The organism is Brevundimonas sp. (assembly GCF_016742135.1).
Classification (GTDB): domain Bacteria; phylum Pseudomonadota; class Alphaproteobacteria; order Caulobacterales; family Caulobacteraceae; genus Brevundimonas.
This window is the reverse complement of the sequence record NZ_JACVCG010000003.1, coordinates 277,058-332,925: the sequence shown is the minus strand read 5'-3', so window position 1 is coordinate 332,925 and position 55,868 is coordinate 277,058. Positions and strand designations below refer to the sequence as shown.

Here is a 55,868-nt window from a genome sequence, read left to right as displayed (position 1 = left end):
CGTATTCGCGAAAGCCGGTCGGAGCGATCAGGCCGGGCATCAGACACCTCTGGGCAGCAGGGAACAGCGGAGGGCTATAGGAGAAAAGGGGCGGGCCGATCAAACGCCCCATGCCCCCAGCCCGGCTTGACCCCTGCCCGGGGGACGCCTAGGCGAAAACCCTGTCATCCGGAGATCTGCATGCCCCGCCTCGTCCTTCTGCGTCACGGCCAGAGCCAGTGGAACCTCGAGAACCGCTTCACCGGCTGGGTCGATGTCGATCTGACCGATCAGGGCGAGGCCGAGGCGAGGAAGGGCGGCGCGCTGATCGCGGAGGCCGGCTTTGCCCCCGCCGTCATGTTCACCTCGGTGCTGAAGCGGGCCCGGCGGACCGGGGATCTGGCGCTGGCTGCGGCGGGCCTCAAGGACGTGCCGATCGTGCGCGACTGGCACCTGAACGAGCGGCACTATGGCGGGCTGACGGGCCTCAACAAGGCCGAAACCACCGAAAAGCACGGTGAGGACCAGGTCCGCATCTGGCGACGCAGCTATGATGTGCCGCCGCCGCCGATGGAGGCCGATCATGCGCACAGCTTTGCCGGGGACCCCCTGTATGAGGGCCAGACCATCCCCGACACCGAAAGTCTGAAGACCACGCTGGACCGGGTGCTGCCCTATTGGGATGCCGAGATCGCGCCGCGCCTTTCGGCCGGAGAGGATGTGCTGATCGTCGCTCACGGCAATTCGCTGCGGGCCATCGTCAAGCACCTGTTCGCCGTGCCGGACGACAAGATCGTCGGCGTCGAGATTCCGACCGGCAATCCGCTGGAGATCGATCTGGACAGCGATCTGGTGCCGACATCCGCCAGATACCTGGACACAGGCCGTGCCGCAGACCTTCCGCCGCTGCCGGAGACGCAGGCGTGAGCGCGCCCGCCGACGATGCCCGCCACATGGCCCGCGCCATAGAGCTGGCGCTCGCGCGGATGGGCGAGACCTGGCCCAATCCGGCGGTCGGCTGTGTGCTGGTGAACGGGGGAGAGGTGGTCGCCGAGGCCGCCACGGCCAGGGGCGGTCGCCCCCACGCCGAGGAACAGGCCGTTCCCGCCGCCGGCGACAGGGCGAAGGGCGCCACCGCCTATGTGACGCTGGAGCCGTGCGGCGCGCGGTCGTCCGGCCGCAAGTCGTGCGCCCACTTCCTGGCCGAGGCCGGGGTGACGCGGGTGGTGATCGCAGCCCTCGATCCCTCGCCGTTCGCTTCGGGCCGGGGGACGGAGCGGCTGCGCCAGGCGGGGCTGGAGGTCGAGACCGGCCTGATGGCCGAGGAGGCCATGGCGCTGTGCGAAGGCTTTCTGCACCGGCTGGAGACCGGCCGGCCGCTGGTCCGGATCAGCGAAACGGGCGAGGGCTTTGATGCCCGTTTCACCGCCTCGCCGCGTGCTGATCTGATGGCCGAGCTGAACCGCCTGGGCGAGGCCGGCTATACGCGGCTGTGGGTCTCGGCCGGGGAGCTGGCCGACAGTCTGAGGGAGCAGGGCCTGCTAAAGGTCTGAGGCCGGACGGCAAACCTTCCTTAAGCGTAATCGTGTCAGCCTGCGGCCATGGCCCAGGCTGCTGAACCTGTCGCACGGCGACGGCTGACCCAGAGCGAGGTGGACGCGATCTGCGCCCGCCACGATCGCCTGTGGCAGGCCCGGCTCGGCGGGGCGCGGGCGGTGTTCGCCTGGATGGACCTGAGCGGGCTGGACCTGAAGGGCCGCAATCTGGCCGATGCCGATTTTTCCGCGGCCGATCTGACGGGCTGTGACCTGTCGGGGGCCCGTCTGGACAATGCCACCTTTTTCGGCGCCGACATGCAGGATGTGGTCCTGGCCGAAGCGTCCATGCGGCGCGCGGACCTGCGCGGGGCCTGTCTGCGGGGGGCCGATCTGACCGGGGCCGACCTGTTCGAGGCCGACCTGCGGGAAGGGACCATCGCCGCCGCCGATGCCCGGATGGGCTTTCGCGTGATCGAGGCACGCGCCCGTCATGAGACCCAGGCCAATGGCGCCTGCCTGGCCGGCGCCAATCTGGAGCGGTCGCGCCTGACCGGAGTGGTCGCGGTCGCCGCCGACTTTACTGATGCGGTGATGAAGGACTGCCGGCTGGTGCGGGCCAATCTGAAGCAGGCGAGCTTCAAGGGCGCGGACCTGGCCGGAGCGGACCTGTCCGGCGCGGACCTGTCCGGGGCCGATCTGCGCGATGCGGTGCTGGTCGGGGTCAAATCGCAATCCTGGCGCACGGACGGCGCACGGATGGACGGCGCCCTGACCGATGATCGCTCTTCGGGCGATCCGGTCTCGCGCCTGCCGGCCGCCGACATGCTGCGCGCGCATGCCCTGTGGTGCGAGACCGGCGGGGTGGAGGGCAAGCCCTCGGTCTTCGACAGCGTCGACCTGAGGTCCCTGAAGTCGATCCGGGGCCTGAACCTGACGGCGCTGTCTGCGCGCGGGGCGATCTTCTACGGCCTCGACATGGAGGGGGTGCAGATGCAGGGGGCCCATCTGGAGGGGGCCGATCTGCGGGCCTGCAATCTCAGAGGCGCCGATCTGCGCGGGGCGCGGCTGGCCGGAGCGCGCCTGAACGGGGCGGACCTGCGTCAGGCCCAGCTGGGGCCGCTGCTCCTGTCCGCAGAGCGTATTCTTCCCGCAGATCTGACCGGCGCCATCCTGCGCGGGGCGGACCTGTCGGGCGCGGACCTCAGAAACGGTCGGCTGGCCGGGGCCGATCTCAGCCGGGCGCGCCTGCACGGGTGCCAGATGCGGCTGACCGATCTGTCCGGGGCGGTCCTGGCCGGGGCCCTGGGCCTGAATGCCGAAGGAATGCCTGCATGAGCTTTACGCGCCGCGCCCTCGGACAGGGGGATGTCGATCTGCTGATCATGGCCCATGAGCGCTTCGTCGAAGGCCGCGCGGGCGGGCGGCGGCTGGCGCTGAAATTCATGGCGCTGGACGGGCTGGATCTGACGGGACGCAACCTCGAGGAGGCGGATTTCACCGGCTGTTCGCTGCGCGGGACCCGTCTGTCAGGCGCGCGGCTGAACCGGGCCGTCCTGTTTTGCTGCGATATGCGCGAGGCCGACCTGAGCAGCGCCCAGCTTGTGCGGGCCGATCTGCGGGGCGCCTGTCTGCGCGGCGCGGATCTGGCGCGGGCGGACCTGACCCAGGCGGATTTCCGCGAAGGGGTGATCGCCGTCCCGCACGCGACCAAGGGCCTGTCCTCGGTCAAGCACGAGACCCATCAGGGCAATGCCGACGGGGCAAGCTTCAGCGGTGCCACGCTGAACGGCGCGACGCTGGAAGGCTTCAGTGCCTTCAAGGTCGACTTTACCGATTGCGCCATGAAGGACACCCGCCTGACGCGCGCCAACCTCAAGGATGCCGACCTGTCGGGGGCCATGATGGAAGGGGCCGACATCGGGGGGGCCAATCTGTCGGGAGCCCGCATGATCGGGGCGGTCCTGACCCATGTCGCCCTGGATACGGCCCGCATGGAACGGACCGACATGACCGGCTGTCTTCGCGAGCCGACGCTGGAGGCCATCGCCGGGGCCGATGCCCTGCTGGAACAGGCACTGGATGCCAATGCCTGGGCCGAAAGCGGCGGGGTTCTGGGCGCGCCGGCCAATTTCGACGGCAAGGATCTTCGCCCCCTTGGGGACCGCCTGAAAGGGCTGAAGCTGCCCGCTCTAAACGCCAGGGGGGCCTGTCTGGTCGGGATGGATCTGTCGGGCATGGCCCTGCAGGGCGCCAATCTGGAAGGTGCGGATCTGCGCGGCTGCAACCTGAGGGGCGCGGATCTGCGCGGTGCCAGGATGATGCGGGTCCTTCTCAGCCACGCCGATCTGGACGGGGCCCTTCTGTCCAGCCTGCCCCTTGGGGGAGGCCGGTCGATGCCGACCAACCTGAGCGAAGCGGGCCTCAGATACGCCCGTCTGGTGGCGACCGATTTCACCGGGGCCGTGATGGACCGGGCCGATCTGACCGGGGCCCGCATGGAGGATGCCGTGCTGAGCGACATCCAGCGCGCCAGCCTGGCGACCCGCCGCGCCGCCGCCTGAAGCGCCGCAGGTCATGCCCGGGGTCTTGCTCCGGAGAGGGGGGCGGCCTATCCCGGGGCCATGAGCGCGCCGCTGATCTGTCCATCCATACTGGCCTCAGACTTTGCCCGGCTGGGCGAAGAGGTCGCCGCCCTTGAGGCCGCCGGGGCCGATTGGGTGCATGTCGATGTCATGGACGGCCATTTCGTGCCCAATCTGACGATTGGCCCGGATGTGGTGAAGGCGCTCCGCCCCCACACCCGCCTGCCGTTCGACGTGCATCTGATGGTGGCCCCGGTCGATCCCTGGCTGGAAGCCTATCGCCACGCCGGGGCCGATGTGTTGAGTGTTCACCCGGAATCCGGACCGCATCTGCACCGGACTCTCGGACGCATCCGGGATCTGGGAGCCCGGGCGGGGGTGGTGCTGAACCCGGGCACGCCCGTCGCCATCCTCGACGAGGTCATGGATCTGGTCGATCTGGTGCTGATCATGTCGGTCAATCCCGGCTTTGGCGGCCAGAAATTCATCCCGGCCGCGCTAGACAAGATCGCGCGGGTCCGCCAGCGGCTGGATGCCGCCGGATCGAAGGCGACCCTGCAGGTCGATGGCGGGGTGACGGCTGACAACGCCGCCGATTGTGTGGCGGCCGGGGCCGATGCCCTGGTGGCGGGCACGGCCGTGTTTCGAGGTGGGCCGTCCGCCTATGCCGACAATATCGCCGCGCTGAAGGGTCGCTGATGGCGGGGATCGGCCCGTTCGCCAAACCCGAGGCCTCGGTCCCCGAAGGCCAGATTCCCGGCCTGCGGGGTGCCCCGCCCCGCACACCGGTCAGGCCATCCGGCGCGCGGCCCGGGGTGCGGGTGTGGCCGCTGGTGATGGGTCGCCTGATGACCCGCCAGATCTGGATCGAGCTGTACGGCCTGCCCGGCTACGGCCAGACCCTGAAAGGCAGGCCGTGGGGGCTGAAACCGTCCGCCTTTGCCGCCACGCCCCGGGACTTTCGGCCACTCGAGGCCCCCGGGGCCGGCAAGCCCATCCTGCAGGGGCGCTTCACCCTGGCGGGGATCAGTCTGGATGTGCCCGCCCCTCTGGATCCCTGGGATCGGCCCAGTCCGTCGCGCGGCTTTGCCGAGGCCCTGCACGGTTTCGACTGGCTGCCCGCCCTGATGCAGGAGGGTGAGGCCGGCGCGCGCGAGGCGCTGCGGCTGACGCTGGGCTGGGGTCGGGTGTTTCACCGGTGGGCCCCCTTTGCCTGGGACCCGGACCGGATGGCCCGGCGGCTGCTGCATCTGGCGCCGGCCCTCAGGCGCATGGGGGCCGTGGCCGACGACCCGCAGCGGGGCCAGCTGGCCGTTCTGGTCGCCCGGCAGGCTCGCCAGCTGTTGCGCCCGCCGGGACCGGCGGCGGGGGCGGCCACACGGGCCGTGGCTGTCGCGGTCACCGGATGCGCCCTGGCCGGTCCGTCGGGCGCGCGCCTGCGCAAACGGGGTCTGAAGCGGCTGTCCCGGGCCCTGCCGCGCACGCTGCGTCCCGACGGGGCGCACATGTCCCGAAGCCCCGAGGCGGGGCTGGAGCTGTTGTTCGATCTCCTGATGCTCAAGGACGGGCTGGCGCAATTGTCCGAGCCGGTGCCGGAGGGTGTGGACGCCGCGCTTCAGAAACTGGCGGTCGCGACCCGGTCGCTGACGATGCCCGACGGGCGTCTGCCGGGGGTCCACGGGGGCGGGGTTTCGACCCCCGCGCGGGTGTCCGCCGCCCTCGCGGCCGCGGGACTGGAGCCGATCCCCGACGGCGCCGCCGCCCAGACGCAGCCGCCGGTTGGGGGGCTGGCCCGGATGCGCAGTCCGCTTCTCAGCCTCATGATCGACGTCGAGGCGCCGCCGCGCGGGGCCTGGACCGAGGCGGCATGCGCCCAGCCGCTGGCGCTGGAGATCGTCTGTGGGCGGGACCGTCTGATCACCGGCTGTGGCTGGACGCCGCGCGCCCATGAACGCCAGGGACTGAGGCTGACGCCCGGTCATTCGACCCTGACGCTCAGCGAGACCTCGCTGGGTGAGCCTCTGGGAGGCTGGCAGGCGGAGCTACTGGGGCCGCGTCTGCTGACCCGGCCCTATGGGGTGCGCCACGAGGCGCGGCAGGGGGACGGGGCCCTGTGGCTGGAAGCCCAGCACGACGGCTGGGCGCCGCTGACGGGCCTCGCTCACCAGCGCCGCCTGTATCTGGATCAACGGCTGGACGAGTTGCGCGCCGAGGAGCGGCTGTTTCCGGCCGACCATGCGCCCAGTCCGCCGCCGGTGCTGGCCGCCCCCTATGCCGTCCGGTTTCAGCTGGAGCCCGGCGTGCAGGCGTCCTTGGCGCGGGACCGCCGCTCGATACTGTTGCGCGGCCATTCCGGCCGGGGCTGGTGGTTCCGCACGGACGGGCCGGACGTGGCGATCGAGCCCTCGGTGCACAGCGTCGACGGCCAGACGCGACGTGCGCTGCAGATCGTGGTGCGGGGCTCGGCCCGCACGGACGCCGAAACGCGCATCCGCTGGAAGTTGAACCCTGCGGGCGCGTCTGGCGATCCTGTGGTCGATTAGGGCGCGACCTCAGCGGTGACGCGAAGTGCGGCTCTTTTCCGTGAAGGCCGCCGCCACCATGGTGGCCAGCGCCGGATTGCGCAGGAAGATGAATCCGCCCGCCAGGGTCGCGACCGAGGCCAGGATGGGGCGGTTGCGGAACAGCTGGAAGGCACGGCCCGCCAGCCCGTCGCTGAGCGAGCCGTCATCCTCATCGACGACATCGGCCTTCTTCAGGAAGACCATGACCACGGCCAGGGCCGCCAGGGCGAACAGCAGGAATGTCACGGCGGCCGCGGCCAGCGGCACGATGACGAGGGACAGGGCAAAGAACACCACTGCCCCGAAACACAGCACGGCAACGAAGGCGGCGGCGGCCGCCACCGCGACGGCGACGGCCTTTTTGACGAGTCCGCGTCCCAGCATCAGTGGCGGCGACCGGCGATGAGCATGCCGATCACGACGCCGATCCCAAGGGCGATGCCGGTCGACTGCATCGGGCGTTCCTGCACCCGCTCGACCAGATAGCGCTGGGCCTCGTCGAAGCGCTCGGCGGCATCGTCATAATATTCGCGGCCGCGCACGCGGGCCTGCTCATAATAGGCCTCGGCCTGGGTGCGGACCTCGTCGGCCTTTTCGCGCAGACGGGCCTCGGCGGCCTCGGCGCGCGCGCGCAGGCGCTCGCCTTCCTCGCGGGCCCCCACCTTGAGGTCTTCCTTGAGGGTTTTCAGGTCGTTCTTGATGTCTTCGCGAGCCTTGGTGGTGGCCATGGTGACGCTCCCGGTCTGTAAGCTTGACGATAGTATGAGATATAAGGAGGCAACGCCACCGACGCCAGCGGGTTCCCGCATTGCAGCATGAAACGGGGTCATGTGGGGGCTCAAACGCGTTGCGGAGGTCAGACCGCGGGCCTAAGCGTGACGTCATGACCCAGTGGCTGATCCCTCCGCCCGAGATCCCGTCCTTGCCGGTTGTCGGCGAGCGCCGCCGCTATGGCGTGCGCCGCATACTGTGCGTGGGCCAGAACTATGCCGATCATGCGCGCGAGATGGGGGCCGATCCGGCCCGTCCAGCCCCCTTCTTCTTCTCCAAGCCGGCCATGGCGCTGGTGACCGACGGGGACGACCCGGCCTTTCCCTCCCTGACCGGAAACCTCCACCATGAGGTCGAGCTGGTGCTGGCGCTCGGCGAGGGGGCCGAAATCCTGGGCTGGGCGGTCGGATGCGACCTGACCCGTCGCGATCTGCAGGCCGAGGCCAAGGCGAAGGGCCGCCCCTGGGATGCCGCCAAGGGATTTGATCAGTCAGCGCCGTGCGGGGCCCTGACCCTCGGGTCCGGGCCGGAGCCGTCCTCGGCCATCCGGCTGGCCGTCAATGGTGAGCAGAGGCAATCGGCGCGCCTGTCCGACATGATCTGGGCGCCCCATGAGATCGTGGAACAGGCCGCGCGCCTGTGGGATCTCGGCCCGGGCGACCTGATCTTTACCGGCACGCCGGCCGGGGTCGGGCCGGTTCAGACCGGCGACGGCGTCGAGGCTGTGATAGAAGGCCTTTCGCCCCTGTCCTTCATCCTGGGGCCGCCCCGGAGCTGAGGTTTTCATGATCCTGCATGGCTATTTCCGGTCGGGCACCAGCTACCGGACCCGCATTGCCCTGAACCTCAAGGGGCTCAGCTATGAGACGCGCGGCATCGACCTGCGAACGGGGGCGCAGACGTCAGACGCCTATCTGGCGCTGAACCCGCAGGGGCTGGTCCCGGCGCTGGAAACGACCGGGGGCGTGCTGACCCAGAGCCCGGCCATTCTGGAATGGCTGGAAGAGCGCCACCCCCGGCCACCGCTGCTGCCGGACACGGCCCAGGACCGGGCAACGGTGCGCGCCATGGCGGCCATCATCGGCTGCGACATTCACCCGCTCAATAATCTGAGGGTGCTGAAGGCCCTGCGCAGCCAGTTCGAGGCGGACCAGACGGCGGTGGATGCCTGGGCCGGGCGCTGGATCGCGGCGGGCTTTGAGGCCCTGGAGACACTGGTGGAGCGGCACGGGCGGGGCTGGAGCTTTGGCGACACGCCCGGTCTGGCCGACTGCTATCTGATCCCGCAGATCTATTCGGCGCGCCGGTTCAATGTGCCGCTGGAGGCCTTTCCGCGCCTGCTGGCGATCGAGACGGTAGCCGCCGGACACCCCGCCTTCATCGCCGCCCATCCGGACCGCCAGCCGGACGCTGACTGACCGGAAAACACCGTGAGGTAAGGTTCTGGCAAACTCTCGGTGAGGCGACCTTAAGCATTGGGCGTCAGGATCGTCCGGTGAGTTCAGAAATGTCCGCCCTTCCCGCCGCCCAGCTGGCGCTCGCCGTGGTTCCCGCCCCCCCGCGCGAGGCCGTGGGCAGCGCTGTGGGTGGGGCGTTGTCGCGCGAGGCCGGTCTGGCCCAGTTGCTGCAGACCGCCGCCGACGGGGGCATTCGCCGGATTCTGACGCGGCCGGAGGGCGATGACGAGCGCAGCCTGTGCCAGGCCTGGCCCTTCCCCTCCCCGTTTCAGGTATCGGTGACCACGCTGGACGCCGGAGAAGGCCCCGACCGGATCGAGGCCCGGGCCCGTCGGTCGCTGGAGCGTCTGGGCCTGCCGCGCGGCGATGTGCTGCTGGTGCGGGACGTTCGCGATCTGGCCGGAGCCGAGGGCCGGACCCTGTGGGAGCGTCTGATCGCCCTGAAGGATCGTGGCCTGTTCCGGCGCATCGGCATTCGCACCCGGCTGGAGGACAGCCCGGTGCTGGTGGCCCGGCGGTTCCAGCCCGATCTGATCCAGCTGCCGCTCAATATTCTGGACCAGCGCGCGCGTCGCGACGGGGTGCTGGCGGCGCTCGCCGAACAGGGTGTGGCGGTGCAGCTGGCCTCGGTGCTGGCCAATGGCCTGCTGTTTTCCGGATCCGACGAAATGATCGGGGCCTCGGCCGCCGACATCGTGTTGTTGTCACGCCTTCGCAGACGTCTGGCCGAGGCGCGTCTGGACCCCATGCAGGCGGCGCTGGCCTATGCCGCCGACAGCCTGACCGGCATGGCCGAGGGCTCGAGCCTTCTGGCCTGTGTCACTTCGGCGGCCGAAACCCGCGCCTTGCTGGCGGCCGTCAATGCGCCCCGCCCCACCCTGGACTGGACGACGTTCGACCAGGGCGGACGGCTGGCGGCGACCGGCGATACGGCCGCCGCCTTTTCCGGCGTCAGTAGCGCAGCCTGACGCCCAGGGCGACGGTGCGCCCCGGCTCGCCATAGCCCAGCAATGACTGCCAGCGTTCGTCTGACAGATTGTCGACCCGGGCGGTCAGCTCGACCTGATCCGTCAGGGTGTAGCCGAGGTGCAGATCGGCGGTGACAAAGCCCTCACGCGTGCCGCCTGAGTCCGGCATGTCGCCCTCGGCCCGGACAGTCAGGCGTCCGCTCAGCCGCTTGCCGCTGTAGCCGAGACCGACCGTGCCGGAGTGCTTGGGCACCCGCAGCAGGGGGGATCCGTCGCTCTCGTCGCGGGCATCCGTCCAGGCATAGCCGAGGCTGAGATCAAACCCGGCCCCCAGCACGAGCTGGCTCTCCAGTTCGACACCATCGGTCCTGGTGCGGTCCAGATTGATATAGACGCTGTCGAAGGTCAGCGGGTCGAAGCGGTAGATGATCTGGTCCTCGATCGTCAGGCGATAGACTGTCACCCGCCCGGTGAGGCCGCCCCCGGGGCTCTGCCAGCCCAGCGCCAGCTCGGCCCCCTCGGCGTGTTCGGGCCGCAGGGTCGGGAAGGGATCGGCGGAGAAGCAGAAGTCACAGACCGACTGGCTGACGGTCGGAGCCTTGAACCCCGTGCCGACGGCGCCGGACAGGCCGAACCCTGCGCCGAGATCGACATGGGCGGTCAGCCGGCCCGTGGTCGCGGTGCCGAAGTCATCGGTGTCGTCATGGCGAAGCGCCGCGCCGACCGTCACCCGCGAGGTCAGGGGGACCAGGACGGTGCCGTAGACGGAACTGGTGCCCAGATCATCGGACAGGCCGCTGTCGAGATTGGCGGATTCGGTGCGACGCTCCAGCCCTGCGGCCCAGCTGAGGCGGCCCTCGCCGCCCGTGCCGTCCATGTCCCAGCGCCAGACCTGGCGGTCAGCGTCGAACCGGTTTGAATAGGCCGACCGGGTCTCGCGCTCGATATCCGAGGCGGCCAGCGTCAGGCGGTGGTGCACCCCGCCGGTCTGGACGCTCAGCCGCCCATGACCCGACCAGCTCTCGCTTTTCGACACATCGTCGGTGTCGCCCAGCACAAAGGCGGGGGCGGGATAGCCGTCGATCGCGACGCGGCTCCTGGTCCAGCGCAGGCCGCCGTCCAGCTCGACTCCGGCGCGCGGGATGATCCGGCCCTTGAGGCCCGCCGTCAGGGTCTCAAACCCGTCATCCTCGGTGCCGGCGGCGGCGGCCGAGACCCCGTCGGTGCGGAAGCCGGCGACGCTGAGCCCCAGCGCCCCCCGCTCTCCGGCCCGGCCCACGGACAGCGCGCCGCGCCGGGTGTTCAGGGAGCCTGCCTCGAGATCCGCGCGGAAGCCGCTGGTCTCGCGCGTGGTCAGGGCCACGACCCCACCGATGGCATCCGAGCCCCACAGCGAGGACTGGGGGCCCGACAGGACCTCCATCTGCGCAATGTCCGCAAGGCTGAGGCTGGAGAAGTCATAGGCCCCGTTGATCTCGGCCGGATCATTGACCGGCACGCCGTCGATCAGCACCAGGGTCTTGCCGGGGCTGGCCCCGCGCAGACGCAGCTGGGTCAGGCCGCCGAACGGTCCGGTGCGGGCCAGCGCCGCGCCCGGCACCTCGGCCAGCAGGTCGGCGGCAAAGATCGCGCCGCGCGCCTCGATATCCGCCTCGGTGAACACGCGGGCACCGGGGGTCTCGGTGACCGGCCGGGGCAGGCGGGTGGCGGTGACGATCACCTCCTCCAGCCGGATCGGATCGCCGGGATCGCCGGGGTCGCCGGGGTCGGGCACATGGGCAAGGGCGGGTGTGCTCACGCACAGGCACAGCACCGCAAGCGATGCCGTCGTCATCAGAGGTCTCATCGGACAGTCTCCGTCAGCCCGGCGGCAGCGCGCGACGGGCACAGGGATGCGACCGATCCCGGCCCCCGTGAGGGGAGCCGGCGCTGGGATCGGGTCGCTTCGACGGAAGTCCCGCGCCCCTGTCTGGTCCCGGACAGAAGACGAGCGACGTCGGCGGCCAGGTCTCCTGGCTTGCGGATCAACAGCCACCGCCCTCGCCTTCCCGAACCGTTCGAAAACCGCTCAGTGACGCCGGGATTGCTCCCGGACCGGACGACGGCCTGGCCGCCTACAGTTGCGGGCACAGCCGCGGTTTTGGACCGCGTTCCCTTAACCGCCTGCCCCGCTTGTCGCAGCGACGGCCCGGGCGTGCAAGACGCTTGAGGCGGAGCGCGCGATCCGTCACCCTGTGGCGAAGCATGAACCGTCCGCTTGACCCACCCCCCGTCGCCGAACATCCGGTGCGCTCGACAGAAGGCGCGACGCCGGTCATGGCCCAATTCCTCGAGGCCAAGGCCGCCCAGCCGGATGCCCTGCTGTTCTTTCGCATGGGCGATTTCTACGAGCTGTTCTTTGAGGATGCCGAGGTGGCGGCGGCGGCGCTGGGGCTGGCCCTGACCAGGCGGGGCAAGCATCTGGGCGAGGACATCGCCATGGCGGGGGTGCCCGCGCACGCCATGGAAGGCTATCTGGCCCGGCTGATCCGGCAGGGGCACCGGGTGGCCATCTGTGACCAGACCGAGGACCCGGCCGAGGCGAAGAAACGCGGGTCGAAGGCTGTGGTCCGGCGCGAGATCGTGCGGGTCGTCACGCCCGGGACCCTGACGGAGGACAGTCTGCTGGATGCGCGCGGGGCCAACCGGCTGGTGGCCGTGACCCTGCGCAGCGGCCGGGCCGCGGTGGCCGCCGTCGAACTGTCGTCCGGCGCGGTGGAGACCGCCGTCTGTGATGCCCGCGATCTGGCCTCGACCCTCGTCGCCTTTGCCCCGTCCGAAATTCTGGTGCCCGACCGGCTGTTCGGCGATGCCGATCTGGATCAGGCGCTGGCCACCGCCGATGCTCCCGTTCAGCCGCTGGCGCAGGCGCTGGCCGAGCCCAGGGCCGCCGCCGAACGGGTCGCGCGCCTGTATGGGGTGGCGACGCTGGATGCCTTTGGCACCTTTGAGCCGGTCGAGATTTCGGCGCTGGGCCTGATCGCCGCCTATCTGGAGACCACGCAGGTGGGGGCCGTGCCGGTGCTGTCGCCGCCGCGCCGCTCGGCCGAGGGTCAGCATCTGGCCATCGATCCGGCCACCCGGCTGAGTCTCGAGATCGACCGGACCCAGAGGGGCGAGCGGGCAGGTTCGCTGCTGGATACGCTGGACCGCACCGTAACGGCTGGTGGTGCCCGGGCGCTGGCCGAACGGCTGGCCCGGCCGGGGCGTGACCCGGACCGCATCAACCGGGCGCTGGATGCCGTCGGCTGGCTGGTCGAGCACCGCAGTCTGAGAGGCGAGGTGCGCGACCTGCTGAAGGGGTCGTCGGATACGGCCCGCGCCCTGACCCGGCTGGTTCTGGGACGCGGCGGGCCGCGCGATCTGGCGGCGATCCGGGCCGGGACGCGGACAGCCCAGGCACTGACCGCCCTGTTCGCTCGCCGGTCAGACCGGCTGGACCCGACCCTGCCCCATGATCTGGAGCGGGCGCTGGCGGCTCTGACGCCGGATGCGGCGCTTCAGGCCCTGCTGGCCGAGCTGGAAGAGGGACTGGTCGAGGACCCGCCGCATCTGGCGCGCGACGGCGGTCTGGTGCGAGCCGGTCACCGCCCCGAGCTGGATCAGGCGCGGACACTGCGCGACGACAGCCGCCGGGTGATCGCCGAACTGGAGGCCCGCGCCGTGGCCGACAGCGGCATCCCCTTCAAGGTCCGCCACAACGCCGTGCTGGGCTATTTCCTCGAGGTCACCGCCAAACAGGCCGAGCCGCTGATGCAGCGGGGCGCCGAAAGCCCCTTCATCCATCGCCAGACCCTGGCCAATCAGGTGCGGTTCACCACTGTCGAACTGTCCGATCTGGATGCCCGCATTACCCAGGCCGGGCACCGGGTGACGGCCATGGAGGTCGAGGCCTTCGAAGGCTGGCGCGTTCGGGTGCGCGAACTGGCCGCCTCCGTTCAGGCGCTGGCCGATGCGCTGGGCTGGCTGGATGCCACAGCGGCCCTGGCCGAATGGGCCGAGGAGGTCGGCGCGGTCCGGCCCGAGGTCGATGACGGGCTGGAACTGTGCATCGAGGGCGGCCGCCACCCGGTCGTCGAGGCGGCGGTTCGCGCCGAGGGCAAGCCCTATACGCCCAATGACTGCCGGCTGGACGGGACGGGCGCCGGGGGGTGTCCGCGTCTGGCGCTGGTCACCGGGCCCAATATGGCGGGCAAGTCGACCTTCCTGAGACAGGCCGCCCTTCTGGTGGTTCTGGCCCAGTCCGGGGCGTTCGTGCCGGCGCGCGCCATGCGGCTGGGTGTGGTCGATCGCCTGTTCAGCCGGGTGGGCGCGGGAGACGATCTGGCCCGGGGCCGGTCGACCTTCATGACCGAAATGGTCGAGACCGCCGCCATCCTCAATCAGGCCACCGACCGCAGCTTTGTCGTGCTGGACGAGATCGGGCGGGGCACGGCCACCTATGACGGGCTGGCCATTGCCTGGGCGGTGACCGAGGCCCTGCACGAGGCCAACCGCTGTCGCGCCCTGTTCGCCACCCACTATCACGAGCTGGCGCAGCTGGAGGGGCGGCTGGACCATCTGGCCAATCTGTCGCTCCGGGCCCGCGAGTGGAACGGCGATCTGGTGTTCCTGCACGAGGCGGTCGCGGGCCCGGCGGACCGCAGCTATGGCGTGCAGGTGGCGAAGCTTGCCGGTGTGCCACCCGGCGTGGTCGCGCGCGCCCGGGCCGTCCTGGACCAGCTGGAGGCGACCGGCGAGGCCGACCGCCGCCTGGATGACCTGCCTCTGTTCGCCATGGCCGAGCCCCCGGCCCCTGCGCCGGTCGCCCCGCCCGCCGTCGTGGAGGCGCTGTCGGAGTTGGAGCCCGATGACCTGACCCCCCGCGAGGCGCTGGAGGCGCTTTATCGCCTGAAGGCTCTGTCGCGCGGCACCGGTCCGGCTCGGCGCTGATCGGGATGGCACCCGACCTGGACCCCGACGCCCTAGCCGCCCTTCAGGCCGCGGCCGGGGCTGCCAATCCGCGCGCGGCCCTGACCCCGATCCTTGCCGAGATCCTGTCGAACGGACGGGCGAAGGCAGCCCAGCGTCTGGTGCAGGGCGCGGGCGGGGTCGAGGTGGCGCGCCTCTATGCCCGGGCGGCAGACCGGATGGTTCAGGCCCTGGGGTGGGTCGCGACCGACCATCTGTTTCCCGCCCCCAATCCCACCGATGCCGAACGTCTGGCCCTGCTGGCCGTCGGGGGGTATGGCCGGGGCGTTCTGGCACCCCACTCGGACCTCGACCTGATGTTCCTCAGGCCCTGGAAGTCCACCTCGCGCACCGAGCAGGTCACCGAGTTCGTCCTTTATGTGCTGTGGGATCTCGGGCTGAAGATCGGCAGCTCGGCGCGGTCGATGGACGAGGCCCTGTCGGTCGGCAAGGCGGACATGACGGTGCGCACCGCCCTGCTGGAAGCCCGTCCGCTGGCCGGAGATGCGGGTCTGGCCGAAACCTTCCTGACCCGGTTTCGCCAGCAGGTGGAAAAGGCCGATGCCCGCCCCTTCATCGCCGCCAAACTGGCCGAGCGGGAGGCGCGGCATCAGAAGGTCGGTGCCGTGCGGTATCGCGTCGAGCCCAACGTCAAGGACGGCAAGGGGGGGCTGCGCGATCTCAACTGCCTGTTCTGGATCGCCCGGGGGCTGGCACCCGAGAGCCCGCTGGGCGAGGCGGCGCTGGAGGACCTGCTGACCCGGCGCGAGCGGCGGCTGTTCGCTGAAGCCTTCGACTTCCTGTGGCAGGTGCGGATCCACATGCACCGTATCGCGGACCGGCCGGTCGAGGCCTTGACCTTTGACCTTCAGCCCGAGGTCGCGCGGCGCATGGGCTGGCGCGGACGCGGGGATGAGCCCGCCGTGGAACGGTTCATGCGGCGATACTTCCTCGTTGCACGGGATGTCGGGGCCCTGACCCGCGCCATGAGTGCCCAGCTGGAGGCCCGCCAGCAGAAGAAGGCGGGCGGTCTGGTGCGGGGCCTGTCCGCCCTGTGGCCCGGGCGCGGCAAGCCACTGGAGACGCCCGGGTTTCTGATCGACAGGGGGCGGCTGAGCGTCACCGGCCCCGAGGTGTTCGACGAGGACCCCGTGCGGCTGCTGACCCTGTTCGTCGAGGCCGACCGGCTGGATCTGGACCTGCACCCCGACGCCTTTGCCGCCGTGACCCGGTCCCTGCCCCGGGTGAGCCCGCGCCTGCGCCGCGACCCTGCGGCCAGCCGCGCCTTTCTGACGGTGCTGGCCCATGGCCAGAGGCCTTACCGGGTCCTCAGCATCATGAACGAGACGGGACTGCTGGGACGATTCCTGCCCGAATGGGGGCGGATCGTCGGCCAGACCCAGTTCAACATGTACCACGCCTATACGGTCGATGAGCACACCCTGCAGGCCGTCGGCATCCTCAATGACATCAAGCGGGGCAAGCTGAAGGATGACCATCCCTTGGCTTCGGAGATCATCCACCGGATCACCGACCCTGAGGTCCTGATGCTGGCCATGCTGCTGCATGATGTCGGCAAGGGCGGTGACCGGGGGCAGTTGGAGGACGGGGCGATCGCCGCCCGGCGGGCGTGCGAGCGGCTGGGCATCGACAGCCGCCGGATCGAACTGGTCAGCTGGCTGGTGCGCCATCATCTGGCCCTGTCGGATTTCGCCCAGAAGCGCGACGTGACCGATCCCGACACGGTCAGGGCGTGCGCCGATCTGGTCGGCGATCCCGAGCGGCTGCGCATGCTGCTGGTGCTGACCGGTGCCGATATCCGCGCGGTGGGACCCGGCGTCTGGAACAATTGGAAAGGCCAGCTTCTGCGCGACCTGTATCGGCGGGTTCTGGCCGTGTTCAAGGGCGAGCAACTCGACGAACCCGATCCGCTGGCAGCCTATCCCGAATTGGTGGCGCGCGCCCGCGAGACCGGGGCTGCCGCCGATGTGCTGGTCGACTGGGCCGCCGATCCGGCAGCGGAGCGACACCCCCGCGCGGTCGGGCGGGCCACGACCCGGGTGGCGGTTGCCGCCGCCGACCGTCCCGGCCTTTTTGCGGCCCTGGCGCAGGCCCTGTCGCGGGCCGGAGCGGATATCGTCGGGGCGCGGGTCGTTACGGCTCCCGAGGGCCTGGCGCTGGATGTATTCGAAGTGCAGGACGGCGCGGGCCTGCCCTATGGCCAGGCCGAGCCCCGCAGGCTGGAGCGCCTCATCCGGACGCTGGAGGCCGCCGCCCGCGCCGTGCCGGAGGGGACACCTGACATCCCGGAAGACGAAACCGTGATGACCGCCGTCAGCGCGAGGCGGGCGGCCTTTGACGTCAGGCCCGTGGTGATGATCGACACCGCCGCCGCAAGCCATGCGGTCGTCATCGAGGTCTCGGGCGCCGACCGGCCGGGCCTGCTGGCCGAGCTGGCCACCGCCATCGCCGCCGAAGGCCTGTCGCTGCGGTCGGCCCACATCGCCAATTTCGGCGAGCGGGCGGTCGATGCCTTCTACGTCACCGATGCCGCGGGCCGGAAGCCGACCCGACGGGCGAAACTGGACCGGCTGGCGGCGACCCTGGAGGCCGTTCTGGACCGGGCCCGCCTGCCCGATCCATCACCGGGTCAGCGCCCCATTACCCCGGTGCGGGCCAGTATGCGTGATGTCTCGGACCTCGGCACATTCAGCGCCCGACCGCCTGACGCTGCAAGGCGAACAGCGTTTCGCAGCCGCCGTGCGCGAGCGCGAACAGACGATCAAACTCCGCGCGGCTGAAGCCCCGCCTTTCGCCGGTCGCCTGGATTTCGACGATGCCGCCCGACCCGGTCAGGACGAAGTTGGAATCGGCCTCGGCGCTGGAATCCTCTTCGTAGTCGAGGTCGAGAACCGGGGTGTCGTTGAACACGCCACACGAGATGGCCGCCACCTGATCGGTCAGGGGGTCGGTTTTCAGCACCCCTTCCTCGCGCAGATAGTCGAGCGCCGAGGCGAGCGCGACCCAGGCCCCCGTGATGGCCGCCGTGCGGGTGCCGCCGTCGGCCTGGATGACGTCGCAGTCCAGGGTCACCTGACGCTCACCGAGCGCCTTGAGGTCGACGACAGCGCGAAGGCTGCGGCCGATCAGCCGCTGGATTTCCTGGGTCCGGCCTGATTGTTTGCCCGAGGCGGCCTCACGCCGGCCGCGGGTGTGAGTGGCGCGCGGCAGCATGCCGTATTCCGCCGTCACCCAGCCCTGACCCTTGCCGCGCAGCCACGGCGGCAGGTGCTCCTCGACCGAGGCGGTGACCAGCACCTTCGTCTGGCCGAACGCCACCAGACATGAGCCTTCGGCATAGCGATTGACTCCGGTTTCGAGAGTCACGGGGCGAAGCTGGTCGGGCGAACGATCGGACGGGCGCATGAAGGCTCTTTTGCATATTGGATGGGGTCGCGGGCGTGCTTATCCTGAAACCGTGACCCTGTCCCCCTTCCCGTCTCCGGAAACCCTGCGGCTGCGTCCTGCCACGCCGGCCGATGCCGATCTGCTGCGCGCCTGGGACCGAGAGCCCCATGTGATCCGGGCCGTTACCGATACCTCCGAGGCCACGACGGCCTTTGCCGATGTGGACTGGGACGCGGAACTGGCCGACCCCTCACCCGTGAGCTTCTATCTGATCGCCGAGGTCGACGGGCGCCCCGTCGGGGCCATGCAGGTGATCGACCCGCACCTTGAGCCCACCCACTACTGGGGGGATATTGAGCCGGGGCTTCGGGCACTGGATATCTGGATCGGGCCCTCCGACGCGCTGGGTCGGGGGTTCGGCACGCGGATGATGCATCAGGCGCTGGACCTGTGCTTCGCGGATCCGGCGGTGCGTGCCGTGGTGATCGATCCGCTGAACTCCAATGCCGATGCGCACCGATTTTATCAGCGGCTGGGATTTGTGCCGGTGGGGCGGCGCCTGTTCAACGATGAGGATGACTGTCTGGTCCATCGGATCGAGCGCCCGGTCTGGGAGGCACGTCGATGAGCACCATGCCGTTCCATCCCTCCCCGTCGCTGAGCGCTCTGGATGCCCGCGCCCGCGACATCTTTCGCAGCATCGTCGAGACCTATCTGGAGACGGGCGAGCCGGTCGGGTCGCGCACCCTGTCGCGGGGCCCTATCGCCCTGTCGCCCGCCTCGATCCGCAACACCATGCAGGATCTGACGCTGGCGGGCCTTCTGGCCTCGCCGCACACCTCGTCCGGGCGGGTGCCGACCCATGCGGGGCTGAGGCTGTTCGTCGATGGACTGCTGGAGATCGGCGACGTGGGAGCCGAGGAGCGGCGCGAGATCGACGCGCGGCTGGCGGCCCTGGGACGACCGGGTGGCCGCGTGGACTTCGATCAGGCCCTGAACGAGGCATCGTCCCTGCTGTCAGGGCTGGCTGGCGGGGCCGGGATTGTCGCCAGCCCCGTGCGTGACACGGGGATCAAGCACGTCGAATTCGTGGCCCTGGGCCATGATCAGGCGCTGGCCATTCTGGTGGCCGAGGACGGGCAGATTGAAAACCGGCTGATGTCGCTGGGGCCCGGTATGACCCCATCCACCTTGCAGGAGGCCTCGAACTTTCTGAATGCCCGGCTGAAGGGACGCTCCCTGACCGAAGCCCGCGGGGAGATGGGCGAAGAGCTGAAGGCGGCCCGTCAGGCGCTGGATGCCGCCGCCGCCCGCCTGGTCGAGGACGGCATGGCGGCCTGGTCCGGGGCGGCGGGGCCGCGGTCGCTGATCGTGCGGGGCCGGGCCAATCTGCTGCAGGACCGCGAGGCGCTGGAGGATCTGGACCGGGTGCGGGTGCTGTTCGACGACCTGGAGCAGAAGGAACAGCTGATCGGCCTGCTGGACGATGTGTCGGAGGCCCAGGGCGTGCGGATTTTTATCGGCGCCGAGACGCGCCTGTTTTCACTTTCGGGTTCCTCTGTGATCGCCGCGCCCTATATGACGGGACGCCAGAGGGTGCTGGGCGCGGTCGGCGTGATCGGCCCCACCCGACTGAACTATGCCCGGATCATTCCGTTGGTGGACTATACCGCCCGCGTACTGAGCCGACTGTTTGACGGACAAGAGCCTTGAACGACACACCGCAAGACCCTGACTTTGAAGACCTGAACGGCATCAATCCGGCCGATGAGGCCGACGCCGAGGCGGGCCTGAATTCCGATCCTGCCCATACAGGTGTGGGCATGGACAACCTCGACGCCATCCTCGACGAGCGGGACCAGTGGAAGGACCGGGCGCTGCGCGCCGTGGCCGAGGTCGAGAATATCAAGCGGCGGGCCGAGACCCAGAACAATGACGCCCGCGCCTATGCCATCCAGCGCTTTGCCCGCGACCTGCTGGGCGTAGCCGACAATCTGGAGCGGGCCCTGCAGGCCGCGCCCAAGGACGCGGAAGGCGCCGCCGCCGGTCTGGTGACCGGACTGGAACTGACCCAGAAGTCGCTGCTGTCGGCCTTTGCCAGCAACAATCTGGTGCGCGTGGCCCCCGAGGCGGGCGAGGCCTTTGATCCGCATCTGCATCAGGCCATGATGGAACAGCCGTCCGAGACGGTGCCCGGCGGGTCGGTGATCCAGACACTGCAGGCGGGCTATGCCCTGTTCGGACGGACTGTGCGGCCGGCCATGGTGGTCGTGGCCGCCAGGGGGTCCGGCCCCGCGCCCGGCACCTCGGCGTCCGAGGCAGCTCATGCCTATGAGGCCACGGCCACGGCCACGGGCGGTGCCCATGACTCGAAAGCCTGATCCTCAGCCTTTCAGGCGTTCGTCGAACAGGGCCAGCAGCTTGGCCCAGCCGTCGGCGGCGGCATCGGCCTTGTAACTGGCGCGGTAGTCGGCGTGGAAGCCATGCTGGGCCCCCTCATAGACGTCGATCCGGCTGTCGGTGCGCCCGGCCCGCTGCAGGGCCTGACGCATGACCTCGACGCTGGCCAGCGGGATGCCGCGATCCATCTCGCCATACAGGCCCAGCACCGGCGCCTTGAGATCGTCCGCGAGATCGACGGGCCAGGGCCGCCCGGCGGCGATCTGTTCGGGGGTCGCATCGCCGGCGGGGGCCAGACGCCCGTACCAGGCGACCCCGGCGTCGATCACGGCAAAGCGGGCGCAGGCCTGCCAGACCACCTTGCCGCCCCAGCAGAAGCCGGTGATGCCGACCCTGTCGGCCCTCGCCCACAGCTGGCGCGACAGCCATTCCATACCGGCGGAGATGTCGCCCATCACCTGCTCGTAGCCGGCCTGACCGACGATCTCCTGGATGCGACCGAAATCGGTCAGGGGAGCCGGATCCTCGACCCGCACGAAGAAGGCCGGGGCCATGGCCGCATAGCCCGCCCTGGCCAGGCGGCGGCAGACGTCGCGGATATAGTCGTGGACGCCGAAGATTTCCGAGACGACGATCACCACCGGGAAGGGTCCATCGCCCACGGGGCGCGCGATATAGGCCGGCAGGTCGAAGCCGTCCGGCGCCGGATAGGTGACGGTTTCGGTGACCAGACCCTCGCTGTCGGTGACGATGGGGGTGGCCTCCTGGGCAAGCGCTGCGGGCGCATAGCCCGCGAACATCAGGCCGGTCAGCCCGCCCGTGGCCAGCGCGCGCCTGCTGAAACGGAAATCCTGAGCGGTCGGGCCTTCGGGGCGGGTCAGTCGCATCGGGCGGTCTCCTCAAGGTCAGGCGGCAAACCTGCGGCCTGAACCCCGGAACGTCCAGTCACGATCATTCCAGCAGCCCGGATCAGCGGGTGAAATAATAGTCCGCGATGCGGCAGACATTGACGCCCACCCGCTCCAGCCGCTCGCCGTTCGAGAACTCGGCCCGCAGAACATAGACGCAGGTCCCGGCACCATTGTCGACGTCGATGACGGCGCTGTCGCCGGTGGCCAAGGCCTCCGGAACCAGAAGATCCCCCCGCCAGTCGGTTCGCGCGGGATCCGCGGCATAGAGGCTGACGATGGTCCAGCCGGTCTGGTTGTGCACCCGGACCCGGCGATTCTGTCCGTCGTTGGACGACTGGGCCCCCCGCGTCGTTCCGCGTGACTGATCCGCGGACTGGGTCCAGCCGGGCACAGGCGTAACCAGCAGCGACAGCGACAGGGCCAGAACGCCGATCACACCGACAATGCGGGAAAGCCGCGCGGCGGAAGACATGAACATAAGGGCGGCATCCTGTATCGAGCTGCGTCCGGAAATCACCATTTCCGGCGGTGTGATCTGTCTAGGCGACCCCCATACTGGCGTCCACCCGGGGCGATGACACCTGACGGGGCCTGATTATCGTCTTCCGTGAGCCCGGATGGCGACCCCGGGCCCTTCCCGCAGCCTCATGGATGCACGAAAGGGCTTGCGGGTGCCCCTGCGCTTCCCATATCGGCATCAGCCGGTGCAAAGCCCCTTGTCTCTCTGGGGATTTGGCCGAACCGCACACCAACCCCCCGGGGGTGGCTGACAGGGGCGCTCGGACGAGGCCCGGAGCCACTCGCCGAACAGGAGCAAGACGTAGAGTCCATGAGCAAGATCATCGGCATTGACCTCGGTACGACCAATTCCTGCGTGGCCGTCATGGACGGCAAGAATCCGAAGGTGATCGAAAACGCCGAGGGTAACCGCACCACCCCCTCGGTGGTGGCGATCCAGGACAGCGGCGAAGTGCTGGTCGGCCAGCCCGCCCGCCGTCAGGCCGTGACCAATCCGGCCAACACCCTGTTCGCCATCAAGCGCCTGATCGGCCGGAATTTCGACGATCCGGTGGTGGCCAAGGACAAGGGCATGGTGCCCTATGAGATCGTCAAGGGCCCGAACGGCGACGCCTGGGTGCGCGCCCACGGCAAGGATTATTCCCCGCAGCAGATCTCGGCCTATACGCTCCAGAAGATGAAGGAGGCCGCCGAGGCCTATCTGGGCGAGAAGGTCGAAAAGGCGGTCATCACCGTCCCGGCCTATTTCAACGACAGCCAGCGTCAGGCCACCAAGGACGCCGGCAAGATCGCCGGGCTTGAAGTCCTGCGCATCATCAACGAGCCGACGGCGGCCGCCCTGGCCTATGGCCTTGAGAAGAACGACGGCCAGAAGATCGCCGTCTATGACCTCGGCGGCGGCACCTTTGATGTTTCGATCCTCGAGATCGGCGACGGTGTCTTCGAGGTGAAGTCGACCAATGGCGACACCTTCCTCGGCGGCGAGGACTTTGACCTGCGGCTGGTCGATTATCTGGCCGATGAGTTCAAGAAGGACCAGGGCGTCGACCTGCGCCAGGACAAGCTGGCCCTGCAGCGCCTGAAGGAAGAGGCCGAAAAGGCCAAGAAGGAGCTCAGCTCGACGACCCAGTACGAGGTCAATCTGCCGTTCATCACCATGAACGCCTCGGGCCCGCTGCACCTCAACATCAAGCTCAGCCGCTCCAAGCTGGAGGCGCTGGTCGAGGACCTGGTCCAGCGCACCATCGCGCCCTGCGAAAAGGCGCTGAAGGATGCCGGTCTGAAGGCCTCGGACATCGATGAAGTGGTGCTGGTCGGCGGCATGACCCGCATGCCCATGGTCCAGGAAGCCGTGAAGAAATTCTTCGGCAAGGAGCCGCACAAGGGGGTCAACCCCGATGAGGTCGTGGCGCTGGGTGCCGCCGTTCAGGCGGGCGTGCTGCAGGGCGACGTCAAGGATGTGCTGCTGCTGGACGTGACCCCGCTGACGCTGGGCATCGAGACCCTGGGCGGCGTCTTCACCCCGCTGATCGAACGCAACACCACCATCCCGACCAAGAAGAGCCAGACCTTCTCGACCGCCGAGGACAACCAGTCGGCCGTGACCATCCGGGTCTTCCAGGGTGAGCGTCCAATGGCGGCGGACAACAAGCTGCTGGGTCAGTTCGACCTGATGGGGATTCCGCCCGCGCCGCGCGGCATGCCGCAGGTCGAGGTGACGTTCGACATCGACGCCAACGGCATCGTCCATGTCTCGGCCAAGGACAAGGCGACCAACAAGGAACAGTCGATCCGCATCCAGGCCAACGGCGGTCTGTCGGACGAGGACATCGAGAAGATGGTCAAGGAGGCCGAGGCCAATGCCGCGGCCGACAAGCAGCGCAAGGAGATGGTCGAGGCCCAGAATTCGGCCGACAGCCTGATCCATTCGACGGAAAAGGCTCTGTCCGAACACGGGGACAAGGTGGCCGAGGCCGACAAGTCGGCCATCCAGACCGCCGTGGACGCGCTCAAGGCCGCCCGCGAAGGCAGCGATGTCGAGGATCTGCGGGCCAAGACCACCGCCCTGGCCCAGGCCTCGATGAAGCTGGGCGAGGCCATGTATGCAGCCCAGCAGGGCGCGGCCAGCGACGGTGACGATGGCGCGGCCCCCGCCGACGACGGTGTGGTCGATGCCGAGTTCGAGGAAGTCTCGGGCGACGAGGCGGACAGGAAGGCCGACTGACGGTCGTGCCTTCCCCCGCCCTTCGGGAAGGCCAGACGCATCCGGCCCCGCTTGTCAGACGACAGGCGGGGCCGTTTCATGAAACTTGCATCATGGGACCCGACACCCATGTCTGTCGGGGTATCGGTTTCCGGTCCGCCTCCGCCCAAGAGAGGCGACCGGATCGAAACGGGATAATGAGGATCACGGCCTGATGGCGCAGCGCGATTATTACGAAATCCTGGGGGTTGAGCGCACGGTCGATGCCGCGGGGCTGAAAGCCGCCTATCGCAAGCTGGCCATGCAGCACCACCCGGACCGCAACGGCGGCTGCGAGGAGTCAGCCGCCCGCTTCAAGGAGGTGTCCGAGGCCTATGCCGTCCTGTCGGATGCCCAGAAGCGCGCCGCCTATGACCGGTTCGGCCATGAAGGCGTGGGCGGCGGCGGTCAGGGGCCGTTCGGGCGCGGCGGGGCCGGGTTTCACGACGTCAATGATATCTTCGAGCAGGTGTTCGGCGACGCCTTTGGCGATGTGTTCGGCGGGCGCGGCGCCCGGAGCGGCGGACCCCGACGGGGTTCGGACCTGCGGTATGATCTCGAGATCACCCTTGAGGACGCCTATCGCGGCACGGAGGTCGAGATTTCCTTTCCGACCACGACGACCTGCGAGCCCTGCGAGGGCACCGGCGCGAAACCGGGGACCCAGCCGGTCACCTGCGCGACCTGCCAGGGTGCGGGCCGCGTGCGTCAGGCGAACGGCTTTTTCCAGGTCGAGCGCACCTGTCCGCACTGCGGCGGGGCCGGCAAGCGGGTGGCCGAGGCGTGTGGAACCTGCCGCGGTCAGGGCCAGGTGCGTCGCTCGCGGACCCTGTCGCTGAAGGTGCCGGCCGGGGTCGACGACGGCTCGCGTATCCGCCTGACGGGCGAGGGCGACGCCGGAATGCGGGGCGGACCGCGCGGCGACCTCTATGTGTTTCTGTCGGTCAAGCCGCATGAACTGTTCGAGCGGGACAATCTGGATCTGCTGGTGACGGTGCCTGTGCCGATGACGGTGGCCGCGCTGGGTGGAGCGATCGACGCGCCGTGTCTGGTGTCCGAGGCCTGCGACGGGCGCTGCAAGGCCCCGGTCCAGGTGCCCGCAGGCGCCCAGACCGGCAAGACCATCCGCATCAAGGGCAAGGGCATGCCCCATCTGAACGGCAAGCAGCGCGGCGATCTGGTCGTCGAACTGTTCGTCGAGACGCCGTCCGACCTGACCCCCCGTCAGAAGGAGCTGATGCAGGAACTGGCCCTGTCGTTCGGCGAGGACCAGAATCCGCGCAACTCCAGCTTCACCGGGAAGGCCAAACGCTTCTGGGCCGATATTCTGGGCGGCGACGGCGACGGGGGCTCGTCCTCGCGGGAGTCCGCCGCGTGAACGCCCTGTTCCACGCCGGGATTTCCGGCGCGCGCGGGCGGATGGGACGGGCGGTCAGCCAGGTTCTGGACGCGAGGAAGGATGTGGTCGTCGCCGCCCGCTTTGACCGGGGGGAAATGCCCGATCTGTCGCTCTGCGACGTGATCATCGATTTCTCGACCCCCGAAGCCTCGGTCGAGCTGGCCGAACGCTGCGCCGAGGCCGGGGGACCGGCGCTGGTGATCGGCTCGACCGGGCTTTCGCCCGAGGAAGAGGCCCGCATCGAGGCGGCCGCCGAAAAGGTCGCCATCGTCCGCAGCGGCAATTTCTCGCTGGGCGTCAATATTTTGATCGGTCTGGTCGAGCATGCCGCCCAGCGGCTGGATGCGCGCGACTGGGATATTGAGGTGCTGGAATCGCACCACCGCAGGAAGGTCGATGCCCCCTCGGGCACGGCACTGATGCTGGGCGAGGCCGCCGCCAGCGGTCGCAATGTCGATCTGGACGATGTCCGGGCCGCCCCGCGCAACGGCGTGGGCGAACCTCGCGCCGAGGGCGAGATCGGCTTTGCCGCCCTGAGGGCGGGCGGGATCATCGGCGAGCATTCCGTGGTCTTTGCCTCGGACGACGAGGTCCTGACCCTCAGCCATTCGGCCATCGACCGGTCGCTGTTCGCCAAGGGGGCGGTGGCCGCTGCGGCCTGGGTACGGAATCGCCGCCCCGGCCTTTACGACATGCAGGACGTGCTGGGCTTTCGTCAGGCCTGACGGCGCGGAGAGCGCAGAACCCCGTCCGGTGCCCCCGTCCGGTGCCCCAGTCCGGTGCCCTCAGTGAGCGTGGGCGTGCCGCCGTCCGAACACCAGGCTCTTCAGGAAGAAGAACAGGGCGATGACGATCGCATAGCCGAGGAACAGGGCGAACAGCGCCATCCAGAAGCCGAGGCTCAGAATGTCCGGCAGGGCAAAGGCCCCCCCGTCCAGCACCGGGCGCACGACGGTGATGATCACATGGATGAAGGCCGCGGCCAGCGCCGAGGGGAACAGTCGCCTCCAGCTGGTCATCAGCACGGCGGCCACGGCCGCGATGATCAGGCCGAGCACCTGATTGACCCCGTCAAAGCCCCCTTCGGCCAGGGCGAAAATGCCCCTGAGCAGTTGTCCGAACTGATCCAGCAGGCCTTCCATGCCGGTCCTCCACCTTGCTGCGCCCCCAGACGGGGCCGGATACCGTCAAGGTTAACACCGTTCTGCGGAATTGGCTCCTCAGCGACCGGTCGAGCCGAATCCGCCGGCGCCGCGCCCGGTCTCGTCCAGGGTGTCGACGACCGACCATTCCGCGCGTTCATGGGCGGCGATGACCATCTGGGCGATGCGCTCGCCCCGTCGGATGACGAAGGCCTCCCCGCCCAGATTGGCGAGGATCACCCCCACTTCGCCGCGATAGTCGCTGTCGATGGTACCGGGGCTGTTCAGGCAGGTGATGCCGGCCTTCAGCGCCAGACCCGAGCGGGGCCGCACCTGGGCCTCATAGCCCCGGGGCACGGCAATCTTCAGACCGGTCGGCACCAGGGCCCGGGCACCGGGTTCCAGCAGCATGGGCTGGTCCTCGGGAACGGCGGCGCGCAGATCCATGCCGGCCGCACCCTCGGTCTCATAGGCCGGCAGGGGCAGGCCTTCGGCGTGGGGCAGTTGCACCAGGGCGATGCGGGTCATGGGGCCTCTTTCGAAAAACGGTCAGCAACGGCACGCACCAGACGGTCGGCCACGGCGGTCTTGGTGGTCTCGGGCCAGGGCTCGGGCGCCTCGCCCTTGCGGAACAGCACGACGCGGGTCTCGTCGCGCCCGAACACGCCTTCGGACACATCATTGCCGACGATCCAGTCGCACCCCTTTGCCTCGAGCTTGGCGGCGGCGCGGGCCTCCAGTTGGCCGGTTTCGGCGGCAAAGCCGATGACCAGCCGCGGGCGGCCCTGTGTCCGGGTGGACAGGGTCTTCAGGATGTCCGGATTCTCGACCAGGGTCAGGGTGGGCGGCCCCTCCCCCGTCTGCTTCTTGATCTTGGTGTCGGCGGCTCCCTCGACGCGCCAGTCCGAAACCGCGGCCGTCAGGACAGCCAGGTCGGCGGGCAGGGCCTGTTCCACCGCCACCCGCATCTGCTCCGCCGTTTCGACGGACATCCGGTCGACGCCGGCGGGCGGCTCCAGCGCCACCGGCCCCGAGACCAGCGTCACCCTTGCGCCCGCCCGGGCAAGGGCCCCGGCGATGGCATAGCCCTGTTTGCCGCTGGACCGGTTGGTCAGGCCGCGAACGGGATCGATCGGCTCAAAGGTGGGGCCCGCGGTGACCAGGGCATGTCGTCCGGCGAGCGGGCGGTTGGCCGTTCCGGCCTTTCCGTCATGAGCGAGGATGGCTTTCAGAATCGCCGCCGGCTCGGCCATGCGCCCCGGGCCGTATTCGCCGCAGGCCATTTCGCCGTCATCCGGACCGACCACCGTATAGCGGGGCTCGGCAAAGGCCTTCAGAGTCGCCAGATTGGCCTGGACCGCCGGGTGCAGCCACATGCGGACATTCATGGCCGGGGCCAGCAGAACCGGGGCGTCGGTGGCCAGAAGCGTGGTCGAGGCCAGATCGTCGGCGGCCCCCGTCGCGGCCTTGGCCATGAGACCCGCCGTGGCCGGCGCCACGACGATCAGATCGGCCCAGCGGGACAGTTCTATATGGCCCATGGTGGTCTCGTCTTCCGACGAGAACAGGTCCTGCCGCACGGCGCTCCCCGTCAGGGCCGCCAGCGACAGCGGGGTGACGAACTCGGCCCCGGCCCGGGTCAGGATGGCGCGCACCTCCAGCCCGGCCTTGCGCATCAGCCGCACCAGCTCCAGCGCCTTATAGGCGGCGATGCCGCCCCCGACGATCAGCAGGACGCGGCGCACGGCAGGGCGGGCGGGAGGATTTTCGACCATAAGTTTCCTTAGCCGCCCCTCCCCGCTCCGTCGAGCAGCGGCGGGTCCGGGGATTTCGGTTCGCTGAACAGGAACATTGCAAGAACATTAATCTTGTGCTTTTGTCCCCTCCGGCGGGTTCCTTGAGGGAGGGTTTGATGCGCCTGAAATGTTCATTTGTGGTCCTGGCCGGGGTGGCGGCGCTGGGCCTTTCGGCCTGTGATAATGGGGCGTCGGCGGTCGAGACGCGCGACCGGACGGCGGTTCTGGAAGATGCCAAGCCGGAGAGCGGCGTCCCGGACGGCGAGGTAGCCAAGAGCACCCCGGCCGAGGCCAAACCGGCCCTGACCGCCAACCGGCGTGAGACGGTGGATGCCAAGATCCAGCGGCTGTTCGAGCGGAACGGGGCCGATTTCGGCACGACGACGCCCGAAGCCTATCTGACGGCCGTGACGGCCTTTACGAAGACGCCGCCCGCTGACGCCGAGACGGTGCGACGGGCCAATGGCGATGTGCTGATCTATCAGGCCTCGACCAACACCTTTGCGGTGGTCGATGCCAACGGGGTGCCGCGCACCATGTTCAAGCCTGATGATGGCGCGGCCTATTGGGCCAAGGAGAAGGCCGCGGCGCCGACCTTTGGCCAGCGTCGTCGGTCCGGCGAGAGCCGCTAGTCGACCGGTTCGGTTTCGGGCGCGTCCAGCATTTCGCGGATCAGATCGAGCGCCAGGCGCTGACGTCTGGCCGACAGACGGGGGGCCAGACGGGCGATCTCGATCGTCTGGCGGGTGGCGGGAAAGTCGTGCTCGAAGTCCGCGCCTTCATCGGCCACGCCCCCCGCGCCTTCGGCCAGGCCTTCGAAGAAGTAGCCGACGTCGACCTTGAAGAAGCGGGAGATGTCGAACAGCTTTGACGCCGAGATGCGGTTGACGCCCTTCTCGTACTTCTGGATCTGCTGGAAAGTCAGGCCCAGGGCGCGGCCCAGATCGCTCTGGTTATAGCCCAGGCTGATACGCTTTTCGCATACGCGACGCCCGACGTGCCGGTCTACCGGGTGGGGGCCGTCGACGCCCTTGCCTCTCGCCATTGTCTCTTGTCCTGTTCCGCGCCCTGTCGCAGGGCGCTTCTGCCGTCATGCGCCCGTCAAAAGCCCGTGTCACCTAAAAATCAAGATAGGTACGCGGCCAAATACGGCCCGGATGCCCCCCGGCCCCCTTTCCGGCCTCTGTCCGGTACCGGACAATCCCTCAGCGCCGGATGCGGCGCGCGAGCACCCCGAACCGGTCCCCGATCGCGACCAGCAGTGCCCCCAGTGTCAGCAGCCAGAATCCGAGATCGCCGATCCGGCCGAACAGGGTCGGGGCCAGGGCAGCCGGCAGGCGGGTATCGATCACCCCGCTTTCGCCCGGATCCAGGCGGGCGCGGGGGTCGACCCGACCCCAGGGGTCGATCAGGGCCGAAATTCCCGTCGGCGTGGCCCGCACCACCGGAAGCCCCGTCTCGATGGCGCGATAGGCGGCAAGGTTCAGGTGCTGGACCGGTCCGGACGTGCGACCGAACCAGGCGTCGTTCGACACATTGGCGATCCACAGCGGGCGGTCCGCCCCCGCCCCCCGGGTGAAGCCGGGATAGAGGCTTTCGTAGCAGATCAACGGCTGCAAATCGGGAAGGCCGTCCAGTTTCAGGGGAGCGGGACGGGGCCCCGGGCTGAAGTCGGCGGCCACGTGAACAAGGCTGCGCACACCGATCCGGCTCATCAGCGCACCGGCCGGGAGATATTCGCCGAACGGCACAAGGCGGTGCTTGTCATAGAGGCCGGTGACCTCCAGCCCGCTCTCGCCGTCCCGGCGGACGGCCAGCAGACTGTTGTAGAAGCGGGCCCCGACTTCGGTCGATGCGTCGGGCTCGGCGCGGCTCATCCCCATCAGCAGGATCTGGCCCGGCTGCAGCACATTGCGGAGCGCGGCCGCCTCCCAGGCCTCGGGGGCGAGGACGGCGTTGGCGGTATTGGGCAGGGCCCCCTCGGGCCAGATGATTACGTCCGGAACGCGCGCGCCGGGTCGTCCGGTCAGATTGACATAGCGGTCAACGATGGAGCGATAGGCGTCGGGCGTCCACTTCGACTGTTGATCGACATCGGCCTGAACGATGCGGATGACGGTCGGGGTCATCTCGACCTGGGCCCCGGTCAGCCGGAAGCCGCCCCAGACATAGAGGGCGAGGATCAGCACCACCCCCAGGGCCGCCTTGCCGGCCCGGGCCTTGCGGTTGCCTGGCATGATCAGCGGCGCGAGCGAGGCAAAACCCGCCACCGTCAGGAAGCCGAGGCCATAGACACCGACCAGGGCCGCGACCTGGGACGGGGCCGACCCGGCCTGCCAGCTGGCGCCCGCCGGGTTCCAGGGAAAGCCGGTCAGCACATGGCCACGCAGCCATTCGACGAGGGCGAACAGGGCCGCAAAGGCGAGGACGCGGCGCACCCCCCTGACCTCGAGATGGCGGTAGGCGGCCAAAGCCAGTCCCCAGAACAGCCCCATCCCCATGGGCAGCAGGGCCGCAGCAAACGGCGCCATCCAGGCCTGGGCCGGGTTGACGAGGAAGGCCTCGGCCACCCACCAGCAGCCGATGAGGAAATAGGCGAAGCCGGCCAGCCAGCCCATCCAGAAGGCAGCGCGGCGATTGGGCGATCCATCGGCCAGCACGAGCAGCAGGGCGTATCCCACTAGGCCCGGCAGGATGCCGAAGGGTGGGTGGGCCAGCGCCGTCCCGACGCCCGCCAGCAAGGCCAGGATCAGGCGCAGGGCCCGCCAGCGCCGCCCCAGGCGAAGGGTTGGGTTAACGGTCGCGTCGGTCATGGCTCGCGATCCAGAATGGCACGATAGGGATCATCGATCCCGAGACCTGCAAGAAGCGTGCGTTCGCGCGCCTCCATCACCTCGGCTTCGTCGTCTGTCTGATGGTCGTGGCCCTGAAGGTGCAACAGGCCATGGATGACCAGATGCGACAGGTGATGGGCCAGAGGCTTCCCCTGATCGACCGCCTCGCGGCTACAGACCCCGAAGGCCAGGATGATGTCGCCCAGATAGGGGTCCTGGTCCTGCGTTCCGGGCACGGTCGTCGCCGGAAAGCTCAGCACATTGGTGGGGGCGTCACGGTCGCGGAACCGGGCGTTCAGCGCCTGAACGGCCCCATCGCCGTCCAGCTGCACGGTCGCAAGCGGCGGATCTTCCCCCGTCGGAGCGTCGCCGAGCACGGCCAGCGCCGCCCGCGTCACCACCGCCTCGACATCCGGCAGGGCCTCGCGCCAGGCCGGATCCTCGACCTGGACCTCGATCATGTGCCGCCGCGCGCGCCATCGGCGTCATAGGCCCGCACGATGCGCTCGACCAGCGGGTGGCGGATGACGTCCTCGGCCGCGAACTCGACCACGCCGACCCCCTCGACGCCCTCCAGAATCCGAAGGGCATGCGGCAGGCCCGAGTCGCGCGGGTTGAGCAGATCGATCTGGGTCGGGTCGCCGGTCACCACCATGCGGGAGTTCTCGCCGAGACGGGTCAGCACCATCTTCATCTGCATGCGTGAGGTGTTCTGGGCCTCATCGACGATGACGAAGGCGTTCTTGAGCGTGCGGCCGCGCATGAAGGCGATGGGCGCGGTCTCGATCTCGCGCCGGTCGCGGTGGGCCTGCACCTGTTCGGGGCCCAGAACTTCGTTCAGGGCCTCCCAGATGGGGGCCAGATAGGGGTCGACCTTTTCGTTCAGATCCCCCGGCAGAAAGCCCAGCTTTTCCCCGGCATCCACAGCCGGGCGGGTGACGACCAGCCGGCTGACGCTTTTGGCCCTGAGCAAGGATGCCCCGTAGGCCGCCGCCAGAAAGGTCTTGCCCGTGCCCGCCGGGCCCACGCCGAAGCTGAGCGGACAATGGGTCATCATGTCGACATAGCGGCTCTGGGCCAGACCCGTCGGCGTGATGGCGCCCTTGCGTCCGAAGGCCAGCACCCCGCCGGTCGCGGCCGCGCCCCTCCGGTCCTGACGCAGGATGGCGATGACCAGATCATCGGTGATCTCCACGCCCTGTTCGACCTTGGCCGACAGGCTTTCGATCATGCGGCGCGCATCGGCCCGGTCGCGGGGCGAGCCGTTGATGCGGATGCCCCCGCCGGGCGCGTCGAGATCGACGTCATAGGCGGACTCCATCCGGGCCAGATGGCGGCTGTTCGGCCCGACCACCTGACGCAGGACGCCGTCTTCCAGGGTGATGAATTCGCTGCCTCTTGCCATTCAGGCCGCCTGTTCCGAGCGGGAAATCAGCCGCCCCTTGAGACTGTTCTGCTGGCCCGCCGTGATCTCGACCTCGACGATCCGGCCGATCAGGTCGCGCGCGTCCTCGACATGGACCGACTGCAGATAGGGGGAGCGGCCGATGGCCTGGGCCCCGTGCCGTCCGGGCTTTTCGAACAGGACGGGCAGCACCCGCCCGGCCTGCGACGCATTGAACGCCACCTGCTGTTCCAGCAGCAGGGCCTGGAGCCGGTGCAGGCGCTCGCGCGAGACCTCTGCGGGCACCTGGGCCCCCATGGTGGCGGCGGGCGTCCCGGGACGGGGGGAGTACATGAAGGAGAAGGCCGAGGCGTAGTTGACCGCGCGCACCAGATCGAGCGTCTGTTCGAAATCGGCCTCGGTCTCGCCGGGGAAGCCGACGATGAAGTCGCCGGACAGGGCAAGGTCAGGACGGACCGCACGCAGCCGCTCGACCAGATCCAGATATTTCGCCCGGCCATGCTTGCGGTTCATCAGGCGCAGGATCCGATCCGAGCCGGACTGCACCGGCAGATGCAGATAGGGCATCAGGGCCTCGACCTCGCCGTGGGCGGCGATCAGATCCCCGGACATGTCATTGGGATGGCTGGTCGTATAGCGGATGCGATCCAGCCCGGGGATCTCCGCCAGGGCCCTGACCAAACGCGCCAAGGTCGAGCGGCCGGAATCGCCAGGATCGTCAACACCGTCATAGGCGTTGACGTTCTGGCCCAGCAGGGTGATTTCGCGCACCCCCTGATCGGCGAGCGCCCGGGCTTCGTCCAGAATGGCGGAAACCGGCCGCGACCATTCGGCCCCCCGGGTATAGGGCACCACACAGAAGGTGCAGAATTTGTCGCAGCCCTCCTGAACGGTCAGGAAGGCGGTGACGCCCTGGACGCCGCGCGCCTTCGGAAGGGCGTCGAATTTGTCGACAGGGGCGAAGTCGGCACCGATCCGCTCGCCGCGCGCCCGGGCGGTGCGGGTCAACAGCTCGGGCAGCTGGTGATAGGCCTGGGGCCCGACCACGAGGTCCACGGCCGGCTGGCGGCGCACGATCTCCTCGCCCTCGGCCTGGGCGACGCAGCCGGCGACCGCGATGGTCATGCCTCCGGCCTTTTCTTCCTTGAGAATCCGCAGCTTGCCCAGTTCGGAATAGACCTTCTCGGCGGCCTTCTCGCGGATGTGGCAGGTGTTGAGGATGACAAAGTCCGCGTCCTCGACCGTTTCGGTCGGCGCATAGCCCAGCGGGCGCAGGACATCGGCCATGCGCTCGGAGTCATAGACATTCATCTGGCAGCCATAGGTCTTGATGAACAGGCGCTTCGGCGCGCCCGCTCCGACCTTGGGCAGGGTCTCGGTTTCGGTCATGGCACGCTTATGAGGGCAGGGCGTGGCGCCCGCAAGGCAGTGTTCCGGACCAGGGCGACAGGGTCAGGCCTGTTCGGGATCGCGCTGGCTATGGCGTTTGTAGATCAACCCTTCGCGGTCCGAGGGTTCGGCGCCGGGGATGGGTTTGCCATACAGTTCCAGCTTGTGGCCGATGAGGTCAAAGCCGAGGCGCTTGGCGATCTCGGTCTTCAGCCGCTCGATCTCGGCGTCATAGAATTCGATGACCTCGCCCGTTTTCGTGTCGATCAGGTGGTCGTGATGGTCGTCGCCCGCCTCTTCATAGCGGCTGCGACCATCACCGAAGTCATGCTTTTCCACCACGCCCGCCTCTTCGAACAGGCGCACGGTGCGATAGACGGTGGCGATCGAAATGTGCGGATCGACCGCCGACGCCCGGCGATACAGTTCCTCGACATCGGGGTGATCCTCGGCCGCAGACAGCACGCGGGCGATCACGCGCCGCTGCTCGGTCATGCGCATGCCGCGGTCGGCGCAAAGCTTCTCGATCCGGTCCATCGGTAAAGAATAGGGCCTTGCCCGCCTCTAGGGAAGCGCCGGGCCCAAGTTGAGAGTGAGAATCAGGGCATCGACCGCCGGACCATCGCCGCGGGCATAGTAGCCGCGCCGGTGCCCGGTCTCGATCATGCCCACAGCGTGGTAGAGCGCCTGGGCAGCCTCATTATCGGCCGCGACCTCAAGAAACACCTGCTGAACGCCCCGGGCGCGGCAGGCGGCCAGAGCCGTCTGCATCAAGGCGAGGCCCCGACCGCGCCGCCGGGCGTCGGGCAGGACGGCCAAGGTCAGGACCTCGGCCTCGTCGCCGGCCTGACGCATGAGGATGAAGCCATCGGTATCCACTTCGGCCCAGACGCCGGGCTGATCCAGCAGGTCGCGGAAAGCCTGTTCGGTCCATGCGGGGCTGATCGCCCGGTCGTGGATCGCCGCCAGATGGGCCGGATCGACCCTCACAGCCGGTCCGGTCGGGGCTGACCCGGCAGGCGCGTCGGCGGGGTCGCATCGGGCGTGCGCAGATAGAGGGGCTCAAGCCCGACGCTGTCCGTCCGGTCGCCCTGGATGGTCGCGAGTTGAACCAGGGCCTCCGGATCCGGGCCATCGGCCCCCCACGCCTCCTGCCACCCGTGGCCGACGAGGAGCGCACCGCTGCCGATCACCCGGCCGGGAGGGCGGGAGGCATTCAGCAGGGTGGCCGCGTCCCCGATCGTCATGGCCCCGGCCGCGTGCAAGAGGGAGCGCTCAAGGGCCGGGTCGACATCGCCGCCGATCCCGCGAGGCCCCCACAACGCCAGATAGACCTGTCCCCGACGGGCATCCATCACCGCCGCAATGGGCGCGGGATCATCGGGCCGCGCCAGACGGGCCTGAACCGCCAGGGCGTCGAGCGAAGACAGGCCGATCGGGCGGGCACCGGTCGCGGCGGCCAGTCCCTGGGCAAAGGCCAGTCCGACACGGAGGCCGGTGAACGACCCCGGCCCCCGGGTGGCGGCGACGACCGCGAGGTCGGATGCGGGAAGGCCGGCCTCGGTCAGCACCGCCTTGACCAGAACCGGCAGCCGTTCCTGGTGGCCCCGGGTCATGGGCTCGGAGCGGGACGCGATCACGCGGCCTTCGCGCCCCAGCGCCACGCTGCACAGGCCCTGCGCCGTATCCAGGACCAGAAGGGTCATATGACCCCTCCCGTCAGGACGAGGGTGCATCCGGGGGCGCGGCGAGTGCTTCGGCCAGGATGACGAGCGCCTGACGGGCCTTGCGCTGCGGAATGCGGGAAAAGGCCTCGGCCAGCCGCCCGCCGGGGGTCAGGGATCTCCGATCCAGGGACAGCGGCAGGTCCGTCGGAGCCGGGGCCGGGGCGGTCGATCGGGGAAAGAAACTGCCCGGTTCGGCCCCCAGCGCCAGGGCGATCTGGTGCAGACGCGAGGCGGAGATGCGATTGATGCCGGTTTCGTACTTCTGAATCTGTTGAAAGCTGACGCCCACCCGCTCCGCGAGGGACGTCTGCGACAGCCCCAGCGCCTGTCGCAGCCCGGCGATCCGGGCACCCACCCAGATATCGACCGGCGTACCTTCGCGGCTGGTGTAACGTCTGGGCGTGCCCACAGTGAAGTCCAGATGAAAACGTTTCGACAACGCTAAAACGTTTCATAGGCGCACCCGAAATGAAATGCAAGTGTTTCATGTTTCGTTTCGAGCGACGACCGTGGCCAGCGACAGGACGTCAGCCCGGGCGACGCGCTCGGCCTGATCCAGTCCACCGGCTCCACCCTTCAGCAGCAGCCAGTCCCGATCCGCGCCGTCGAACCGCCGCACCCGCCGCTCGCCGTCGCGGGTCTCGACCACACAGCCCTGCCCGCGCCGGGGCCAGCGCCCCGCATCGCACACCAGAACCACCCCGCTGGAGGCCCAGGGCCAGACATCTTCCGTCTGGACCAGAAACGTGAAGGTTTCATCCTCCCGGGGGGCCGTCAGGCCGGGTCCGCTGAAGGCGGCGGACCGCGCCTCCATGCCGCGTACGCCCTCCCCTTCCCCGCCGCCGGACGCGGGCGGAGATCCGCGCCCCAGCAAGAGCGCTTCGGGTGTCGTTCCAAGGGCGGAGGTCAGGCGGGTCTGGATATCGGGCCGGAACAGGCCGGCGCGCTTGCCGGCCTCATAGAGGCCCCAGCCCTGGCCCGTCATGCCGACCCGTTCGCCAGCCTCGGCCTGACTGAGCCCACTGGCGCGTCGCAGCCCGGCCAGGGCCTCGCCCAGGGCGGCCAGCTCGGCCTGCATGCGGGCCTTGACCTCATCGGAAGACGCAGAGAGTCGCATGACCCTGATGTATCACGCCCCCGCAGACCGGCGACGAAAAAGTTGGATACTGTCAGAGGGTCTGTTCGACGCGGGTCACTTCGGGGATGTAGTGGCGCATCATCTGTTCCACCCCGGCCTTGAGCGTGGCCGACGAGGATGGACAGCCCGCGCAGGCCCCGCGCATCCGCAGGGTCAGAAGCCCCGTGGCCTCATCGAAGGCGTCGAACAGGATATCCCCGCCGTCCTGGGCCACGGCGGGCCGGATGCGACTGTCGAGCAGGGCCTTGATCTCCTGCACGATCTCGCTGTCATCGCCGGCGCCTGACGGGTCCGAGTCGGTGGCTTCGGCATTCAGCACCGGGCGACCCGAAACATAGTGATCCATGATGGCGGCCAGGATCGGGGCCTTCATCTCTGACCAGTCCGGGCCCTCGGGCCCGCGTGTGACCGCTATGTGGTCGGCGGCCAGCATGACGCCCACGACGTTCTCGAGTTCGAACAGGGATTCGGCCAGGGGCGAGACCCCGGCCTCGTCGATGGTGCGGAATTCCAGGGTGCGGTCGGGGGAGACGTCGCGGCCAGGGAGGAATTTCAGGGCCCGGGGATTGGGCGTGGTTTCGGTCTGGATGAACATGGCCCTGACATGCGCCCGTCGTCCGACGCATTCAAGGGCCGCGCTCAAGCAGCAGGACCCCGCGCGTCGAGCGACAGCGCTCCAACTCCTATGCCAGGTCCTCGACCTCGCTGTCGCTCAGCTCGCCGGGAACGATGGTGACCGGCAGCTTGCGGCCGCCCGGGGACCCCTGCTTCACAATGGCGCTGATGAGGGGACCGGGCCCCCGGGCCCCGCTGCCGGAGGCCAGGATCAGAATCTTGATGTCGGGATCGTCGTCGACCACCTTGCGGATCGCCGCCAGCGGATCGCCTTCCTCGATGAGGAACAGCGGGGGGGCCCCCGAACGATCGGCTGCCTCCTCGCCCAGCCGCATGAGCAGCGCCTCGGCCTCCTCGCGCAGCTGGCGGTCGATCTCGTCGCGGACCCCCGACCAGTGGGCATCCGACCCATGGCCGATGACGCGCAGCAGGGCCACGCGGCCGCCGGTCGAGCGGGCCCGGCGCGCGGCATAGCGCAGGGCCGTCCCGAACTCGGGGCTGTCATCGACAACCACCAGGAATTTGCGCGGCATGACGTCCCTCCCCTTGTGCCGTCGGCCGGACTAGCCCGCCGAGGCGGCCACCTCGCGGACCGTGGCATTGGCGATGGTCAGTTTGGCAAAGGTCCAGCCCTGGCCCGACTGCTCGATCTCGTCGACGGAGGCGCGCATGGCCTCGACGACCTCCAGCCGGTGACCGATCCAGGCATCGACTGCGGCCTCCGCGGCTTCCTCGCTACGGCCGACCTCGGGGTCCGAGGCCCTGGCCACCGCCCGCGTCAGGACCATCTGCTCGACCATGAAGTCCTGGATCAGGCGGCGCACGGCCAGCCGGTCGAAGTGATCGACCGAGGGCACCTGGCCGGCGGCAAACCGCAGCCGGTCGAGGTCGAAGGCGGCCCCGACCTGGTGATACAGGCGGGCCATGCAGGGCACCGGCCAGTCGGCCTCGCGGGCCAGATCGCCGATGTCGGCGACCGCGACCTGGGGCCGCAGCAGTCCGACCTTCCGGGCTATGTCCTCGGGAATGCCCTGGGCGATGAAGCCGCGCACCCGTTCGTCCAGACGCCCCTGTTCGAAGCGCGACAGGACCTCCCCCTCCTTGGACAGCAGGGCGTCGGCCACGGGACGATAGGTATCGATCAGGGTATCGACCGTGACCCCCGCCAGCGGCGCGCGGCGTGACAGCCAGAAGGTCTGACGGCGCAGGACGGCGGATATCTCGCGATAGAGGGCGATCTGGGCGGGCGAGGAAATCCTGAGATCGAGCGCGGACACGGCGTCCCAGGCCTCGTCCAGGCGGAAGATACGGCGCGCGGCGGCAAAGGCCACGACCAGAGACCCGGCCCCGACCTCGGCGCTGCGCTTGAGGCGCTCGGGGAAGGTTGCCCCCGTCATATTGACGATCTGGTTGCTGAGCACGGTGGCGATGATCTCGCGCCGCAGGCGGTGGGCCTGCATCTCGTCGGAGAAGCGCGCGAGCGGTTCGGGGAAGTACCGGACCAGGGTCTCGCGGAAGAAGGGATCGTCCGGCGCGGTCGAGGCGACGATTTCATCGAACAGCTCGATCTTGGCGTAGGCAGTCAGAACGGCGATCTCGGGCCGGGTCAGGGCCTGACCGGTGGCCTTCATCTCGGCGATGCGCGGATCGTCCGGAAGACCTTCGACCCGACGGTCCAGACGGCCGCGACCGCCCAGCACCTGCATGAAGCCCTGCTGGGAATCCAGGGCGCGCGCGCCCTCATCGGCCTGCAACGTCAGGGCAAGCGTCTGGTCATAGTTGTGGGCCAGTACCTTGTGCCCGACCTCCTCGGTCATTTCGGCCAGCAGGGGGTTTCGGTCCCCGGACTTGAGCGCGCCCGACAGGATGGCCGACCCCAGCAGGATCTTGATGTTGACCTCATGGTCGGAGGTGTCGACCCCGGCCGAGTTGTCGATGGCGTCCGTGTTGATACGGCCCCCGCCCTCGTCGCGGCCCTTCTGGGCAAAGGCGATCCGGGCCGCCTGGGTCAGGCCCAGATTGGCCCCCTCGCCCACCACCTTGACCCTGAGGTCCTCCGCATTGACGCGCAGGGGGTCGTTGGTCTTGTCGCCGACCTGGGCGTCGGTTTCCTGCGCCGATTTCACATAGGTGCCGATGCCGCCGAGATAGAGCAGTTCGGCCGGGGCCTTCAGGATCGCCCGGATCAGGCCTTGCGGATCGAGCGCCTCATCCTCGACGTCCAGAATGGCGCGGACCTCGGGCGAGAGCGGGATGGACTTTTCGCTGCGGGAAAAGACCCCGCCGCCCTTTGAAATCTTCGCCGCATCATAGTCCTGCCAAGACGAGCGGGGCAGGTCGAACAACCGTTTGCGCTCGGCCCAGCTGGTGGCGGGATCGGGATCGGGATCGAGGAAGATGTCGCGGTGGTCGAAGGCCGCCAGCAGCCGCGTCTGCTTCGACAGCAGCATGCCGTTGCCGAATACATCGCCCGACATGTCCCCCACACCGACCGCCGTGAAGGGCTGGGTCTGGATGTCGCGGCCCATTTCGCGGAAGTGGCGCTTGACCGCTTCCCAGGCGCCGCGCGCGGTGATGCCCATGGCCTTGTGGTCATAGCCGACCGAGCCGCCCGAGGCGAAGGCATCGTCCAGCCAGAAACCGTAGTCCGCCGACACGCTATTGGCGATGTCCGAGAAGGTTGCCGTTCCCTTGTCGGCCGCCACGACCAGATAGGGATCCTCTCCCTCCCAGCGCACGACGCCGGCGGGCGTCACCACCGAGCCGTCGGAATCAACGGTGTCGGTGATGTCCAGCATGCCGGACAGGAAGGTCTTGTAGGCGCGGATGGCCTCGGCCTGCTGGGCGTCGCGGTCACCGCCGGCGCGCACGATCTGGGGCAGGTTCCTGGGATAGAAGCAGCCCTTGGAGCCGACCGGCACGATGACGGCGTTCTTGACCTGCTGGGCCTTGACCAGACCCAGCACCTCGGTGCGGAAGTCCTCGCGACGATCCGACCAGCGCAGACCGCCCCGGGCGACAGGGCCGAACCGCAGGTGGACGCCCTCGACATGGGGAGCCCAGACGAAGATCTCGCGATAGGGCTTCGGCAGCGGCAGGTCGTCCAGCTCCCGCGAGGCGATCTTGATGGAAATGTGGGGCCGGGGCCGACCCTCGGCGTCGCGGATATAATAGTTGGTCCGCATGGTCGCCCGGACCAGATTGATCAGGCGGCGGAGGGCGCGGTCATGATCCAGGCTCCTGACCGCCTGCAGTTGTTCATCCAGCTGCGTATTCAGGGTCGAGACCTGGTCGAAGCGCCCGTCACCCTCGGCCGCGTCGGGATCGAATTTGAGCCGGAACAGATCCAGCAGGCCGCGGGCCACGTCCGGATAGAGCGTCAGGGCCTCTTCCTGGACCGCCTGGCTGGGGTCCATGCCGGTCTGCTGCCGGTAGCGGGCCAGGGTGCGGACCAGGGCGGCCTCGCGCCAGCCGATGCCCAGTTCGATCACCAGACGGTTGAGTCCGTCGCTTTCCGTGAGCCCTGACCACACCGCGGCGACGGCCGCCTCGAACGGAGCCTTGATGGACTCGAAGCTCAGCTTCTCGCCGCGCGGATCTTCCAGCAGGAACTCGTGAATGTGGATGGGGGTGTCGCCCTGGGGCCGGACCGCGTGGCCCCATTCCTCAAGCGTCTTGAGCCCCATGTCCGCGAGGATCGGCAGGACATCCGACAGGGGAACGGCATCACCCCGGTGATAGAGTTTGAAGCGGAACTGCAGGGGGGTGTCCGCCTCGGTGCGGAAGGCGCGCACCGCGATGGGGTCGCCCACATTCCGGTCGCCCGTCTCATTCAGCTGATCGAACCGTTCCAGATCGGTGACCGCTTCGGTGGCCGTATAGCGGTCGCGATAGGAGGTGCCGAACGCCTCGGCCCAGCGCGCGCTGAGCGGTCCGACCGCGACGTCATCGACCCCCGCTGCCCGAAGGGCGGCCTCGAACCGTTCGGGCCAGCCCCGCCCGGCCTCGGCGACCTCGGCCTCCAGCGCCACGGGGTCGGGCGTGGGATGCGCGCCGGGGGTCACGCCGATGATGTAATGGATGCGGACCAGCGGGGCGTCCGACAGCTGCGGATACCAGGCGGACAGACGTCCGCCCCAGGCGCGCGCCAGTATCCGTCCGATCTGCTCGCGCAGGGAGGCGTGGAACCGTTCGCGCGGGATGAAGGCGAGGATCGAGACAAACCGGTCGAACGGGTCGATGCGCGTGAACAGCCGGATGCGAGGGCGGTCATAGAGATGCAGTATGCCGAGCGCGATCGGCAGGAGCTCGTCCTCGCTGATCTGGAACAGCTCGTCGCGCGGGTAATTCTCGAGGATGTTCTTCAGCCGCTTGTGGCTGTGGCCACTGCCCGCCTTGCCGGCCCGCTTCAGCGCATTGTGGACCTTGCGCCGGACCAGCGGCACCTGTGAGGACACCCGGTCATAGGCTTCGGCCGTGAACAGTCCGACGAACCGGGTCTCGCCCGAGGGTCGACCGTCCGGCCCGAACCGCTTGATGCCGATATAGTCCATATAGGCCCGCCGGTGCACGCGCGATCGGGCATTGGCCTTGGCGACGGTGACAGGGTCCGACAGGTTCAGCTGTCGCTTCATCTGACGGGTCAGGACGGCCGGCTCATTGGCGCGCCGCAGAACCGTACGTTCGGGATCGCGCAGTACGCCCAGACCCTCGCCCGACTGGGACAGGGGGGCTTCGGCCTCATATCCCCCGTCCGCCGTGCGCGGATAATCATAGTCGCGCGCGCCGAGAAAGACGAAATGGTCGTCGTTCAGCCAGTTCAGGAAGGCCACGGTCTCGGCCACCACCTCGGGGTCGATGCCGGAAGGGTGCGCCTCGAGATGGGCTACGGACCGCGCCATCAGGTCACGCATGGCCCCGTGGTCGGCGGTGGCCGCCGCGACATCCGACAGGGTGAGCGCAAGCCCTTCGCCCAGGCTGTCGCGGCGCTCCTGCGGCAAGGGGTCCATGACGACAAGGATGACCGACTCGCGCGTCTGACCGGCCCCGGGCTTGCGCTGTCCGGCATCGTCGCGCGTCACATCGGCGATCGGGTGGAACATGGCGCGCACGGACACGCCCGTCTCGGCCAGCTCGCCCATGACGCTGTCGACCAGGAAGGGACGGTCGTCCTGAACGATCAGGATCCGGTCATAGGCGGTCGTGCGGCCGTCCGCGCCGTGCAGGGGGCCCACCTGGATGCGGGCGGGCTCGCCGGCCTTTCGGACAGCGGCGGTGGTCCAGGCCTCGGCCAGCAGGGCCGCGAGGTCCTCCAGCGCGATCTCGGGTGTCTCGTCGGCGTCGTAGTCTTCCAGAGCCTGGGCCAGAAAACCTCTGACCAGGGCATCGGCCTTGGCGCCCGCAGCCTTTTCAAATCCCCTGCACAGAATCTCGAGGGAGGGGGCGGTGGAGGACGGGGCGTCGCGGGACATGCGAATAGGGTCTCGATGGCGCGGCGCATCGCCGCCTGGATGACCCTGATGACTAGATCGGCGCGCGGCAAAGGGAAAGCCCGGAAACCGAGCGGGCGGGGCGGCCCTGACGCAGCAAGGCCGGACCCGCCTGCGCGAGCCCGGCCTTTTCGGGATTTCCCGGGGATCCGCTCTAGAAGCGGACGTTCATGCCCAGACGGAAGCCGTGGTAGTTGAAGTCACCATTGCTGCGGGCGATGTCTGTCCCGGCCGTGTTGGGGGGCAGGATGAAGGGGTTGGTCGCGCCCGCCGTGCCCGGCCCGGCGCGCACGACATAGTCGCCCGCTTCCAGGCTGGTGTAGAGGTATTCGGTGACCAGTGACAGGTTGGGTGCCAGTTTCCATTCCATGCCGGCCCCGAACTGATAGCCATCGGCATCGTCCTCGCTGGTCTGCTCGGTGAAGCTGTTGGCCCCGTTGGTGGTGAAGAATCGGTTCTGAATCTTGCCATAGGCCACACCCCCGGTCCCATAGACCAGCACCGGTCCCATGCCGTACCCGATACGGGCGCGCAGCGCCGCCGTGTGTTCCAGATCCCGGGTCATGATGTAGGAGGCGGGGGTGGTGCTGAACGAGGTCACGCTGTCCTTGGCATCCGTCGCGGAGAGCTCACCGACCGCGCCGACCACCCAGTTGCCGAACTGCATGTCATAGCCGAGGCGCACCCCGCCCTCGACGCCACCGCCATCCTTCGAGCAGCGCTCGGGGGGCGTGGATCCAAGGGCGGAGCCGGCGCAGGATCCCGGGCTGAAGGCGTTGGCACCGGTGCCGCTGAGGATGACGGTGTCGTCGAACTCGCCGTCAAAATCCCGGTCGAAAATCAGGCTCTCGTTCTTGTCGTCGCGGGTTTCGAGATAGCTGCCGTAAATGCCGATATAAGGACCGCTCCAGTCGTTTGGCGCGGACTGGGCCAGGGCAGGCGTGGCCAGACCGGCGGTCAGGAGCGCGGCCAGGGCCGCGCAGGTGTGCAGGGAGATTTTCATCCCGTTGTATCCTCTCGTTTAACCGGATGTCCTCACCCGGATGTGATCATGTCTCCCTCCCGGCAGACACAACGGAGGGGCATCTGCGCCGTTCCCGATCCGGCGGACAGCGACATGAGGTGTGGGACATCGGCAACACAAACGACTAAGGCCGCCGGGCTTTCACCCGACGGCCTGTGTCTGGACGAGCCCGGGAGGGGGAGGGGTCGTCCGTGCGCGCCGCGACCGGGGGGAGGGGAGGGAGGCCGCGGCGGTAGACGGGAGGTGGTTTCCGACCATCCACCTTTCAAGCCATCAGGAGCCCGAAACGTCCCCGGGCACCTGTGGCGCGTTGACGCGGGGGGAGGGCCGCTTGCGCGCTGCCGTCTCCTCACCGTCCGGATAGGGCTCGCCGTCGCCGGACATGAGAATGGCCATCCAGCGGCTGCCCTTGAACTCGGCCAGGATCGCCATGGCCAGCACCGCCAGAGGGGTCGACAGAAACATGCCGATCACGCCCCACAGCTTGCCCCAAAGGGCCAGCGACAGCAGCACCACGATCGGGTCGATATTCTGGTTGTCACCCTGCATGCGCGGCTGGATCCAGTTACCGACGATGAACAGCACGGCCTGCAGACCGATCAGCAGGATCAGGGCGGGCCAGTAGCTTTCGAACTGGACCAGGGCAAACAAGGGCGGGGCCAGACCCGCGATCGCGCCACCCAGGATCGGGATGAAGCCGACCACGAAGATCACAAAGGTCCAGAACTCGGCATTCTGCAGGCCTACCGCCCGCATCAGCATCCAGGCGACGGCACAGATCATCACCCCGGTGACGGCCTGGACCCACAGATAGCCCTCGACCCCCGAGCGGATCCGCTGAAAGACGGCGCGGGCCTCGTGCCGGGTTTCGCGCACCGGAAACATGCCGACGATCTTGCGCTGGAAGCCGGACTGGGCGGCGATCAGGAAGCCAAGATAGACGAGGACGAAAAAGGCCCCGCTGGCGACGTTCTGAACCTGCATGGCGAAGTCGGCCACATAGCTGCGCAGATCGACATCCCCGATCAGGTCCATGGCCGTAGGCGGGCTGTCGACACCGAACAGGGTCGCCAGATCTCGGATCACCTGGTCGATCCGCGGGCCCAGACGGGTGGACACGCCCGAGGCCTCGCCGAAAAACCCCGCGGCCCCGTTCACGATGATGGCGATCGAGGCGAAGAAGCCGAGGATGACGAGCACCAGCGCGGCCACCCCGGCCATGCGGTCGTTCAGCAGCGTATGGTCCGCCACGAACCGCTTGATGCCGTCGATCATGATCAGCAGGAAGATGGCCATGGCCAGCGGGGTCAGGATGTCCCGAAGCCAATAGAGGGCCGCGCCTCCGGCCACGGCGGCCAGCAGCACCAGCGCATTGCGCGATACAGTCGAGGTCGGAATGGCCATGGCGGGCTTCATCAGCCGGTTGTCCGGCTTCCGGGCGTTCCCGTCAATCACGGTCTGGTCTATGTCTCGTGACAGGTATTGGCGGGGTCAGGCATGAGCGCGACGAACGGGCTGTTTCTGGGGTGGACGGACGACGACGGCGACAGTCCGCCCCGCTATCTGCGGTTTGATCGCGCCAATCGCCACGGGGTGATTGCGGGTGCCACCGGAACGGGCAAGACCGTCACCCTGCAGATCCTGGCGCAGGGGTTTTCCGACGCAGGGGTCCCGGTGTTCTGCGCCGATGTGAAGGGCGACCTGTCGGGCATAGCGGTGGCCGGCACCCCCAATGAGAAGCTGGTCGCCCGGGCCGAGGGTATGCAGCTGACCCTGACGCCGCGCGCAGCGCCGACGGTCTTCTGGGACCTGTATGGCGAGGCGGGCCATCCGGTGCGCACCACGGTCAGCGAGATCGGCCCGGTGCTGATGGCCCGCATGCTGGGACTGAACGAGGTTCAGGAGGGCGTGCTGTCGGTCGTCTTCCATGTCGCGGACGCCGAGGGCCTGCTGCTGCTCGACCTCGACGACTTGCGGGCCCTGCTGGTGCATGTGGGCGAGAATGCCGAGCGCATCGGGCGCGAGGTCGGCCATGTGGCCCCCGCCTCGATCGCCGCCATCCAGCGGTCGCTGCTGCAACTGGAACAGGAGGGGGGCAAGGCCTTTTTCGGCGAGCCGGCGCTCAGGCTCGAGGACCTGATCCGCACCAGTCTGGACGGGCGGGGACAGGTCAATGTGCTGCACGCCGCCCGGCTGATGAACAGTCCAAGGCTGTATTCCGCCTTCCTGCTGTGGCTGCTGTCGGAGCTGTTCGAGCAGCTGCCCGAGATCGGCGACCCGGAAAAGCCGCGTCTGGTGTTCTTCTTCGACGAGGCTCACCTGCTGTTCGACGACACGCCCAAAGCCCTGGTCGACAAGGTGGAGCAGGTGGTGCGCCTGATCCGCTCCAAGGGGGTGGGGGTCTATTTCGTCACCCAGAACCCGGCGGATATTCCCGACAGTGTGCTCAGCCAACTGGGCAACCGGATCCAGCACGCGCTGAGGGCCTATACGCCGTCCGAGCAGAAGGGCTTGCGGGCCGCAGCGGGCAGTTTCCGGCCCAATCCGGCCTTTGACACCACCGAAGCCATTCCGGCGCTGGGCGTGGGTGAGGCGGTGGTTTCGACCCTCGACGAAAAGGGCGCGCCCTCGATGGTGGCCCGCACGAAGATCCGCCCGCCCGACAGTCGCCTCGGCCCGGCGACCGACGCCGAACGCGCTGCCGTCATGGCCGCCAGTCCGGTGCGGGGCGTCTATGACACTCCGGTGGACCGGGAGTCGGCCCATGAAATCCTGACCGCCCGGCGGGGGGAGGCGGATGCCGCCGAAGCCGAGGCGAAAGCCGCTGCGGACAAGGCCAGGGCCGATGCGCTGGCAGCGAAGGAGGCGGAAAGGGCCCGCATCGCCCGCGAGAAGGAAGAAACCCGCATCCGCCGCGAGGCCGAGCGCGAGGCCCGGGCTCGCACCCCGGCCCGCCGCTCGACCCGGGAAACCCCGCTGGAAGCCGCGACCAAATCCGTCCTGCGCACCGCCGGCTCAACCCTCACCCGCGAAATCCTGCGCGGCGTACTGGGCGGGATGCGGCGGCGGTGATCGAGGATTTCGTCGACCAGCACGCTGCTATTATCGTCGCATTCCCCATTGTGTGGATTGGGGCCATCGTAACGGCATCCGTTGTTTACCGCAGGCAGGGCGGCAAAAGGATATTCCCGACGACTCCGCCCGACTGCGTGTTCGAGGAGAACCGCACATCGGGGCGTGAACTGGGAGGCCTCCGCGCGCTTGGCGGAGCATCCAACGTGCTCAAGGTCTGCGTCACCCGGGATACATTGTTCGTTATGCCGTGTTTCCCGTTCTCCTTGATGTTCATGCCCGAGATCTGGGGGCTAGAGCATGAGATCAAGCTGCGCCGGATACAGACTTTAGAGGAGCGATCAGGGCTGTTCGGCCGCTCACTGGTTGTGCATCTCGCCGATGACAAACGGATCGAGCTTCGACTGCGTGACCCCGATGGCTTCCGGCACGCCATCCAGAGCGCAAAGCAGAGTTAGAACCTCGGCACCAGCCGCCACATCCTGAGGGGATGGCGAACCGCGCCCGCTTCGGCGCCCGCCGCATCGCCCCGGCCCATATAGAGGTCGGCGCGGACCGGGCCGCGGATTGCCGAGCCGGTGTCGAGCGCCATGACCAGACCGCGATAGCTGGCGCGGGCGCCGATCAGATTGCCGCCGTCGGCCTCGATCCAGACCGGCTCGCCATAGGTCCAGTGGGCGGGGTCAACGGCAATGGCGCGGCGTTCGGGCAGGGGAATGCCCGCGGCCCCGGCCGGGTGGCCGCTGTCGTCGGGGTCCATGCGGAAAAAGATGTAGCGGGGGTTGAGGGCCATCACTGCGCGGGCCTCGGGCCCCCGGTGGGCGGCCAGCCAGGCGCGGATGGCGTCGCCCGAGGTGCCGTTGGGGGGCAGCAGGCCCCGGTCCGCCATGGGCCGGGCGATACCGACGAAGGGATGGCCATTGTCGGCGGCATAGGCGGCGCGGGCGCGCGATCCGTCGGCAAAGGTCAGATAGCCCGAGCCCTGGATCTGCAGGAAGAAGAGGTCCTCGGCCCGCATCCAGCCGAGGACCGGATAGGAGGCGGGGTCGGCCTCGATCGCCGCCCGGTCCGGGAGCCGGTCTCCGCGACGCCAGCCGGGCGGCGGGGCCAGCACCGGCGCGTCAAAATTGGCATCGGGCGTGCGGCGCGCCTCATATTCCGGCGCGAAATAAGCGGTCAGCAGGGCGCGCGGGGGTTCGGGGGCGACGGCCTCGACCGCGACGAACCGGCCTTCGAGAAAGGCGCGCGCCTCGCTGGGCGTGACCCGGCCCCGGGCAAGAAGCGTGCGCGCATCGGCACAGGTACGCCGGGCCGCCGGGCTGCGATCGACCCCACAGCCGGCGCCATAGGCGGTCAGCGCCGTCAGATGATCTTCCTGATCCCAGCCGGGCAGGGCGGTGAGCGCCATGGCGCCAACTGCCGGCGGCGGTGGCGGGGGAGTGGGTTGGGTGACCGGAGGCGGCGGCTCCGGCTGCGGCGGGGTGACCGGGCCGGGCGCGCTGGCACAGGCGGATAAAAGGGCGGCCAGCCATAGCGCCGCGCCCCTCCTTGCCCGGCCTGCCCCGGGCGTCATGCGGAGGCAGGCTCCACCCGGGCGAGCACCCAGTTGGGATCGCTGGCGTTCAGCGGCCGCTCGAAGGTCCAGATCTCGGCGGTGCGGCGCTCCTCGACCCGGGGCTCCTGGTTGGCGGCGCTGATGGTCTGCTTCAGTTCCGACAGGAAGCGCACCCGGGCCACGGCCTTCTCGCCCTCGACCGTCGCCAGCTCCAGATCGGCGCGAGGCGGATGCGGGAATTCAACCCGCTCCTGCACGCCGTGGGCCTCGCGGTCGGCCATGCCGGCCTCGAACGAGGTCATGACGACGGGGGTCAGGAGCGGTTTCAGGGCCTCCCGGTCCCCCTCGGCATAGCCGCGCACGATGGTCTCATGCGCCTGCCGCGCGCCGTCCATGAAGCGGTTGGGGTCGAAATTCGGGTCGCGGGCCTTCAGGCCGGCAATGGCCGCGAGTGTATGGGCATCCAGCGCCGGTCCGGATGTCGCGGGCGAGGCGGGGCCCGCGTCGCCCGCACCCGGGGGCTGGGGCCGGGCGCGGGCATCCTCCTCGGGCTGGCGGCCGACCTTCTTGCCCAGCACATTATACAGCTGGAACAGCACCACGGCCGCGATAACGGCAAACAGGATGATCTGGAATTGAGGGTTCACGACGGGTCCGGGTCTGGCGCCACCGGAGGTGCGGCGCTTGACCCTGAGGATTAGGGATTGCCGGGGCCCCATGCAAGGCGGCCCGGGCCGCGAGGACCACCCCGGGGTGCGCGACATTGCCGCCCCGCCCCCGTCATGCTAGTCGCCCCGCCTTCGGTGCCGCCCTGTGGCCCGCGACATCATCGACCAGGAAGACCTGCCCGCGCATGACCGACTCCACGCCTCCCGCCCCGACCGGCGACACCCCCAACGGCTCGACCGAAACGCCGGTGCAGCCGGGCCAGCCCGCCCTGCCGGGCTTTCGCATCATGGCCCAGTATGTGCGCGACTTCTCGTTCGAGAACCCGCGCGCGCCGGAGAGCCTGAAGGTCGAGGGACGCCCCAATATCGATCTCGGCGTCGAGATGAACGCCCAGGGGCGTCAGGACGGCCTGTTCGAGGTGGAGCTGAAGCTGTCGGTCAAGGCGACCAGCGAGGACAAGCCGGTGTTCCAGGTCGAACTGGTCTATGGCGGCCTGTTCCAGTTGATGAATGTCGCGGAAAAGGACATTGAGCCGCTGCTGCTGATCGAATGCCCGCGCTATCTGTTCCCGTTCGCGCGCGAGACCATCGCCAAGGCCACGTCGGACGGTGGCTTCTATCCGCCCTTCCTGATGGAGCCCATCGACTTCGCCGCCATCTACACCCAGCGTCAGGCCCAGATCGCGCGCGGCGCCTCGACCCCTCCCGGTCAGGCCTGAGCCCTCGAAGGCGGGACGATCAGGCCTTCAGCCAGAGGGCCTGTTCGCCCAGTTCTGCGGCGACAAAGGCCGCATGCGCCTGAAGCTCGGTCTCTGTCAGGCGAGGCGAGAGCGGTATGGGCCGTGCCCCATAGCGCCGCGGCCCGTCCTGCCCCGCGGCGTGGCCCGACAGGGTGACCAGTTCCAGCGACCGGGCCTTGCCGCCCTTCAGTTCCAGATAGACGTCGGACAGCAGGCGCGCGTCGATCAATGCTCCGTGCAGGCTGCGCTCGGTCAGGGATATCTTGAACCGGCGACACAGGGCATCCAGCGAATTGGCCATGCCGGGAAAGCGCATCTGTGCCATCTGCAGGGTGTCGATCCAGCGTACCTCCTCGATCAGCAGCTGGCCGCACAGCCCCAGTTCATGATTGAGGAAGGCCCGGTCGAAGCTGGCATTATGGGCGATCACCGGGGCATCGCCGATGAATTCCAGCAGATCGACGGCGATCTCGGCGAATTTGGGCGCGTCGCGCACCTTGTCATTGGTGATGCCGTGGACGGCGATGGCGCCGGCCGGAATGTCGCGCTCGGGGTTGATCAGCCGGTGAAAGGTGCGGCCGGTCGGCAGAAGGTCGTCGATCTCTATACAGCCGACCTCGATCATCCGGTCGCCGGTCCGGGGGTCAAAGCCGGTGGTTTCGGTATCCAGAACGATCTCGCGGGCCATGCCCCCTGATGCCGCGCTTCGCCCCGGGCTTCAATCCGTCGGCGTCTATGTCAGGCGTTCCATCAACAGGCGCACCTGCTCGCGGGCGTGCGGGACGCCCCGGCCGGTGTCGATGACCGCATCGGCGCGGGCACGCTTCTCGGCATCCGGCACCTGCCGCGACAGGATCTGGCGGAAACGGGCCTCGGTCATGCCCGGTCTGGACAGGACCCGTCGCCGCTGCTCGGCCGGGGGCGCGCTGACGACCACGACGGCGGTGACACCGGTCCGGTCCGCCCCCGTTTCGAACCACAGGGGGATGTCCAGAACCACCACGGGCCGGCCCTCCTCGCGCGCCCGGTCGATGAAGGCCTCGCGGTCGGCCCGCACCAGAGGATGGACGATGGCCTCCAGCGTCCGGAAGCCATCGGGCTCCCGCTGAAGTCGCTCCGACAGCCGGGCCCGGTCGACCGCGCCGTCGACGACTACGCCCGGGAAGGCCGCTTCGACCGCGGCCACGGCCGCGCCCCCTTTCCGGTAGAGGGCATGGACGGCTGCATCCGCATCCCAGATCGCGGCCCCCGCTTCCTCGAACAGGCGGGCGGTCGTGCTCTTGCCCATGCCGATCGAGCCGGTCAGGACCAGGACGATCATGGCCTCTCTCCCAGCCCTCGCAGGGCCTCGGCCCGGACGTCGACGTCCGGCGGGGCCACCCTGAACAGGGTCTCGAACGACGGCCGGGCCTGACCGATCAGCATGGCCAGTCCGTCGACCGTCGTATGGCCCCGATCTGCGCCGGCCCGCAGAAAGTCGGTTATGAGGGGGCGATAGGTCATGTCCATCAGCACGGCATCGGGCGAGAGCATCGTCATGTCCACCTCGGGCGGGACGCTCAGGGCGTTGACGACGAGGGCGGCATCGGAAACAGCCTGCCCGCGAACCAGCCGGGCAGGCGTATGGGGCTGGACGGCGGCGATCAGCGCCTCGGCCCGTGCGGGCGTTCGGTTGACGATCCGCACCTCGGCAAAGACCTGCCCCAGGGCATGGACGGCCGCGCGGGCAGCCCCGCCCGCACCGAGAACGACGGCGGCCCGGCCTGCCCGGTGCAGAGACGGCGCCTGTTCTCCAAGCGCCCCCATCAGGCCGTGGCCGTCTGTGCTGTCCGCCCTGAGGACACCTTCGTCCAGCCAAAGCAGATTGGCCGAGCCGCAGGCCCGTGCGGTGTCACTCGCTTCATCCGCCAGCGCGAGGGCGACTTCCTTCCAGGGGGCGGTGACATTGAGCCCGCAAAGGGTGCCGAGTCGAACTTGTCCAATCAGGTCTCGGAACTGCGTTTCGGTCTGGGGTCCAAAGGCCGTGTAGTCGGCATCAAGACCGGCGGCCCGCATCCAGGCCCCGTGGATCACGGGACTGAGCGAATGGGCGATCGGCCAGCCCGCGACCCCGGCCCGGATAGTCATCGGTCGATCACACCCTGATCCCGCAGGGCTTCCAGCACCGCCCAGAGCGGCAGACCGAGGATGGTGAAATAGTCGCCGTCGATGCGGGAGAACAGCTGGGCCCCGGGGCCTTCCAGCCGGTAACCCCCGACCACGCCGGTCAGGGCCGCTCCTTCGGCCTCGAGATAGGCGGCGAGCCAGGCCTCCGAGAAGTCCCGCACGGTCAGGGCCGCGGTGTCGACATGACGCCAGACGACCGCGCCATCGCGAGCCAGCGCCGCCCCCGAATGCAGATGGTGGGTCCTGCCCCGAAACCCCCGGAGACGCGCCGCTACGTCCGCCAGGGTCTCCGCCTTGGAGACAATGGCCCCGTCGTCCTCGAGGATCTGATCGCCCCCCAGCACCAGTACCCCCGGGCGCATCCGGCTGACCGCGACAGCCTTGGTCTCGGCCAGACACACGGCCATGTCGGCCGGCTTGAGGTCGGGGTTGGCCTGCCGAAGACCCTCCTCGTCCAGATCGGCTGGCTGGAGTTCGACCGACAGGCCCACCCCGGCCATCAGGGCGCGCCGGGCCGCGCTGGCAGAGGCCAGCACCAGGGGCTGGCGCTGGAATGCGGGGCTCATGACGGCATGCCCGGGGTCAGGCCCGCCTTGCCCGAGCGGCGCTCGCTCAGCAGATTGACGATGGCGGCGGCCGTTTCCTCGACCGAGCGCCGGGTCACGTCGATGACCGGCCAGCCCCGACGCTCAAAGGCCCGGCGCGCCTTGATCGTCTCGTCGCGCACCGCGTCGTGGTCGATATAGGAGGAGCTGCGGCCGGCGTTCAGACCGTCGAGGCGATTGCGCCGGATCTGCACCAGCCGGTCGGGCGAGACCGTCAGGCCCACGATCAACGGCCCCTTCAGCTGTGTAAGGCGCTCGCCGTCTTCCTGACCCGGAACCAGCGGCACATTGGCCGCGCGGATACCCCGGTGCGCCAGATAGATGCAGGTCGGGGTCTTGGACGTGCGGCTGACCCCGCACAGGACCACATCGGCCGCCTCCAGCTGTTCAGTCGTGCCCTGGCCGTCGTCATGGGCCATGGCAAAGTCCAGCGCCCCGATCCGGTTGAAATAGTCGGTATCGAGCGCATGCTGGGCCCCGACCCGGGTCGACAGCGCCGCCCCCAGATAGTGGGACAGCGCCCCCACGAGCGGATCCAGGGCCCCGATCTGGGGCATGTCCAGCGCGCGGCAGCCGTCCTCGAGCTGCAGCCGCAGGCCCTTGTCGACCAGGGTGTGCAGAACTACGCCCGGCGCTGCGGCCACTTCCTCCAGAACCCGCTCCATCTGTTTGGGCGACCGCACCAGGGCATAGATGTGTTCGATCGGGATCACGCCGTCAAAACGCGCCGTGACCGCCTTGGCCATGGCGTTCAGGGTCTCCCCGGTCGAATCAGAGACCAGATGGACGTGGAAGTAGGTGGCCAGCCGGCCGGAGCCTGAGCGCATCGGGGTCATGCCCTGTCATCGTCCGAAGCGGCGCAGGCGTCAAACCTGTTCGACGCGGGCCAGACTCCTGCGGAGCGAATCCGGGATTCCTGTGGATGAGGGGCCTCGTCAGACGGGGATCAATCGTCCCCTCATGCGGGCAGAATCCCGCATGAGGGGCGTGGGGCTCAGGCATCGGGGATGAATGTGAAGATCCGGCGACAATTCGGAGCCATCTGTCCAAAGGGAGGAACCGGCCGCCGAATGCCTTGGGGAAAGGTTAATGAGACGTTAATCCGTAAACAGATCATCCCCTGACGGACGTCGGCGTCCGGGCCTGCGTGTTAAGGTTTGATTAAGGATTATCCCCGGTTTCTACAGGCATGACCCGCGCCCTCGATCGTCGCCACCCATTCCTGTGAAAAGGTCCCGTTCAGGCGCCGGCCTCGTGCCAACTGTCCCCGTCGTCCCCCGCCCTGTCTGCTATTTTCATTTTCAAGATCTCTATCGAGAGGAGGAGAAGCAGAGCGAGGCATTTCGCCCGCTTGAGGTCTTCGCCCGCCAGGCCTAAAGCCGCTTCATGACGGATACGCGCTTGCTCAAGGCCCTGAGGGGCGAGGTCACCGACCGGCCCCCGGTCTGGTTCATGCGGCAGGCGGGGCGCTATCTGCCCGAGTATCGTGCGCTGAGGGCCACGACGCCGGGCTTTATCGAATTCTGCCTCGATCCGGAGAAGGCGGCGGAGGCCACGCTCCAGCCCATGCGGCGGTTCGGGTTTGATGCGGCCATCGTCTTTGCCGACATCCTGCTGATTCCCCGGGCGCTGGGCCAGGCGGTCTGGTTCGAGGCAGGAGAGGGACCGCGCCTCGGGGCCTTGCCCGATCTGGCCTCGATGGAGGCGCTGACGGCCGGCGCGGGAGAGGCCCTGTCGCCCGTCGGGGAGACCCTCAGCCGGGTGCGGGCCGCACTGGACCCCGAGCGGACCCTGATCGGCTTTGCCGGGGCCCCCTGGACGGTTGCCACCTATATGCTGGACGGCGAGAGCCGTTCGATCGGCAAGGGCGAGCGCGCTCAGGCACGAACCTTCTATTACCGGGAGCCGGAGAAGGTTCTGGCCCTGCTGGATATTCTGGTTGAGGCCACCGCCCATTATCTGAAGATGCAGGCGGATGCCGGGGCCCAGGTGCTCAAGATCTTCGAGAGTTGGGCCGAGGGCCTGCCCGACGATCTGTTTGAGATCCTTGTCCTCGGACCTCATCAAAAGCTGGTCGCGCGCGTACGGGAGCTGGGCGTGACCGTCCCCCTGATCGGTTTCCCGCGCGGATCGGCAGCGTTGGCCGAACGCTATGCCCAGGAGTGCGATGTTCAGGCCGTGGCGCTGGACACGGCCTGCCCGCTGGCGGTCGGCCGGCGGGTACAGGCCATCAAGCCCATTCAGGGCGCGCTTGACCCTCTGCTGCTCAGGGCCGGCGGTCCTGCACTGGACCGGCGTGTGGACCAGTTGCTGGAGGCCTGGGACGAGGGGCCGTGGATCTTCAATCTGGGCCACGGAATTCTGCCCGATGTCCCGATCGCTCACGTCGAGCAGGTGCTGAAAAGGATCGGCGCCCAATGAGCCTGCCGCGGGACAGTCGGGGCCGCCGGATCGCAGTGGTCCTGTTCAATCTGGGCGGGCCCGACGGGCCGGACTCGGTGCGGCCCTTCCTGTTCAACCTGTTCAATGACCCGGCCATCATCGGCCTGCCGGGGGTGTTGCGGACGCCGCTTGCCCGGCTGATCTCCAGCCGCCGCGAGACGAGCGCCCAGGCCAACTATGCCCTTATGGGCGGAGGGTCGCCCCTCCTGCCCGGAACGCGGGCCCAGGCCACGGCGCTGGAACAGGCCCTGTCCGACCGCCTGCCGGCGGATGACGTCCGGACCTTCGTGTGCATGCGATACTGGCACCCCATGACCGGGGCGGTGGCGGCCGA

General features: G+C 68.8%; 55 protein-coding genes and 1 riboswitch (2 of these 56 running past the window's edge). Of the genes, 23 read left to right on the top strand and 32 right to left on the bottom strand.

Features of this window, described 5'->3' with window-relative positions; all coding sequences use genetic code 11:
* Positions 1-40: the 5' portion of a phosphomannomutase/phosphoglucomutase gene (locus IBJ06_RS08490; RefSeq protein WP_292159187.1), read on the bottom strand. Its footprint begins 1,409 nt before the window's first position; only the first 40 of its 1,449 coding nucleotides appear in the window; it begins with the start codon at positions 38-40; its stop codon lies beyond the left edge, outside the window.
* A 140-nt stretch (positions 41-180) separates the two neighbouring features.
* Here IBJ06_RS08490 and gpmA point away from each other — a divergent pair, with 140 nt between their 5' ends.
* From gpmA to IBJ06_RS08460, 6 genes are read left to right on the top strand one after another with little or no spacing between them, the layout of a single operon-like run.
* The gene (gpmA, locus tag IBJ06_RS08485; protein WP_292159185.1) at positions 181-906 is read left to right on the top strand and encodes a 2,3-diphosphoglycerate-dependent phosphoglycerate mutase; all 726 of its coding nucleotides are present in this window, start codon (positions 181-183) and stop codon (positions 904-906) included.
* Complete coding sequence (gene ribD / locus IBJ06_RS08480) at positions 903-1,532, top strand: bifunctional diaminohydroxyphosphoribosylaminopyrimidine deaminase/5-amino-6-(5-phosphoribosylamino)uracil reductase RibD (RefSeq protein WP_292159184.1); 630 nt, start codon at positions 903-905, stop codon at positions 1,530-1,532. The genes gpmA and ribD overlap by 4 nt, the downstream gene beginning before the upstream one ends.
* Before the next feature lie 48 nt (positions 1,533-1,580).
* Positions 1,581-2,852: a pentapeptide repeat-containing protein gene (locus IBJ06_RS08475; protein ID WP_292159182.1), complete on the top strand. Its 1,272-nt coding sequence runs from the start codon at positions 1,581-1,583 to the stop codon at positions 2,850-2,852.
* The gene (locus IBJ06_RS08470; RefSeq protein WP_292159180.1) at positions 2,849-4,078 is read left to right on the top strand and encodes a pentapeptide repeat-containing protein; all 1,230 of its coding nucleotides are present in this window, start codon (positions 2,849-2,851) and stop codon (positions 4,076-4,078) included. The genes IBJ06_RS08475 and IBJ06_RS08470 overlap by 4 nt, the downstream gene beginning before the upstream one ends.
* 60 nt (positions 4,079-4,138) lie before the next feature.
* Positions 4,139-4,798, top strand: coding sequence for a ribulose-phosphate 3-epimerase (rpe, locus tag IBJ06_RS08465; RefSeq protein ID WP_292159177.1), 660 nt, complete (start codon positions 4,139-4,141; stop codon positions 4,796-4,798).
* A complete protein-coding gene (locus IBJ06_RS08460; protein ID WP_292159175.1) occupies positions 4,798-6,642 on the top strand; it encodes a heparinase II/III family protein in 1,845 nt (614 codons plus the stop codon). Before rpe ends, IBJ06_RS08460 begins: the two co-directional genes overlap by 1 nt.
* 9 nt (positions 6,643-6,651) lie before the next feature.
* Here the strand turns inward: IBJ06_RS08460 and IBJ06_RS08455 are convergent, their stop codons facing one another.
* Together IBJ06_RS08455 and IBJ06_RS08450 are read right to left on the bottom strand one after the other, a co-directional pair.
* On the bottom strand, positions 6,652-7,047 hold the full coding sequence (locus tag IBJ06_RS08455) for a hypothetical protein (protein ID WP_292159173.1): 396 nt from the start codon (positions 7,045-7,047) through the stop codon (positions 6,652-6,654).
* Positions 7,047-7,391 carry a DUF883 domain-containing protein gene (locus IBJ06_RS08450; protein WP_292159172.1) on the bottom strand — a complete coding sequence of 115 codons (345 nt, stop codon included), beginning with the start codon at positions 7,389-7,391 and terminating at the stop codon, positions 7,047-7,049. The genes IBJ06_RS08455 and IBJ06_RS08450 overlap by 1 nt, the downstream gene beginning before the upstream one ends.
* A gap of 155 nt (positions 7,392-7,546) precedes the next feature.
* Here IBJ06_RS08450 and IBJ06_RS08445 point away from each other — a divergent pair, with 155 nt between their 5' ends.
* From IBJ06_RS08445 to IBJ06_RS08435, 3 genes are all read left to right on the top strand, one after another.
* On the top strand, positions 7,547-8,212 hold the full coding sequence (locus IBJ06_RS08445) for a fumarylacetoacetate hydrolase family protein (RefSeq protein WP_292159170.1): 666 nt from the start codon (positions 7,547-7,549) through the stop codon (positions 8,210-8,212).
* 7 nt (positions 8,213-8,219) lie between these two features.
* A complete protein-coding gene (gene maiA / locus IBJ06_RS08440) occupies positions 8,220-8,852 on the top strand; it encodes a maleylacetoacetate isomerase (RefSeq protein WP_292159168.1) in 633 nt (210 codons plus the stop codon).
* Between the two features lie 89 nt (positions 8,853-8,941).
* Positions 8,942-9,859 (top strand): aldo/keto reductase, encoded by a 918-nt coding sequence (locus IBJ06_RS08435; RefSeq protein ID WP_292159166.1) that lies wholly within the window; start codon positions 8,942-8,944, stop codon positions 9,857-9,859.
* Here IBJ06_RS08435 and IBJ06_RS08430 read toward each other — a convergent pair.
* Positions 9,843-11,693, bottom strand: a complete 1,851-nt coding sequence (locus tag IBJ06_RS08430; RefSeq protein ID WP_292159164.1) for a TonB-dependent receptor — start codon at positions 11,691-11,693, stop codon at positions 9,843-9,845. The two genes, IBJ06_RS08435 and IBJ06_RS08430, sit on opposite strands and share 17 nt — an antisense overlap.
* Positions 11,694-11,864: 171 nt before the next feature.
* A riboswitch (cobalamin riboswitch) is annotated at positions 11,865-12,016 on the bottom strand.
* A gap of 87 nt (positions 12,017-12,103) precedes the next feature.
* Between IBJ06_RS08430 and mutS the strand changes: the two genes are divergently transcribed.
* Together mutS and glnD are read left to right on the top strand one after the other, a co-directional pair.
* Positions 12,104-14,830: a DNA mismatch repair protein MutS gene (gene mutS, locus IBJ06_RS08425; protein WP_292159163.1), complete on the top strand. Its 2,727-nt coding sequence runs from the start codon at positions 12,104-12,106 to the stop codon at positions 14,828-14,830.
* Positions 14,831-14,835: 5 nt separating this feature from the next.
* Complete coding sequence (gene glnD / locus IBJ06_RS08420) at positions 14,836-17,649, top strand: [protein-PII] uridylyltransferase (RefSeq protein ID WP_292159161.1); 2,814 nt, start codon at positions 14,836-14,838, stop codon at positions 17,647-17,649.
* Here glnD and rph read toward each other — a convergent pair.
* Positions 17,558-18,274, bottom strand: coding sequence for a ribonuclease PH (gene rph / locus IBJ06_RS08415; protein WP_292159159.1), 717 nt, complete (start codon positions 18,272-18,274; stop codon positions 17,558-17,560). The two genes, glnD and rph, sit on opposite strands and share 92 nt — an antisense overlap.
* A gap of 52 nt (positions 18,275-18,326) precedes the next feature.
* Between rph and IBJ06_RS08410 the strand changes: the two genes are divergently transcribed.
* From IBJ06_RS08410 to grpE, 3 genes are read left to right on the top strand one after another with little or no spacing between them, the layout of a single operon-like run.
* Positions 18,327-18,884, top strand: coding sequence for a GNAT family N-acetyltransferase (locus IBJ06_RS08410; RefSeq protein ID WP_292159157.1), 558 nt, complete (start codon positions 18,327-18,329; stop codon positions 18,882-18,884).
* Positions 18,881-19,969, top strand: coding sequence for a heat-inducible transcriptional repressor HrcA (hrcA, locus tag IBJ06_RS08405; protein ID WP_292159155.1), 1,089 nt, complete (start codon positions 18,881-18,883; stop codon positions 19,967-19,969). Before IBJ06_RS08410 ends, hrcA begins: the two co-directional genes overlap by 4 nt.
* Complete coding sequence (gene grpE / locus IBJ06_RS08400) at positions 19,966-20,637, top strand: nucleotide exchange factor GrpE (RefSeq protein WP_365812325.1); 672 nt, start codon at positions 19,966-19,968, stop codon at positions 20,635-20,637. The genes hrcA and grpE overlap by 4 nt, the downstream gene beginning before the upstream one ends.
* Positions 20,638-20,640: 3 nt before the next feature.
* Here grpE and IBJ06_RS08395 read toward each other — a convergent pair whose 3' ends face one another.
* Entirely contained in the window at positions 20,641-21,543 is a 903-nt protein-coding gene (locus IBJ06_RS08395; protein WP_292159153.1) for a dienelactone hydrolase family protein, read from the bottom strand.
* A gap of 82 nt (positions 21,544-21,625) precedes the next feature.
* On the bottom strand, positions 21,626-22,045 hold the full coding sequence (locus IBJ06_RS08390; RefSeq protein ID WP_292159151.1) for a hypothetical protein: 420 nt from the start codon (positions 22,043-22,045) through the stop codon (positions 21,626-21,628).
* 351 nt (positions 22,046-22,396) lie between these two features.
* On the opposite strand from IBJ06_RS08390, the gene dnaK reads away from it, so the two are divergent.
* From dnaK to dapB, 3 genes are all read left to right on the top strand, one after another.
* On the top strand, positions 22,397-24,310 hold the full coding sequence (gene dnaK, locus IBJ06_RS08385) for a molecular chaperone DnaK (RefSeq protein ID WP_292159149.1): 1,914 nt from the start codon (positions 22,397-22,399) through the stop codon (positions 24,308-24,310).
* Positions 24,311-24,503: 193 nt separating this feature from the next.
* Complete coding sequence (gene dnaJ, locus IBJ06_RS08380) at positions 24,504-25,706, top strand: molecular chaperone DnaJ (protein ID WP_292159147.1); 1,203 nt, start codon at positions 24,504-24,506, stop codon at positions 25,704-25,706.
* Positions 25,703-26,452, top strand: coding sequence for a 4-hydroxy-tetrahydrodipicolinate reductase (gene dapB / locus IBJ06_RS08375; RefSeq protein ID WP_292159145.1), 750 nt, complete (start codon positions 25,703-25,705; stop codon positions 26,450-26,452). The genes dnaJ and dapB overlap by 4 nt, the downstream gene beginning before the upstream one ends.
* A 60-nt stretch (positions 26,453-26,512) precedes the next feature.
* Here dapB and IBJ06_RS08370 read toward each other — a convergent pair whose 3' ends face one another.
* The 3 genes from IBJ06_RS08370 to coaBC all read right to left on the bottom strand — a co-directional run bounded on the left by IBJ06_RS08370 (position 26,513) and on the right by coaBC (position 28,644).
* A complete protein-coding gene (locus tag IBJ06_RS08370; protein ID WP_292159142.1) occupies positions 26,513-26,869 on the bottom strand; it encodes a hypothetical protein in 357 nt (118 codons plus the stop codon).
* Between the two features lie 78 nt (positions 26,870-26,947).
* Complete coding sequence (gene dut / locus IBJ06_RS08365; protein WP_292159137.1) at positions 26,948-27,397, bottom strand: dUTP diphosphatase; 450 nt, start codon at positions 27,395-27,397, stop codon at positions 26,948-26,950.
* A complete protein-coding gene (gene coaBC, locus IBJ06_RS08360; RefSeq protein WP_292159134.1) occupies positions 27,394-28,644 on the bottom strand; it encodes a bifunctional phosphopantothenoylcysteine decarboxylase/phosphopantothenate--cysteine ligase CoaBC in 1,251 nt (416 codons plus the stop codon). Before coaBC ends, dut begins: the two co-directional genes overlap by 4 nt.
* 137 nt (positions 28,645-28,781) lie before the next feature.
* On the opposite strand from coaBC, the gene IBJ06_RS08355 reads away from it, so the two are divergent.
* Positions 28,782-29,297 carry an S-type pyocin family protein gene (locus IBJ06_RS08355; RefSeq protein WP_292159132.1) on the top strand — a complete coding sequence of 172 codons (516 nt, stop codon included), beginning with the start codon at positions 28,782-28,784 and terminating at the stop codon, positions 29,295-29,297.
* Here IBJ06_RS08355 and IBJ06_RS08350 read toward each other — a convergent pair.
* The 15 genes from IBJ06_RS08350 to IBJ06_RS08280 form a co-directional block, all read right to left on the bottom strand.
* Positions 29,294-29,710, bottom strand: a complete 417-nt coding sequence (locus IBJ06_RS08350; RefSeq protein WP_292159130.1) for a helix-turn-helix domain-containing protein — start codon at positions 29,708-29,710, stop codon at positions 29,294-29,296. The genes IBJ06_RS08355 and IBJ06_RS08350 overlap by 4 nt on opposite strands.
* 160 nt (positions 29,711-29,870) lie before the next feature.
* On the bottom strand, positions 29,871-31,478 hold the full coding sequence (lnt, locus tag IBJ06_RS08345; protein ID WP_292159128.1) for an apolipoprotein N-acyltransferase: 1,608 nt from the start codon (positions 31,476-31,478) through the stop codon (positions 29,871-29,873).
* Complete coding sequence (gene ybeY / locus IBJ06_RS08340; RefSeq protein ID WP_292159126.1) at positions 31,475-31,960, bottom strand: rRNA maturation RNase YbeY; 486 nt, start codon at positions 31,958-31,960, stop codon at positions 31,475-31,477. The genes lnt and ybeY overlap by 4 nt, the downstream gene beginning before the upstream one ends.
* The gene (locus tag IBJ06_RS08335; protein ID WP_292159124.1) at positions 31,957-32,904 is read right to left on the bottom strand and encodes a PhoH family protein; all 948 of its coding nucleotides are present in this window, start codon (positions 32,902-32,904) and stop codon (positions 31,957-31,959) included. Before IBJ06_RS08335 ends, ybeY begins: the two co-directional genes overlap by 4 nt.
* Positions 32,905-34,293, bottom strand: a complete 1,389-nt coding sequence (gene miaB, locus IBJ06_RS08330; protein WP_292159122.1) for a tRNA (N6-isopentenyl adenosine(37)-C2)-methylthiotransferase MiaB — start codon at positions 34,291-34,293, stop codon at positions 32,905-32,907.
* 63 nt (positions 34,294-34,356) lie between these two features.
* Positions 34,357-34,830, bottom strand: a complete 474-nt coding sequence (locus tag IBJ06_RS08325; protein ID WP_292159119.1) for a Fur family transcriptional regulator — start codon at positions 34,828-34,830, stop codon at positions 34,357-34,359.
* Between the two features lie 27 nt (positions 34,831-34,857).
* Complete coding sequence (locus IBJ06_RS08320; RefSeq protein ID WP_292159117.1) at positions 34,858-35,283, bottom strand: GNAT family N-acetyltransferase; 426 nt, start codon at positions 35,281-35,283, stop codon at positions 34,858-34,860.
* On the bottom strand, positions 35,280-35,999 hold the full coding sequence (tsaB, locus tag IBJ06_RS08315; RefSeq protein ID WP_292159115.1) for a tRNA (adenosine(37)-N6)-threonylcarbamoyltransferase complex dimerization subunit type 1 TsaB: 720 nt from the start codon (positions 35,997-35,999) through the stop codon (positions 35,280-35,282). Before tsaB ends, IBJ06_RS08320 begins: the two co-directional genes overlap by 4 nt.
* 13 nt (positions 36,000-36,012) lie before the next feature.
* The gene (locus tag IBJ06_RS08310; protein ID WP_292159113.1) at positions 36,013-36,459 is read right to left on the bottom strand and encodes a helix-turn-helix domain-containing protein; all 447 of its coding nucleotides are present in this window, start codon (positions 36,457-36,459) and stop codon (positions 36,013-36,015) included.
* A gap of 45 nt (positions 36,460-36,504) precedes the next feature.
* On the bottom strand, positions 36,505-37,137 hold the full coding sequence (locus IBJ06_RS08305) for a helix-turn-helix transcriptional regulator (RefSeq protein WP_292159111.1): 633 nt from the start codon (positions 37,135-37,137) through the stop codon (positions 36,505-36,507).
* 52 nt (positions 37,138-37,189) lie between these two features.
* On the bottom strand, positions 37,190-37,753 hold the full coding sequence (locus IBJ06_RS08300) for a NifU family protein (protein ID WP_292159109.1): 564 nt from the start codon (positions 37,751-37,753) through the stop codon (positions 37,190-37,192).
* 88 nt (positions 37,754-37,841) lie between these two features.
* Complete coding sequence (locus IBJ06_RS08295) at positions 37,842-38,306, bottom strand: universal stress protein (RefSeq protein WP_292159107.1); 465 nt, start codon at positions 38,304-38,306, stop codon at positions 37,842-37,844.
* A gap of 30 nt (positions 38,307-38,336) precedes the next feature.
* The gene (locus IBJ06_RS08290; RefSeq protein ID WP_292159105.1) at positions 38,337-43,244 is read right to left on the bottom strand and encodes an NAD-glutamate dehydrogenase; all 4,908 of its coding nucleotides are present in this window, start codon (positions 43,242-43,244) and stop codon (positions 38,337-38,339) included.
* A gap of 172 nt (positions 43,245-43,416) precedes the next feature.
* Positions 43,417-44,265: an outer membrane beta-barrel protein gene (locus IBJ06_RS08285; protein WP_292159103.1), complete on the bottom strand. Its 849-nt coding sequence runs from the start codon at positions 44,263-44,265 to the stop codon at positions 43,417-43,419.
* 294 nt (positions 44,266-44,559) lie between these two features.
* Positions 44,560-45,741, bottom strand: coding sequence for an AI-2E family transporter (locus IBJ06_RS08280; RefSeq protein WP_365812312.1), 1,182 nt, complete (start codon positions 45,739-45,741; stop codon positions 44,560-44,562).
* 42 nt (positions 45,742-45,783) lie between these two features.
* On the opposite strand from IBJ06_RS08280, the gene IBJ06_RS08275 reads away from it, so the two are divergent.
* Positions 45,784-47,358 (top strand): helicase HerA-like domain-containing protein, encoded by a 1,575-nt coding sequence (locus tag IBJ06_RS08275; RefSeq protein WP_292159100.1) that lies wholly within the window; start codon positions 45,784-45,786, stop codon positions 47,356-47,358.
* Positions 47,355-47,816, top strand: coding sequence for a hypothetical protein (locus IBJ06_RS08270; protein ID WP_292159099.1), 462 nt, complete (start codon positions 47,355-47,357; stop codon positions 47,814-47,816). Before IBJ06_RS08275 ends, IBJ06_RS08270 begins: the two co-directional genes overlap by 4 nt.
* Here IBJ06_RS08270 and IBJ06_RS08265 read toward each other — a convergent pair.
* Entirely contained in the window at positions 47,813-48,766 is a 954-nt protein-coding gene (locus IBJ06_RS08265; RefSeq protein WP_365812309.1) for an MltA domain-containing protein, read from the bottom strand. The genes IBJ06_RS08270 and IBJ06_RS08265 overlap by 4 nt on opposite strands.
* Positions 48,767-48,927: 161 nt before the next feature.
* Entirely contained in the window at positions 48,928-49,560 is a 633-nt protein-coding gene (timA, locus tag IBJ06_RS08260; RefSeq protein WP_292159096.1) for a TIM44-related membrane protein TimA, read from the bottom strand.
* Positions 49,561-49,766: 206 nt separating this feature from the next.
* On the opposite strand from timA, the gene secB reads away from it, so the two are divergent.
* A complete protein-coding gene (gene secB, locus IBJ06_RS08255; protein WP_292159094.1) occupies positions 49,767-50,300 on the top strand; it encodes a protein-export chaperone SecB in 534 nt (177 codons plus the stop codon).
* Between the two features lie 19 nt (positions 50,301-50,319).
* Here secB and dnaQ read toward each other — a convergent pair whose 3' ends face one another.
* Genes dnaQ through IBJ06_RS08230 form a run of 5 tightly spaced genes read right to left on the bottom strand, consistent with a single transcriptional unit; the run spans position 50,320 to position 53,928 of the window.
* Positions 50,320-51,009, bottom strand: a complete 690-nt coding sequence (gene dnaQ / locus IBJ06_RS08250) for a DNA polymerase III subunit epsilon (protein WP_292159092.1) — start codon at positions 51,007-51,009, stop codon at positions 50,320-50,322.
* Positions 51,010-51,054: 45 nt separating this feature from the next.
* A complete protein-coding gene (coaE, locus tag IBJ06_RS08245; protein WP_292159090.1) occupies positions 51,055-51,642 on the bottom strand; it encodes a dephospho-CoA kinase in 588 nt (195 codons plus the stop codon).
* Positions 51,639-52,448 carry a shikimate dehydrogenase gene (locus IBJ06_RS08240; protein ID WP_292159089.1) on the bottom strand — a complete coding sequence of 270 codons (810 nt, stop codon included), beginning with the start codon at positions 52,446-52,448 and terminating at the stop codon, positions 51,639-51,641. The genes coaE and IBJ06_RS08240 overlap by 4 nt, the downstream gene beginning before the upstream one ends.
* On the bottom strand, positions 52,445-53,053 hold the full coding sequence (locus IBJ06_RS08235) for a Maf family protein (RefSeq protein WP_292159087.1): 609 nt from the start codon (positions 53,051-53,053) through the stop codon (positions 52,445-52,447). Before IBJ06_RS08235 ends, IBJ06_RS08240 begins: the two co-directional genes overlap by 4 nt.
* The gene (locus tag IBJ06_RS08230) at positions 53,050-53,928 is read right to left on the bottom strand and encodes a pyruvate, water dikinase regulatory protein (protein WP_292159085.1); all 879 of its coding nucleotides are present in this window, start codon (positions 53,926-53,928) and stop codon (positions 53,050-53,052) included. The genes IBJ06_RS08235 and IBJ06_RS08230 overlap by 4 nt, the downstream gene beginning before the upstream one ends.
* 550 nt (positions 53,929-54,478) lie before the next feature.
* Here IBJ06_RS08230 and hemE point away from each other — a divergent pair.
* Together hemE and hemH are read left to right on the top strand one after the other, a co-directional pair.
* Complete coding sequence (gene hemE, locus IBJ06_RS08225; protein WP_292159083.1) at positions 54,479-55,513, top strand: uroporphyrinogen decarboxylase; 1,035 nt, start codon at positions 54,479-54,481, stop codon at positions 55,511-55,513.
* Positions 55,510-55,868 carry the beginning of a ferrochelatase gene (gene hemH / locus IBJ06_RS08220; protein WP_292159081.1) on the top strand. The gene runs 706 nt beyond the window's last position, so 359 of the gene's 1,065 nt are visible here — the first part of the coding sequence; its start codon is at positions 55,510-55,512; its stop codon lies beyond the right edge, outside the window. Before hemE ends, hemH begins: the two co-directional genes overlap by 4 nt.

Coding starts and splice junctions, on each gene's coding strand:
- IBJ06_RS08390 (WP_292159151.1), bottom strand. CDS start 22,045: ATGTTCATGTCTTCCGCCGCGCGGCTTTCCCGCATTGTCGGTGTGATC.
- IBJ06_RS08450 (WP_292159172.1), bottom strand. CDS start 7,391: ATGGCCACCACCAAGGCTCGCGAAGACATCAAGAACGACCTGAAAACC.
- IBJ06_RS08275 (WP_292159100.1), top strand. CDS start 45,784: ATGAGCGCGACGAACGGGCTGTTTCTGGGGTGGACGGACGACGACGGC.
- tsaB (WP_292159115.1), bottom strand. CDS start 35,999: ATGACCCTTCTGGTCCTGGATACGGCGCAGGGCCTGTGCAGCGTGGCG.
- IBJ06_RS08395 (WP_292159153.1), bottom strand. CDS start 21,543: ATGCGACTGACCCGCCCCGAAGGCCCGACCGCTCAGGATTTCCGTTTC.
- IBJ06_RS08445 (WP_292159170.1), top strand. CDS start 7,547: ATGACCCAGTGGCTGATCCCTCCGCCCGAGATCCCGTCCTTGCCGGTT.
- IBJ06_RS08370 (WP_292159142.1), bottom strand. CDS start 26,869: ATGGAAGGCCTGCTGGATCAGTTCGGACAACTGCTCAGGGGCATTTTC.
- dnaJ (WP_292159147.1), top strand. CDS start 24,504: ATGGCGCAGCGCGATTATTACGAAATCCTGGGGGTTGAGCGCACGGTC.
- IBJ06_RS08470 (WP_292159180.1), top strand. CDS start 2,849: ATGAGCTTTACGCGCCGCGCCCTCGGACAGGGGGATGTCGATCTGCTG.
- dnaQ (WP_292159092.1), bottom strand. CDS start 51,009: ATGGCCCGCGAGATCGTTCTGGATACCGAAACCACCGGCTTTGACCCC.
- dnaK (WP_292159149.1), top strand. CDS start 22,397: ATGAGCAAGATCATCGGCATTGACCTCGGTACGACCAATTCCTGCGTG.
- miaB (WP_292159122.1), bottom strand. CDS start 34,293: ATGACCGAAACCGAGACCCTGCCCAAGGTCGGAGCGGGCGCGCCGAAG.
- hrcA (WP_292159155.1), top strand. CDS start 18,881: ATGAGCACCATGCCGTTCCATCCCTCCCCGTCGCTGAGCGCTCTGGAT.
- IBJ06_RS08460 (WP_292159175.1), top strand. CDS start 4,798: ATGGCGGGGATCGGCCCGTTCGCCAAACCCGAGGCCTCGGTCCCCGAA.
- secB (WP_292159094.1), top strand. CDS start 49,767: ATGACCGACTCCACGCCTCCCGCCCCGACCGGCGACACCCCCAACGGC.
- IBJ06_RS08300 (WP_292159109.1), bottom strand. CDS start 37,753: ATGTTCATCCAGACCGAAACCACGCCCAATCCCCGGGCCCTGAAATTC.
- lnt (WP_292159128.1), bottom strand. CDS start 31,478: ATGACCGACGCGACCGTTAACCCAACCCTTCGCCTGGGGCGGCGCTGG.
- gpmA (WP_292159185.1), top strand. CDS start 181: ATGCCCCGCCTCGTCCTTCTGCGTCACGGCCAGAGCCAGTGGAACCTC.
- IBJ06_RS08295 (WP_292159107.1), bottom strand. CDS start 38,306: ATGCCGCGCAAATTCCTGGTGGTTGTCGATGACAGCCCCGAGTTCGGG.
- mutS (WP_292159163.1), top strand. CDS start 12,104: ATGAACCGTCCGCTTGACCCACCCCCCGTCGCCGAACATCCGGTGCGC.
- IBJ06_RS08265 (WP_365812309.1), bottom strand. CDS start 48,766: ATGGCGCTCACCGCCCTGCCCGGCTGGGATCAGGAAGATCATCTGACG.
- IBJ06_RS08305 (WP_292159111.1), bottom strand. CDS start 37,137: ATGCGACTCTCTGCGTCTTCCGATGAGGTCAAGGCCCGCATGCAGGCC.
- coaE (WP_292159090.1), bottom strand. CDS start 51,642: ATGATCGTCCTGGTCCTGACCGGCTCGATCGGCATGGGCAAGAGCACG.
- IBJ06_RS08355 (WP_292159132.1), top strand. CDS start 28,782: ATGCGCCTGAAATGTTCATTTGTGGTCCTGGCCGGGGTGGCGGCGCTG.
- hemE (WP_292159083.1), top strand. CDS start 54,479: ATGACGGATACGCGCTTGCTCAAGGCCCTGAGGGGCGAGGTCACCGAC.
- IBJ06_RS08350 (WP_292159130.1), bottom strand. CDS start 29,710: ATGGCGAGAGGCAAGGGCGTCGACGGCCCCCACCCGGTAGACCGGCAC.
- IBJ06_RS08230 (WP_292159085.1), bottom strand. CDS start 53,928: ATGACCCCGATGCGCTCAGGCTCCGGCCGGCTGGCCACCTACTTCCAC.
- IBJ06_RS08235 (WP_292159087.1), bottom strand. CDS start 53,053: ATGAGCCCCGCATTCCAGCGCCAGCCCCTGGTGCTGGCCTCTGCCAGC.
- IBJ06_RS08240 (WP_292159089.1), bottom strand. CDS start 52,448: ATGACTATCCGGGCCGGGGTCGCGGGCTGGCCGATCGCCCATTCGCTC.
- dut (WP_292159137.1), bottom strand. CDS start 27,397: ATGACCCGCATCGCCCTGGTGCAACTGCCCCACGCCGAAGGCCTGCCC.
- IBJ06_RS08435 (WP_292159166.1), top strand. CDS start 8,942: ATGTCCGCCCTTCCCGCCGCCCAGCTGGCGCTCGCCGTGGTTCCCGCC.
- rph (WP_292159159.1), bottom strand. CDS start 18,274: ATGCGCCCGTCCGATCGTTCGCCCGACCAGCTTCGCCCCGTGACTCTC.
- IBJ06_RS08455 (WP_292159173.1), bottom strand. CDS start 7,047: ATGCTGGGACGCGGACTCGTCAAAAAGGCCGTCGCCGTCGCGGTGGCG.
- maiA (WP_292159168.1), top strand. CDS start 8,220: ATGATCCTGCATGGCTATTTCCGGTCGGGCACCAGCTACCGGACCCGC.
- IBJ06_RS08475 (WP_292159182.1), top strand. CDS start 1,581: ATGGCCCAGGCTGCTGAACCTGTCGCACGGCGACGGCTGACCCAGAGC.
- glnD (WP_292159161.1), top strand. CDS start 14,836: ATGGCACCCGACCTGGACCCCGACGCCCTAGCCGCCCTTCAGGCCGCG.
- ybeY (WP_292159126.1), bottom strand. CDS start 31,960: ATGATCGAGGTCCAGGTCGAGGATCCGGCCTGGCGCGAGGCCCTGCCG.
- rpe (WP_292159177.1), top strand. CDS start 4,139: ATGAGCGCGCCGCTGATCTGTCCATCCATACTGGCCTCAGACTTTGCC.
- coaBC (WP_292159134.1), bottom strand. CDS start 28,644: ATGGTCGAAAATCCTCCCGCCCGCCCTGCCGTGCGCCGCGTCCTGCTG.
- IBJ06_RS08430 (WP_292159164.1), bottom strand. CDS start 11,693: ATGACGACGGCATCGCTTGCGGTGCTGTGCCTGTGCGTGAGCACACCC.
- IBJ06_RS08325 (WP_292159119.1), bottom strand. CDS start 34,830: ATGGACCGGATCGAGAAGCTTTGCGCCGACCGCGGCATGCGCATGACC.
- IBJ06_RS08335 (WP_292159124.1), bottom strand. CDS start 32,904: ATGGCAAGAGGCAGCGAATTCATCACCCTGGAAGACGGCGTCCTGCGT.
- IBJ06_RS08285 (WP_292159103.1), bottom strand. CDS start 44,265: ATGAAAATCTCCCTGCACACCTGCGCGGCCCTGGCCGCGCTCCTGACC.
- IBJ06_RS08290 (WP_292159105.1), bottom strand. CDS start 43,244: ATGTCCCGCGACGCCCCGTCCTCCACCGCCCCCTCCCTCGAGATTCTG.